37 protein-coding genes and 1 pseudogene (1 of these 38 running past the window's edge) are annotated in these 57,671 nt (G+C 59.5%); 15 read left to right on the top strand and 23 right to left on the bottom strand.

The window, feature by feature from the left end; translation table 11 throughout:
- The 4 genes from pyk to hyi form a co-directional block, all read right to left on the bottom strand.
- Positions 1–271: the beginning of a pyruvate kinase gene (gene pyk, locus ABD720_RS13190; protein ID WP_344763801.1), read on the bottom strand. The gene continues 1,157 nt to the left of window position 1, outside the view; 271 of the gene's 1,428 nt are visible here — the first part of the coding sequence; the start codon lies at positions 269–271; its stop codon lies beyond the left edge, outside the window.
- 75 nt (positions 272–346) lie between these two features.
- The gene (locus ABD720_RS13185) at positions 347–1,612 is read right to left on the bottom strand and encodes a glycerate kinase type-2 family protein (protein ID WP_344763800.1); all 1,266 of its coding nucleotides are present in this window, start codon (positions 1,610–1,612) and stop codon (positions 347–349) included.
- Positions 1,613–1,674: 62 nt separating this feature from the next.
- Positions 1,675–2,637 (bottom strand): 2-hydroxy-3-oxopropionate reductase, encoded by a 963-nt coding sequence (locus ABD720_RS13180; protein ID WP_344763799.1) that lies wholly within the window; start codon positions 2,635–2,637, stop codon positions 1,675–1,677.
- Positions 2,613–3,392: a hydroxypyruvate isomerase gene (hyi, locus tag ABD720_RS13175; RefSeq protein WP_344763798.1), complete on the bottom strand. Its 780-nt coding sequence runs from the start codon at positions 3,390–3,392 to the stop codon at positions 2,613–2,615. The genes ABD720_RS13180 and hyi overlap by 25 nt, the downstream gene beginning before the upstream one ends.
- A gap of 839 nt (positions 3,393–4,231) precedes the next feature.
- Between hyi and ABD720_RS13170 the strand changes: the two genes are divergently transcribed.
- Complete coding sequence (locus ABD720_RS13170; RefSeq protein ID WP_344763797.1) at positions 4,232–5,422, top strand: hypothetical protein; 1,191 nt, start codon at positions 4,232–4,234, stop codon at positions 5,420–5,422.
- A 656-nt stretch (positions 5,423–6,078) separates the two neighbouring features.
- Here ABD720_RS13170 and ABD720_RS13165 read toward each other — a convergent pair.
- The gene (locus ABD720_RS13165; RefSeq protein WP_344763796.1) at positions 6,079–6,639 is read right to left on the bottom strand and encodes a hypothetical protein; all 561 of its coding nucleotides are present in this window, start codon (positions 6,637–6,639) and stop codon (positions 6,079–6,081) included.
- 210 nt (positions 6,640–6,849) lie between these two features.
- Between ABD720_RS13165 and ABD720_RS13160 the strand changes: the two genes are divergently transcribed.
- Complete coding sequence (locus tag ABD720_RS13160) at positions 6,850–7,137, top strand: ORF6N domain-containing protein (RefSeq protein ID WP_344763795.1); 288 nt, start codon at positions 6,850–6,852, stop codon at positions 7,135–7,137.
- A gap of 247 nt (positions 7,138–7,384) precedes the next feature.
- Here ABD720_RS13160 and ABD720_RS13155 read toward each other — a convergent pair whose 3' ends face one another.
- Positions 7,385–16,453 (bottom strand): Tc toxin subunit A-related protein, encoded by a 9,069-nt coding sequence (locus tag ABD720_RS13155; RefSeq protein ID WP_344763794.1) that lies wholly within the window; start codon positions 16,451–16,453, stop codon positions 7,385–7,387.
- Between the two features lie 60 nt (positions 16,454–16,513).
- The gene (locus ABD720_RS13150; RefSeq protein ID WP_344763793.1) at positions 16,514–24,121 is read right to left on the bottom strand and encodes a SpvB/TcaC N-terminal domain-containing protein; all 7,608 of its coding nucleotides are present in this window, start codon (positions 24,119–24,121) and stop codon (positions 16,514–16,516) included.
- A 506-nt stretch (positions 24,122–24,627) separates the two neighbouring features.
- Here ABD720_RS13150 and ABD720_RS13145 point away from each other — a divergent pair.
- The 9 genes and pseudogenes from ABD720_RS13145 (at position 24,628) to ABD720_RS13105 (ending at position 34,964) form a co-directional block, all read left to right on the top strand.
- A complete protein-coding gene (locus ABD720_RS13145; protein WP_344763792.1) occupies positions 24,628–24,921 on the top strand; it encodes a helix-turn-helix domain-containing protein in 294 nt (97 codons plus the stop codon).
- Positions 24,918–25,211: a HipA N-terminal domain-containing protein gene (locus ABD720_RS13140; protein ID WP_344763791.1), complete on the top strand. Its 294-nt coding sequence runs from the start codon at positions 24,918–24,920 to the stop codon at positions 25,209–25,211. Before ABD720_RS13145 ends, ABD720_RS13140 begins: the two co-directional genes overlap by 4 nt.
- A gap of 180 nt (positions 25,212–25,391) precedes the next feature.
- A pseudogene (locus ABD720_RS13135) lies at positions 25,392–26,118 on the top strand (type II toxin-antitoxin system HipA family toxin).
- 15 nt (positions 26,119–26,133) lie between these two features.
- On the top strand, positions 26,134–27,399 hold the full coding sequence (locus ABD720_RS13130; protein ID WP_344763789.1) for a hypothetical protein: 1,266 nt from the start codon (positions 26,134–26,136) through the stop codon (positions 27,397–27,399).
- A gap of 531 nt (positions 27,400–27,930) precedes the next feature.
- Positions 27,931–30,417 carry a sensor domain-containing protein gene (locus ABD720_RS13125; protein WP_344763788.1) on the top strand — a complete coding sequence of 829 codons (2,487 nt, stop codon included), beginning with the start codon at positions 27,931–27,933 and terminating at the stop codon, positions 30,415–30,417.
- 564 nt (positions 30,418–30,981) lie between these two features.
- Positions 30,982–31,920, top strand: coding sequence for an iron-containing redox enzyme family protein (locus tag ABD720_RS13120; RefSeq protein WP_344763787.1), 939 nt, complete (start codon positions 30,982–30,984; stop codon positions 31,918–31,920).
- A complete protein-coding gene (locus ABD720_RS13115) occupies positions 31,914–32,966 on the top strand; it encodes a methyltransferase (RefSeq protein WP_344763786.1) in 1,053 nt (350 codons plus the stop codon). Before ABD720_RS13120 ends, ABD720_RS13115 begins: the two co-directional genes overlap by 7 nt.
- On the top strand, positions 32,966–34,096 hold the full coding sequence (locus ABD720_RS13110) for a hypothetical protein (protein WP_344763785.1): 1,131 nt from the start codon (positions 32,966–32,968) through the stop codon (positions 34,094–34,096). Before ABD720_RS13115 ends, ABD720_RS13110 begins: the two co-directional genes overlap by 1 nt.
- A 10-nt stretch (positions 34,097–34,106) precedes the next feature.
- Positions 34,107–34,964 (top strand): GNAT family N-acetyltransferase, encoded by an 858-nt coding sequence (locus ABD720_RS13105; RefSeq protein ID WP_344763784.1) that lies wholly within the window; start codon positions 34,107–34,109, stop codon positions 34,962–34,964.
- A gap of 24 nt (positions 34,965–34,988) precedes the next feature.
- On the opposite strand, the gene lplT is transcribed toward ABD720_RS13105, so the two are convergent.
- A complete protein-coding gene (gene lplT, locus ABD720_RS13100) occupies positions 34,989–36,191 on the bottom strand; it encodes a lysophospholipid transporter LplT (protein WP_344763783.1) in 1,203 nt (400 codons plus the stop codon).
- 560 nt (positions 36,192–36,751) lie between these two features.
- Here lplT and ABD720_RS13095 point away from each other — a divergent pair.
- Complete coding sequence (locus ABD720_RS13095; RefSeq protein WP_344763782.1) at positions 36,752–38,437, top strand: methyl-accepting chemotaxis protein; 1,686 nt, start codon at positions 36,752–36,754, stop codon at positions 38,435–38,437.
- A 160-nt stretch (positions 38,438–38,597) separates the two neighbouring features.
- Here ABD720_RS13095 and ABD720_RS13090 read toward each other — a convergent pair whose 3' ends face one another.
- The 12 genes from ABD720_RS13090 to ABD720_RS13035 form a co-directional block, all read right to left on the bottom strand.
- Positions 38,598–39,383 carry an ABC transporter ATP-binding protein gene (locus ABD720_RS13090; protein ID WP_344763781.1) on the bottom strand — a complete coding sequence of 262 codons (786 nt, stop codon included), beginning with the start codon at positions 39,381–39,383 and terminating at the stop codon, positions 38,598–38,600.
- A 3-nt stretch (positions 39,384–39,386) separates the two neighbouring features.
- On the bottom strand, positions 39,387–41,177 hold the full coding sequence (locus ABD720_RS13085) for a branched-chain amino acid ABC transporter ATP-binding protein/permease (protein WP_344763780.1): 1,791 nt from the start codon (positions 41,175–41,177) through the stop codon (positions 39,387–39,389).
- A gap of 10 nt (positions 41,178–41,187) precedes the next feature.
- Positions 41,188–42,231 (bottom strand): branched-chain amino acid ABC transporter permease, encoded by a 1,044-nt coding sequence (locus ABD720_RS13080; protein WP_344763779.1) that lies wholly within the window; start codon positions 42,229–42,231, stop codon positions 41,188–41,190.
- A gap of 140 nt (positions 42,232–42,371) precedes the next feature.
- Complete coding sequence (gene dmpG, locus ABD720_RS13075) at positions 42,372–43,400, bottom strand: 4-hydroxy-2-oxovalerate aldolase (protein ID WP_344763778.1); 1,029 nt, start codon at positions 43,398–43,400, stop codon at positions 42,372–42,374.
- A gap of 30 nt (positions 43,401–43,430) precedes the next feature.
- Positions 43,431–44,396, bottom strand: a complete 966-nt coding sequence (locus ABD720_RS13070; protein WP_344763777.1) for an acetaldehyde dehydrogenase (acetylating) — start codon at positions 44,394–44,396, stop codon at positions 43,431–43,433.
- Between the two features lie 16 nt (positions 44,397–44,412).
- Positions 44,413–45,213: a fumarylacetoacetate hydrolase family protein gene (locus tag ABD720_RS13065; protein ID WP_344763776.1), complete on the bottom strand. Its 801-nt coding sequence runs from the start codon at positions 45,211–45,213 to the stop codon at positions 44,413–44,415.
- Between the two features lie 55 nt (positions 45,214–45,268).
- Complete coding sequence (locus ABD720_RS13060) at positions 45,269–46,405, bottom strand: ABC transporter substrate-binding protein (protein ID WP_344763775.1); 1,137 nt, start codon at positions 46,403–46,405, stop codon at positions 45,269–45,271.
- A 54-nt stretch (positions 46,406–46,459) separates the two neighbouring features.
- Positions 46,460–47,425 (bottom strand): 3-carboxyethylcatechol 2,3-dioxygenase, encoded by a 966-nt coding sequence (locus tag ABD720_RS13055; RefSeq protein WP_344763774.1) that lies wholly within the window; start codon positions 47,423–47,425, stop codon positions 46,460–46,462.
- Complete coding sequence (locus tag ABD720_RS13050; RefSeq protein WP_344763773.1) at positions 47,370–49,073, bottom strand: bifunctional 3-(3-hydroxy-phenyl)propionate/3-hydroxycinnamic acid hydroxylase; 1,704 nt, start codon at positions 49,071–49,073, stop codon at positions 47,370–47,372. The genes ABD720_RS13055 and ABD720_RS13050 overlap by 56 nt, the downstream gene beginning before the upstream one ends.
- Positions 49,074–49,179: 106 nt before the next feature.
- Positions 49,180–50,082 carry an alpha/beta fold hydrolase gene (locus tag ABD720_RS13045; protein WP_344763772.1) on the bottom strand — a complete coding sequence of 301 codons (903 nt, stop codon included), beginning with the start codon at positions 50,080–50,082 and terminating at the stop codon, positions 49,180–49,182.
- A gap of 130 nt (positions 50,083–50,212) precedes the next feature.
- Positions 50,213–51,019 (bottom strand): DNA-binding transcriptional regulator, encoded by an 807-nt coding sequence (locus ABD720_RS13040; RefSeq protein WP_344763771.1) that lies wholly within the window; start codon positions 51,017–51,019, stop codon positions 50,213–50,215.
- Between the two features lie 54 nt (positions 51,020–51,073).
- Positions 51,074–52,357 (bottom strand): amidohydrolase family protein, encoded by a 1,284-nt coding sequence (locus ABD720_RS13035; protein WP_344763770.1) that lies wholly within the window; start codon positions 52,355–52,357, stop codon positions 51,074–51,076.
- A 187-nt stretch (positions 52,358–52,544) separates the two neighbouring features.
- Here ABD720_RS13035 and ABD720_RS13030 point away from each other — a divergent pair, with 187 nt between their 5' ends.
- Positions 52,545–53,729, top strand: coding sequence for an ATP-binding protein (locus ABD720_RS13030; RefSeq protein WP_344763769.1), 1,185 nt, complete (start codon positions 52,545–52,547; stop codon positions 53,727–53,729).
- Between the two features lie 32 nt (positions 53,730–53,761).
- Here the strand turns inward: ABD720_RS13030 and ABD720_RS13025 are convergent, their stop codons facing one another.
- The 3 genes from ABD720_RS13025 to ABD720_RS13015 form a co-directional block, all read right to left on the bottom strand.
- Positions 53,762–54,385 (bottom strand): DUF6198 family protein, encoded by a 624-nt coding sequence (locus ABD720_RS13025; protein ID WP_344763768.1) that lies wholly within the window; start codon positions 54,383–54,385, stop codon positions 53,762–53,764.
- Between the two features lie 5 nt (positions 54,386–54,390).
- Positions 54,391–55,485 (bottom strand): branched-chain amino acid aminotransferase, encoded by a 1,095-nt coding sequence (locus ABD720_RS13020; protein ID WP_344763767.1) that lies wholly within the window; start codon positions 55,483–55,485, stop codon positions 54,391–54,393.
- A gap of 211 nt (positions 55,486–55,696) precedes the next feature.
- On the bottom strand, positions 55,697–55,969 hold the full coding sequence (locus tag ABD720_RS13015; protein WP_344763766.1) for a hypothetical protein: 273 nt from the start codon (positions 55,967–55,969) through the stop codon (positions 55,697–55,699).
- A 347-nt stretch (positions 55,970–56,316) separates the two neighbouring features.
- Here ABD720_RS13015 and ABD720_RS13010 point away from each other — a divergent pair, with 347 nt between their 5' ends.
- Both ABD720_RS13010 and ABD720_RS13005 read left to right on the top strand, forming a co-directional pair.
- On the top strand, positions 56,317–56,892 hold the full coding sequence (locus ABD720_RS13010; protein ID WP_344763765.1) for a chromate transporter: 576 nt from the start codon (positions 56,317–56,319) through the stop codon (positions 56,890–56,892).
- Entirely contained in the window at positions 56,889–57,473 is a 585-nt protein-coding gene (locus tag ABD720_RS13005; protein ID WP_344763764.1) for a chromate transporter, read from the top strand. Before ABD720_RS13010 ends, ABD720_RS13005 begins: the two co-directional genes overlap by 4 nt.
- Positions 57,474–57,671 lie beyond the last annotated feature (198 nt).

Below are 57,671 nucleotides of genomic sequence, written 5' to 3'. Positions count from 1 at the left end.
GGTCAGCAACCAGCATCGCGCAGCCGTCGACAAATTGTCCGACACGCAGCTTGGGTCCCTGAAGATCGGCGAGGATGGCAATGGGACGACCCATTTTTTTCTCGATGGCGCGGACGATGTCGTAGCGGGCCCGATGATCTTCGTGCGAGCCGTGGCTGAAGTTGAACCGGAACACATCGGCCCCCGCCTCGAACAGCGCGGTGATCGTCAGTGCATCGGAACTTGCCGGACCCAGGGTGGCAACAATTTTGGCTTTGCGCAGGCGTCTCATGGCTTTTTTTCTCATTCAGAATTGGCGGGAAGTGCAGAAGGCGAACCGACGTGTCGTTGATCGGTTCGCCTGCGATCATAAAATCAGGATGGCGCGGAAATCATTGACGTTGGTGCGGGTAGGTCCGGTCACAACGAGGTCGCCCAATGCGTCGAAAAAGCCATAGCCATCGTTCTCGGCGAGCAGATCGCGCGCACGCAATCCGAGTGCGGTTGCCCGGGACATCGTGTCTGGTGCACACCATGCGCCGGCATTGTCCTCGGAGCCGTCGATGCCGTCGGTATCGCAGGCAATGGCATGGATACCCGGCAGGCCGTCGAGTGCGATTGCCAGACTCAGCAGAAATTCCGCATTGCGTCCGCCGCGTCCGTTGCCGCGCACGGTAACGGTCGTTTCGCCGCCGGACAGGATCACGCAAGGGCGGACAAATGGCTGGTCGTGCAGCAGAACCTGACGCGCGATCGACGCGTGCAGCATGCCTGTGTCGCGGGCTTCGCCTTCCATGTCATCCGACAGGATGTACGGCGTGATGCCGGCAGCCCGAGCGGCCTCGGCGGCTGCCAGCAAAGCGTGTCGCGCGGTCGCGATGACATGATGTGCATTGCGTGCAAAGCGATGATCGGCGGGCTTGGGCGTTTCACTTGCACCCGATGCCAGCATCTGACGGATGTTTTCTGGCACGTCTATACGGTATTTGTGAAGGATACCCAGCGCATCAGCGCAGGTGGTGGGATCGGGCAAGGTCGGTCCGCTGGCGATGATGCCGGGATCGTCGCCCGGAATATCCGAGATCAGCAACGTGACCACGCGAGCCGGTGCGCAGGCTAGCGCCAGTCGGCCACCCTTGATCGCGGACAGGTGCTTGCGCACGCAGTTCATTTCCGAAATCGTTGCGCCGCTTTTCAGGAGCGCCTTGTTGAGTGCCTGCTTTTGTTGCAGTGAAATGCCTTCCGCGGGCAACGCCAGCAAGGCCGAGCCGCCTCCGGAAATCAGGCACAGCACGAGGTCGTTTTCAGTGAGGTCCTTGACCATCTCCAGCATGCGTGCAGCAGCGCGCTGACCGGCCTCGTCCGGTGTCGGGTGGGAGGCTTCGATGACGTCGATATCGCGACATGGCAGAGCGTGACCGTAGCGCGTGACCACCATCCCTTCCAGCTTCTCCGGCCACGCTTGCTCGACGGCCTTTGCCATCGCGGCAGCACCTTTGCCGGCACCGATCACGATGGTTCTGCCGTGTGCCGACGGTGCTGGCAGAAACGGTGGCAGACATTTTTCTGCGCTCACGGCATCGACGGCAACTGAGAATAAGTCGAACAGGAATTGGCGTGGATCGGTCAGCATCGTTATCTCGAAAGGAAGTGAAGGGTCAGGAGCTGAGGTCGCAGCAGCACGACCTCACCGGATTACTCGGCTTGGGCGATTGCGTGGTTCGACATCAGCTCAATGGCGTGACACAGGGCCGAATGGTCGAGACCACTCATGCCGTTGGCGGCGCAGGCGTTCATCAGTTCCTGCACGTTGGCCGTATTGGGAAGCGCGACGCCGAGTGTCCTGGCACCTTGCAGCGCCAGATTCAAATCCTTCTGGTGCAGGCCGATGCGAAAACCGGGATTGAATGTTCGCTTGATCATGCGTTCGCCATGCACTTCGAGTATGCGCGACGCGGCAAAACCGCCCATCAAGGCCTGACGCACCTTCGCGGGATCGGCACCGGCTTTCGATGCGAATAACAGCGCTTCCGCAACCGCCTGAATAGTGAGCGCGACGATGATCTGGTTGGCGACTTTGGTGGTCTGGCCGTCACCATTGCCGCCAACCAGCGTGATGTTTTTTCCCATCAGGTCGAACAGCGGTTTGACGATATTGAAGGCGTCCTCCGGCCCGCCGACCATGATGGTCAGCGTGGCGGCCTTCGCGCCGACTTCGCCGCCGGATACCGGCGCATCGAGATAGGCACAATCGAGCGCATTGATCTTGCCCGCGAAAATCTTCGTTTCCATCGGCGAGATCGAGCTCATGTCGACGACGATTTTTCCGGCCGACAGGCCAGCGGCAACGCCATTCACGCCGAACAGGGCGTTGTCGACATCTGGTGTGTCGGGCACCATCGTGATGATGATGTCGGCACGCTTTGCCACTTCCGCAGCGGATGTGCAGACTGTGGCGCCACGCTCGATCAGTGACGGCGGTGGATTTTTGAAGTCATGCAGGTACAGCTTGTGTCCGCCTGCCTGCAGATGTGCGGCCATGGGAGCGCCCATGATGCCGAGTCCGATAAAGCCGATTTTTGTCATGATGTGGTCCTTGGTAGTGAACGTTGTGGCCGGTCGGGATCGGCCGGTTAGCTGGAGTAAGTCGCGCGCCATCCCAGGCCCTCGACCGTTCCCGCCCTGGGTTTGTATTCGCAGCCGATCCAGCCGTCGTAGCCCGACTGGTCGAGCCACGGAATCACAAAGCCGTAATTGATTTCGCCGGTGCCGGGTTCGAAACGTCCCGGGTTGTCCGCCAGTTGAATGTGCTTGATGATCGGCAGATTGTTCTTCATCGTGTTGACCAGCTCACCTTCCATGCGCTGCATGTGATAGATGTCGTACTGCAGAAACAGATTGTCAGAGCCGGTTTGATGGATCAGCGCCACCGCCTGTTTTGTCGTCGACAAAAAGAAACCTGGAATATCGAACGTGTTGATCGGTTCGATCAGCAGCCGGATTCCGGCGGTCTTCAGATGGGTAGCTGCATAAGTCAGATTGCTAACCAGCGTTGCATGCGCCAGTTCGACATCGACACCAGTAGGCACGATGCCGGCCAGGCAATTGATCTGCTTGACGCCCAATACCTTCGCATAGCGCAATGCTTCGGCGACGCCTTCCTGGAATTCCTGAATGCGATCCGGGTGGCATGCGATGCCACGCTCACCGGCATCCCAATTCCCGGCGGGCAGGTTATGCAGGACCAGGTCGAGCTGGTAAGTGTTCAATTTGTCGGCAATCTGATCCGCATGAAACGCGTACGGGAACAGAAATTCGACGCCCCTGAATCCGGCGTGCGCGGCTGCGCCGAACCGGTCCATGAACGGGACCTCGTTAAACAGCATCGTCAAGTTGGCAGAAAATTTGGCCATGGCATCGTCTCCAAAGAGTGTTTTATTCATCCGGCAATCCGACCGTGTCGCGGCGTTACCGTGCACGGCAGTCGATTTCCTTGAATTCATTGATCTGGTTGATCTGGTTGATCTCGGTGACCATCGATAGGGCGGTCACGCGTTCCGGCATGACGTCGATCATGATGGGCACTCAATGCTGCTCCAGTAATGTCTTGGTATCGGCGAATTTTTCCTGCAAAGTGTGCGTCTTTTCAGCGCGGCATCCAGCAGGCTTTCCGCGGCCCTCGGCTCGTTGAATGCCACGGTCATTCCTTGTTTTGTCTGCACACTGACTGCCACTTCTGCAGCAGTCGTCTTCGCCATCAACCATTTCCAGATCGTGTTGAATTCATCAGGTTTCGATAGTAAATGACAGGGAAAACTTTGAGAATGCCCACCGTAATCAGTCAACCCGATACCTGGGGTATCGAATGTGGGTCATTGATCTGGATGGGTGATGGAAGAATGTGACGACCGCTGCTTTGGATTTACGTTGGCCGCAGGGTCTGGTCGATGCAGTAAAACGTTCGGAGATTTGCACCAGCCGATCGTGTGTTTCTTTTTATAAATACGTCACTACAACCAACAATCGGAGATTAAACTTTCTATATTGGCAAGTACATGTAGCTCTTCTCATGAGCTTCACCTGCTGCAAAATCGTCTATCCAACAGAAAGTTGGCTGAATGAAAAAATAGCAAGCACGGTTGTCAACTCTGAACCCAAACCAGACGAAACGTATATGAGCGCCAGACCTGTTAAGTTGTAAAAAAAATTAAATTCCGAAGTATAAAAGCCCTGCAAAAAGTGAAGGCATTCCTTGAAATCAAGAAAAATCATCTTCGTCCTGTCCTTCGCATTCCTCTGTGCCGTGCTAATCGCGCACTACATGATGGCAAGGCCATACGAAGAACAGCTCATGCGCATACAGACTTCGGAACGATTGGGTAATCTGGGCAGCGCGGTATTGGATGAGCCAATGGGAATCCAGGCCATCCTCCTGGACTACTCCAGCGACCAGGCGCTGCTCCTGAAAACGTGGATTGCCCTGAAAAAATATCCAACCATCACGCGGGAACTGTTGATGCTCTATGGTGAGGAGCCGATATTTAAGCGGGTCATGAAAAATTACGGTGAATCGGTGGTTCCGGTGATCCAGTATTTCAGAGCCAACGAAATCTGGACGTACACCGCGCAAACGAAAATCGCGGCGGTTGCCACCGATGCTGCAAGCACCTTGAAACAGGCCTGGAGCATGCTGCCTGGAACAACGAAACCCGCTGTCCCAAGACCAGCAGCACCACCGACAGCACCAGCAGCACCCGCAGCACCCGCCCCAATTGCTCCGCCACGCATCGCCGCAAATGAACGCGGATGGTATGCCGTCAATATCCTCGATACGGAAGGTCATGACCTGCTCGGTCAGTTTGTCGAAGGGCAGGACGGGCAGATAAGACGAATACAAACAGACCGTTTTGGAAAACTGGTCATCGGTTTTTTATCAAGTGGTATCAGGAATATTGAAACCAAAAGCCAAAGCGGCGACGAACTCAAGGCGGCGGACTATCTTTGGGCCGGGGTCGATGTGCTGCCATTTATTGGTATCGCAAAAGGGCTGCGCCTCGTGAAACAAGCGTCAGTAGCAGGAAAGGAGATCCGAATATCGACGAAGACGCGATTGCTCGCGCCGAAGCTCTTTGAAAGCACTGCAATGCTCAAACTGGCAAAGTACGGATCAGGAGTCGCGGCCGCCTATTTGATCGTGACTCATCCTTCGCTGGTCAACAGCCTTTTGGGACAGGCAGCAAAATTTTTCGGTATTGATCCCTGGTTGTTCCAGCTTGGGGGCTGGTGGCTAATACTGAGCTTGTTGCTCTTTCCATTCATCGGCCTGATCAAACTCGCAGCGAGACTGCTCCTGGCTGTGTTCTCGTTGCTGGAAAAATCGCGTCCGAAAAAAGTATCCGTGCCTGTCGCGGCGATGGCTTCCGGATCGACACAGCTGACGTAATCGCACGCGCATCCTGTGGGTCACGCGGAGCGCCGCGCCGCACTCGGGCTTACGGTTGCATCAAGTCACAGTGTTGCGTGGCTGTGAGGTCGGGTTGATTTCAAGTTGAGGTTCTTAAGGTGACAAGTCCTGGCAATTTCGTTGGCAATGTTTACATTGAGTATCTGCCCCTGTTCGGAAGATTGATTGGGAGAATGAGCTACAACGCGTCGTCTGTAACGATGATTCACATAAAGCCCGAACATTACTTGCCGATGAGAGTAACCATAAAGCAGTAGATAGCCATCAGTGCGATCCAGCTACTCGCTGCTTCAAAGTGCCGGGAAAGAATCACCATCGCGATTACTGCAAGAAAAGCCGCGCCAACACGGATGAAGACATCTATGGACTTGCTGCCTAGTTTTCTGAAATACCCCGGAAACTGTTCCTGGCCATAAGCATTCTTTCAGTCAAACTTGCGCTTGCCGTGCCAGAGCGCCACTAAAGCGCTCGACACCAGCAGAAAAAACCCAACAGCCATTAAATGCGTACCCATTGAGCTGGCAAAATTTTCCGATTCAGGTATTCCAGAACTGAATCAGTTTTTGTGTCAGGTCCGGGTCACTGGAATGGATGTATAGAGATGTGTTTGACCAGCGACCGTTCAAGTTGATGTGTTATTTTCGAATACTCTTGACGACGCCCGCTACGGCACCAACTGTCGCGCCAGTGATTGTCCCTACGAACGGAATGACCGATGCGATGGCACCACCGACAATTGCTCCCGCAGCGGCATCCTTGACAATGTCTGAATGCAGCGCCTCTTTGCCGAGTATCCCTACCTCGGTTGCTGTGGCAGATGCTATGTCCTTTATTTTTGCTGCAGCGATTTTAAAATCCTCCTCATCTACTTTTCCATCGCCATTAAGATCGCCGATGATTACCCCTCCGGCCTTGATCATCTGACCCGTTGAAAGCATCACTTCGCCGATCGTGTTGCCTACGGATCGGCCGGTACTCAATGCATGATCGGCTGCGCTTGTCGTAACTTCCTGTATGTTCGAAAGCGCTTTTTGTGCAGACAATTGGGCTGCGCTGCCGAATCCGGAGAGGAAGCCTTTTATTCTGCTGCTGCTTTTGTCTGCTTTCACGGCAGTACTTGTAGATGCTCGATTATTCACCTCGTCATCTGGCTTGTTCTCTTGGTTTTGTCCGGGGTTATCAGGCAGGTGGTTCATTTTTTCCCCTATTGACGGAGTGAGTTATTGGCTGTGATGCTAAGGCTACATAGACTTTTTTTACAGTACATATACTGCGTTGAATAATTCCAAGATAGTAATTTGTTGGCAACTTTTTGATGCTACCGTATTTGCGCGGGAGTGTGCCGATTCCATGAAGCGGTAGTTGAAATTTTGGCTTATCCGTTCATAGCCATTGAACAGAATGTCATGTTTGAATCCGACTTGTCGCAACTTTATCGCGTGTCGACCAAGCGGTTGAATGAACAGGTCAAACGCAGCAGTGAACGCTTGTCGCCACACTTCGTGTTTATCCTGAGTGCGCAAGAAAAAGCCGAGGTAGTCACACATCGTGACGAACTCGGCAAGCTGAAGTTCTCCAAGTCTTTGCAATTCGCTTTCACCGAACAGGGCGCGATCGATGTCGCCACTAATTGCCCGGGCACCTCAACTAAACCAGCCTGTTCAAGACGGCTTCGGGCGGCAAACAAAGCGTGAGTGACGTTGCCGAATCGTAGGTTGGGCTGCCAAGCCCAACATGCGTCAAGCTTACTGTCAGGTCGTTGTGCCGCTGCCGGCAGCTGAATTGGTAACTGCTCCTAAGCACCAAGTCAGGTACTGCGCGACAAAGCAAAAATCGCTTCCGCTACCGCCAGCTGCAGGGGGCAGTTTGACGCATGTTGGGCTTGGCAGCCCAACCACCAGTCGGTAGTTTTCATGGTGAAATTCGCAGGCAAAATCCCCCTCAACTAAACCCATACTTCACCACCAACAACAAATCCTGCAGCTTGCCCAAATTCGCAGGCAATACCGACACTGCCACCGGATCACCCAGCGTGATGCCCGTCGTCTCCGCCTTGCACATGCGCCAGGCATCGAGCCGTGACAGGTTGCTGGCAGCACCGTCGAGCGAGATGCTGAACGTCGCCGGGTTACCCGCGACTCTGGCCAGCAATACGACGTTGTCGATAGTCGCATCCAGTACCTGCGCCAGATAAGGCAGGCGCAATTTGTCGAGGGTGATGTTGACGCTGCCGGCCTGTTTCAGCAAATGCCATTCGTTGGGCAACTCATGGCGCAGGTTGATCAATGTGTGCAAACCCTGCTGCGACAGTTCCTGTTTGATCTGGCCAAGGCGGTCGAGCAGGTCGGTTTCGGCGAGGCTGCGCAAGCTGGAGCCGCCTTCGCGCGCGGTGTAGCCCAGGTGCAGGACGACGTCGGCGATGGTGTCGTAATTGAACTGCGCCAGTGCCGGCTTGACCAGTTCACAGCGCCAGTTGCTGATCGCGCCCGTGCCTTCGAACGGCAGGTAGCGTTCGTCGCGGAAGTTGAGGTCGAACAGGCCGCTGTCCTTCTGGCCCGTTGAAGTGGCGATCGATTGAATGGTGCCGAGGTTGTAGACGAAGCGTTCGTCGTTGCCCGGGTCTTCGCTGTAACCCGTCAGTGCGAGATTGTCGGGCCGCAAATCCTTGCGATACCGGTTGCTGGTCAGCGAGAGTTTTGCAGAGATCGAGGTCTGCGGACCTGCCACGCACGGCATGCTGAGGCTGACCGTTTTGATGCGCCGGAAATACTGTCCGGGATAGTCCAGGTCGAACAGCGCTTCGGGTACGCTGAAGTCGCAGCTGCCGGTGGTTTGCAGCTTGATCAGCGCCAGCGGGTCGAGCGCGGCCAGCGAGACTTGCTTGGTGATTTCGTAGTCGCGCTTGTGATGATCGAGATAGCTCATCTCCATGCGTTTGAGGTCGTAGACCAGCCGATCGGCACTTTGCAAACCTTTCTTCAGCGTGTCCCAGTAACCGAAGGCGATAAAGGTATCGTCGCGGCCCAGTTCGTACTGGTAGGTGCGCTCGGCTTTTTTTGCCTGATCGTGCGCCAGTTTGTAAGCCGCGAAATAGACGTTGCTGATCTGGCCGATCATCCATTGGTAGAGGTCGCGGTTGGTGAATTTGCGTCGCATGAACTCGTCGGTTTTTTTGTTGTTCTCGATCGTCAGCGCGTGATTTTTCATGTCGAGCTCGGCGCTTTGCTGGCGGATTTCGGCCACCGTGATCTGTTTGTCGATCGAGGCGAGCTCCTTCTTGGCCTGGCGTTCCTGCAGTTTCCAGTCGTCGAAGCGGCGCTCGTTCTGGCCGTTGATGGCAGCGCGGTTGGCGTCATAGGCAGCGCTGGCGCTCAATATCTGCAGCACATCGGCGGCCGAATTGGCGGCGGCGGCGAGATTTTTGCCACCCCATTGCAAGGTGACGTGGGGACTGCCGCCGAAGCCGGAGGCGCCGCCCAGCAGGTCCGGCACCATGGCCACGATGCCGGCCAGCGCACGGCTGATCTGGGCGGCCAGTTCGAAGTCATGGGCGGTGTCGAGCTTGTCCAGATGGAGCGATTCCTTAGCGCTCACTTTTTCGATGCCGGCATAATACTGGTACTTTTCTTCGGTCACTTTTCTGCTTCGCTGCAGCACGATGATTTGTTCTTTGGCTTCCTCGATGGCCAGCTTTTTCATGCCGGTCATCGCATTCTGCAATTTGATTTCCAGCTCGCTGCGCAGCAGTGCCAGGTCTTCGCCGTCCTTTTTCTCCAGTACCTGCAGCAGGGAGTTGCCGAGGTTGCGCACTTCCTGGGCCAGGTCGACGGCTTTTTGCGCGACGGTCTGGAAGCGGTAATAGGGCAGCGGCGCGCTCAGGCCGGCAATGACTGCCGAGATATCGAGGCCCGATGCGGCTGCCCTGACCAGCATGCCCGGATCGATCGGTGGCGCAAACAGGGCCAGGCTGCGTTCGATGCCGTCGATGTTCTGGCAGTGGCGAATCTTGAAGAGGCGGTCGGCGATGGTGTCCCAATAGCCCAGCATCCGGTCGTTCTGTGGCACGCAAAAATACAGCGTGGACAGGGTGATCGGCGAGGGTGGCAATTCCGCTCCGCCTTCCGGCAGCGCGGACAGGTCGGGCAGGATGTTTTCCAGATCGATCAGGGCATTGCCGAGCGGGCCGAGCTTGGCGCGAATCTGGTAATAGGTTTCGCTGGGTGGTGTCACCACTGGCGGCACGACGCGCGGTTTCGGACCGAGCAGTTTGTCGGACAGGATATACATCTGCGTGGCCTGAGCGATCGACTCCATCGTGTCCTGCCGGAACAGGTAATCGCCCCAGCTGACCAGGTTGTCGATATATTTCATCAGGATGGCCTTTTGGTAGGCCACCGTGCGAAAACGCGCCACGACATGCGGCTTGAAGGGGTGATCGCGCCATTGCTGGATCGCGAATTCGAGCTCGTTGAGCGCGGCGTCGTTCAGGTCCGCGGCCCGGTACAGCAGGGTGTCGATGCGCTGGGCGGTGTAGTCGGCAGCATTGCGCAGGAAGAACGGTTTGGTGACCCAGTATTTTTGCGGCACGTCGCCGGGCAGGGCGCCGGTCGGATTGAAGATGTAGTGCAGCCAGTCCATTGCCTCGTCGAAGCGCTGGTTGCGCGTCAACTGGGTGGCGATCAGCATCGGCACGTGGAAGAACAATTCCCAGTTGTAGCCGCTGTAACTGCCATCGCTGTTGAAGTCGACATCCTCGACCGGATACGGCGGCGGCACGATGGCGGTGGGTGCGTAATGCGTGGCGAAATCGAAGGGCGATTGCTGCAGCTGGGTGGCGCGCGACATCAGGGCGGGCACGCCATGCTGGTACAGCGTGCGGCGCAAAGTGCACATCAGCGGATGGTACATATTGCTGAATTTTTCGCCGTATTGCAGCTTGCTGTAGACCTCCAGTTCGGCCTTGATGTCGTGGTAATCCTCGTCGGCCAGCAATTCGGCAAGCAGTTGCGCCGGCGTCTCGCCAGCCTTCAGCTTGGCCATATATTTTTGGTACAGGGCGACGATCTTGTCGATCAGGCCGAGTACGTCCGAGGCGGTACGCCGGGTCAGGGTGTTGAGATTGAGCCGGCTTTTGCGTCCATAGAAACCCGGCGTGATGACGTAGGCGTGATTGCTGTCTTCCATGAAGTACGGCAGCAAGGTGCCCATCGGGATTTTGATGTTGCGTTGCCGGTCATAGAGTGCGCCGGTGTTTGCGCCATAAGAGGCCAGCAGCAGGTATTCCAGCAACAGCGCCAGCCAGTCGATCGGTGTCATCTGATGCGGATAGGTGATGCGAAACGTGCCGGGTGTCTTGGTGAGGATGTCGTAGTAGGCGAAGAACGACAGCGCCGTGCGGGCCGAGAGTTCGTCGCCGGCGATGTAATTCGTTTCGCGGTAGCGCTGCACGGTCAGCAAGGTGTCCTTGAAATCGGGGAAGAAGTCGGGGAAGTAAGTATTGCCTTCGCTCAGCAATTCCGGATACCCCTTGCAACCGGCGATCGCGAATATGCCGCGCAGTTCGGCACTGTCCTGGCCGTTCGCCTTGAGCAGCAGGACCATGTCGGCCCATTCGATGTAGATGAGGTTGTACAAATGCTGCTCGAAAGGGTCCGTGGTGTAGGAATTGGGCGTACGTATCGCGTCTTTCGAGATGCGTTTGGGTTGCCATACGCCGTCGGCAAGTTCGCTTACCGCCAGCTGGATTTTCAGTTTGCGCTTGGGTTTGTCGGTATTGACGACCGTGCCCGGCGTGCTGTTGGGGACGGTGGCTTGCGGGCTGGGGTCGGGTTCATCGCTGAAGATCGGCCAGCACAGGTGCAGTCGCCGGTTGCGCGAAAACGCCAGCAACTGGTCGCCCGTGATTTCCAGATCAATCTTGACCCACGGCGTCCAGTAACGCTCCTGCTGGAATTGCCGGTGATAGTAAGTGGCCGGGTCGCCGCCTTTTGAGCGGGCGAAGACGTGCATGATACGGTCATCGACCTGATACCAGGTAGCGACCACTTCCAGAAACGCCAGGGCGTCGAGTTGCTCCATGTAGCGCGTCAGCGCACGCTCGGCAGTGAAGGTCGTCAGCTCGTTTTGCATCAGCTCGTTTTCCAGATCCTGGAACAGGAAGGACTTGTCGTCGCGCAGTTCGGCTTCGAGCCAGTTTTCGGGATAGCACCAGACCTTCAGGTTGGCTTCCCGCACACGGAACCGGCTGACCCATTTCCATTGCAGCCAGCCGCTGTCGGTTTCGGTGTTGGCGGATGCACTTGGTTCCAGACCCATCATGCAGCGCTGAACGAATAGCTGGATGGCGTTGTGTGCCAGCACGATGCGTGAGCTGGGCATGCAGGCTTCCATCTCGACATCGATCAGCCACTGGTCGTACAGGTCGTTCGCGCTGCGAAACGCAGGACGGGTGGCCAGCAGATAGGCCACCAACGCGTCGCGCTTGGCCGGCCGGATCGCATCCATGACTTCTTTCAGCGTGTCGAGCCAGGTGGTTTCGTCGTAGCGCGATTTCAGGGCCATGCGCAGTTTGCCGGTCTCGATGCTGGTCAGGCCCGGCTTGATGAAGTCGGCTACATCGGCGAGCGGACTGGCCAGCGTGCGCAGTGTTTCGGCGCTGTGCAGCAGGCGCTGCCAGTTGCCGACAACACGGTAATTGGCGAAGCTGAAGGCGGGAAAGAAGTAGGCATCGATCGCGTCCAGGCTGTCCTGTTCATGCGCGGTGAGGATCGCCAGTTTTTCCAGAAACTGGTCGCGGGTGGCGGCGCTGCCGGGCAGGGTCATGGCGAGTACCGACCACAGCGTGACCGGATTGGCCGCATCGGCCGGGTTCTCGACGGGTGCGAGCGTGTTGCCAAGTTCCAGTGCCCGGCCGAGGTCCGCATACGCCTGGTACGACGCTTCGGTGTGGCCGCTTTGGTAGGGAATGCCGTCGAGTTCCAGCCAGCCCAGATCCTGTGCATTGACCAGCAACCACGCGACTACGCCGGGTTCCAGCCGATACGACGCGGACAGCGGCAACAGCTTGTGCAGCAAGCGCAGCGCCTGATAGTGCTGCGGGAAGGCCAGCCCGGTCACGGCGGGCGGGGCGGGGACGAGGTTGAGGGTATCGATCAGATCATTGCTGAACAGGATGTCGCGCACGACAGCGGTGCCAGGGGCCGGTTGCTTGAGCACGGCATGTGCCAGCACCGCCTGCACCAGTTCCGTATCGACTTTGAAGGCGGCGCTGAGCTGGGCTGTCAGCAGTACCGATTTTGCCTGATTGAACTGGAACAGGGACAGGCTGTCCATGATGGCGCGTAACAGTGCCGCGGCTGCGGCGCTGATGTCAGCCAGTGGTGCGAGCGCGTCCAGATTGTCGATGGCCGTGTGGATAGCGGTGGGGTCGAACAAGGTGCCAAACAACGTGTCGATCAGGCTGTGTGCTGCAGCGACCGAGGTCCATTCGCGTTGCAGGAAGGCCGCGATCGACTTGCTGTCGTCAGCGCTGACAACGCTGAACTTGCCCAGTAATCTGGCCAGCGCCTCCTGCTGTTCGATGGCGGGCATATCCGGATTGAACGGCGAACGGTTCTCCGCGAAGGCGCCCTGATAGGCCGCCTGCAATGTGGTCAGCGTCGTCGTCGCAGTGGCGCTTTTCAGTTCGCGCCGTTCGAGTTCGATGGTCGTTTCGGCCTGGTGGTACAGCATGAAGCGCACGTCCGCGAGTTTGCGCGGCTGGGCCTTGGCGTCGATCGCCAGTTCGGCGAATGCGAGCGTGTCGGCGGGCGACGCGGTGGGGTCGATCCGGGTCAGGTCGATCAGTGCGCTCAGTTCAGTCGTGGTCAGCTTGAGCCTGCGCATCAGGCGGCTGTACAGGAACAGGCGCGACAGGTTGGCGATGCTGAGTTTGTTGTCCACCATCAGTGTCAGGAGCGCGTCGAAGTCTTTGCGTTTGACTTGCAGACTGACGGCGACGCTGGCCGCAACATTGGCCAGAAAGCCCGTGCCATCGACTTTCGCCAGTTCGAGTGCCGGGTCGATGACGCCGTTTCTCGCCTTGTTCAGGAAAATGCTGGCGTACAGGTCGGCGGGAATATTCTCGTAACAGCCGACCAGCTCGCCCAGCTTGATGCCGGTGGCGGTGACCAGTCGCTGCAGCGTGGCGGCGACGGCCAGCGCGGCGTCATCGAGGACGCCGGCACCCAGCAACGGCTGCGAGAGGATTTCATCAAGCACGGCCAACGGCCATCCGGTCGCTTTTTGCATGCGCAGAAAACGGTGCATGCGGTCCAGCGCGGCATTGTCCAGGCCTGCTATCTGTTTTTGCGCCAGGTCGCAGCTCAGGTCGAGGTGCTTGATGAACAAGGCCTTGGCCGGATCGATGAAGGCAAACGTCAGCAGGGTGTCCAGTTCGGTATAGCTCAGACCGGTCTTGTCGAGAAAGACATCGACCCGCTTCAGGTCGGCCAGTGGCAAGCGCCAGTAAGTGGCCTGTCCGGCCGAGTCGGGAGTGGTGATCAGCGCCCGTTGCGAGACCGTCAAGCCCAGCGTTTCGGCGGCAATCGCTGCGTCGGACGGTGTCCCCGCCACCTGAAAATTGCGCATCAGTTCGGCGCGGTCGATATCGAAACGGGCGAAATAGGCGCGCGCTTCGGTATGGGGCAGATCGAATGGCAGTCCGAAGGCGAACGACTCGGTGGCCAGCGTGGCGTAGGCGGTCTGGTTGACGTAAGCCGGTGCGGCGGCCAGTTCATCGGCCGGACGCAAGGTCTGGCGCAGATGGAACAGGGTGTATTCGTTCAACCCGGTGTTGACGGCTTTGACGACCGCCTGCTTGTCGCGGATATAGTGCGGCAGCGTGGCCGACGAGCCGGTGGCGACCTCGGTAGAAAACACCAGCGCGGCATCGGTCATCGGGACACCGGCCGCGACCAGTGCGCTCAGCAGGGCAGGGGCGATGCTGCCTGACAGCGGATCGGCACCGGCCGCCAGCGCTCCGTTGTAGCCGATGCCGGGGTCCGGCGCGACCTGCTCTTCCAGCAGCTCGTTGACCAGGTCGATGTAGGGCATCGGCGTGTTGGCGTTCTCGCAACTCAGGTCGATATCGCCCAGATCCGGACGTCGCGCCAGCAGCACGTCTTGGGCCGCGGTCGTGGTGACGGGCGGGCTCACGGTGAGGTCGGTGACGCTGCGGTGGTCGATGAATTCAAGCAGCTCCACCAGATAGGCGGCCGGACCATAGACCGAACGGCAGTGTTCGCAGGCGCAGGTGTCGACGCCTTTGAACAGACTTTTCAGATTTGGAAAATCCAGCTGCGCCTGGTCGAGAGCCAGTGTCAGGTCGCCGCTATTGACTGCTGCAATGGGCCCGGCGGAGGCGATGTCCTGCAGTTCGCCGGCCACCACCATGGCTGCAGTGGAGGTCGCTTCGGCCTTGCGATACATGGCTTCGGCATCCTTGGCACCGATGCCGGCTGCGGGAGCCAGCTCGCTGACGAAGCGCGTCTTGCCGATGGCCGTGATGTCGCGTGCCGACGTGACGCCGCGGGCAAGCAGCTTGCTGGTGGTTGCATAGCGCGGCGCCAGGCGGAAAACGCGCTGTACCTTTTTGAGTTCGTCGCGCAGGGCGGTGTTGGTGCTCTCGGCGTGTGCTGTCCGTTTGAAGTACAGGTCCAGATTGTCGCGCTGCAGGTCGAGTTGGTTGGCTGTGTCGGCTGTGTCGGTTGCCAAGGTTGCCGCGGTTGCCATCAGCAGTGCGGCGATGTCTTTGCCATGCACGACCGTGGGTGCGGTATCGCGCGCAAGCTGCGCCGCAAAGGCATGGGTCGGATAGGCGCGCTCGAAACTGCGTGCCAGCGAAGACGCCTTCACCGCGGCGACCTGTGTGTCGAGCTGCATGTTCGTCAGCAGGCTTTCCCAGTCACGCTTGTTGAGCCGCGCGAGTTTGCTGACGTCTTCCGGCGCAGTCAGATTTTTTTCTCTGGCGATGGTGGCGATCAGCGCACGGTCGTTGCCGACGACATCGGCAATGGCGAGCGTGGTACGCAAAGTATCGACGTTGGACTTGTCCCCTAAAAAAGTCACACTGGTGATTTGCTTGAGGACGCCGGACAGGTCGCCGCGGTTGGCCTTGAACAGCGCCGCCGCCTCGCCGATCTTGTCGGCGACGATGAAGTGCGTGACCAGATCGATTAGCTGCTGTTCGCGGTGTTCTTTCTGGTAGGCGTCTGCCTGCAGCCGAAACCGTTCCAGCAGTGTCAGGTAGCTGTCCATTTTGCCCAGCGTGCTGTCGTCCACCAGCCGGGTCTTGACTGCTGCGCCCACGTCGCGCTCGATCAGCTGAGGCTCGGTCAGCACGATGTCGTACAGCAAGCCCTCGGGATCGGTGTTGCTGTCGATGCCCAGACGCGTCTTCCAGGGATTGCGCACGTTGCCGGCCAACAGCGTGTTCTGGCGCAACAGCGCATAGAAGAACGGCGCATCGACCTCGGACATGCGGGCCAGGCGGTGCGCCAGCACGAAGTATTCCAGTCGAACAAACGGGATGCGCAGCGAGTGGGCCAGCCAGGACAGATCGTGATGGTCATCCGTCTCCTGCAGTTCATCGACGGGAACCCGCGCATTGCGTGTCGCGATGCGTTCGACGAGATCGTCGAACTCGGTTTTTTCGGGCACCAGCGGCGCGCTCAGGACGATATCGATGGTCTCGACCTGGCCGGTATCGAAATGCAACGCGTCGCCCGGCGTCTTGTACAGAACGGCCTGTCGGGACGGTGACAGAACCGTGATCGATACCGCGGCGCGCGTATCGCAGTTGTCGTCGTCGACCGTATAGGAAATGCTGTAGCTGCCCCCGCAGTTGCTGGTTGCTTCGCCCAGCAGCATCTCGTTGCGCAGGCTCACTTCCAATAACTGCACATGCAAGCCATCGAGCGCTTCGCCTGCCTGGCTGCGCAGGGTTCCGTTGACCGTTTTGCTGTGTTCCATGGCGGACCTCATTATTGTTGATGTTCTCTGCAACTTTTAATGCGACTGTTTTTGCAACTGTTACTGCGACTGGATGAAGCGAAGAAGCGCTTCCCGATCGGCATCGGTAATGTCGATTTTGAATTCGTTGAACATCTTGTTTCGCTGTGTACCCTCGCGCGCCGCCGCACTCAGCGGACCGCGTGAGTCATGACACAGCGCGCAGAACGGATTACGCCCTTCCGCCGTCATTTTCTCGATCCAGCCCTCGGGTACCGGGAAGTGGGACGCCGCCATGGCAGCCTGATTCAGGTCCCAGGCAAGCTGGCCGGTCGCATGAACAAAACCCATCGGCGTGAGGTACCAGATGTCTTTCACGACGCCCCAGGCAAAGCCGTCCACGCCCTTGCCCTCAACCAAGGCGTCGGTTGTCTCGGCCGCCGGATTGACCGACTGTCCTGCCGCGTACGCGTCGTTAGTCACGAGGTAGGTCACACCGGCCACAATGACACCGAGCAGGATGCCCTTACCCCTGACCTTGACATGCGGTTCCCGGAAATGCACTTTCGGCTCGGTGACCTTGACGTGCGGTTCCTTAACGTCAACTTTCGGTGGTGGCGTGGCCGAGCGCGTGCCAACCGAGGTGTGTGGCTCGCGCGTTTCGCGTAATACGTTGCCGTCCACATCCTTGGTCACGGTAATTTTTTCGCCCTTGGTCGCATCGCCCTTGGGACGCCGGATATAGGAGGTAGAGACTTCCTTCTGGAAGTCGTACTTGCCACTGGCAACCGTATGCACATTCATGACCTGTCCACCGCCCGATCCGCTGACCTTGGTCGAAAACTTGCTGGTGCCGATGGTCTCGAACTTGGAACCCGCCTGCAGCGACGGCAGGTATTCCTTCTGCGCCTTGGTCCACGGCGAATTGGCCTTGCCTTTCATTTCGACCGGCTTCCAGCCATCCTTGGTCTCGACAAAAAAGTCGGCCCGACCTTCGACCCACTTGCCGTTGACCTCGACCTTGAACGGTACTTCCTTGCGGTAATCGACCTTCTGCTCTTTCAGAAAATCTTCGAACATGCGTGACGCTTTCTGTTCGTCGGTTTCATTGCCGTTGGTATCACTGAACGAGCCGGGATTATTTTTGGCGTAGCGATAGACATTGAGCCCGTCGCCGGTGCCGATCGGGTCGGGACTGAGCCAGCGGCCCAGCCAGGGCAGGTAGTAGCGCGCCGCGTGGTATTCAAGCCCGGTTTCTTCGTCACGTTCGCGCCCGGTGTAACGATAGCGTTTGGCCGCGACCTTGACCGCCGCGTTGCGGGCCTGATAGGCCGTGCTGCCGAAGGGGTGGTACTGCTCGTACGAAATCACATTGCCCAGATCATCGACTTCCAGGCTGACCGAACTCAGGTGGTTGGCCAGCTGGTAGCGCACGCGCCGCAGGTCGGTGCCGTCGTTGACGCCGTTGCGGGTTTCGATGAGGGCCAGCCGGCCGCTGGCGTCATGCACGCTCAGGCCGTGACGCACCAGCCCGGTATTGGCGCCGCTGAATTTGCGATAGCGTTCGTAGGTGCCGATATAGACCCGCTCTTCCTTGCGGGTCGGTACCTCACCAGCCGGCGCGGCATTCTCGGTGATCTTGCGCAGCCGCGTGCCGTCGGCCGAATACTGGTAGTAGGTGGTTTCGGGCGTACCGGTCAGGGCCTTCTGCCGCACGCTGCGCACCAGCTTTTCCTTGAAGTTCCAGCCGAGGTCTTCGAGGTGCGGCATGGCGTTGATGAAGCCGTGTTGCGGGTGGTAGCCGTAGTTGTACACCTGCATGCCCTGGACCGTGGACAGCATGCGGTTGTTGCCGGCGGCGTAGTTGTAGTCACGGGTCCAGTTATTGCCGCTGGCCTGATGCCGCATCCGGGTGATATTGCCGAGCGGGTCGTAGGTATAGAACTGCGCGTAATTGCGCATGGCCGCAGGGTCGCCTGCGTTGGCGTCGTGCAGGTAGCCGGTATCGTTCCAGTTGTCCTGCGCGCCGAACGCCAGCGCACCATTGTTCTCGCGGCCGGTGGCGTCGGCCAGCCGGTAGATGGCGTCGTAGCGGTAGGTCGTGGTGCCGGTGACCATCTGATTGTTGAAAAACTGCGCGGGTATGGCACGGTCGTCGATATGGGTGACATTGCTGGCCGCATCAAACGTGAAGCGCAAATCCTGCAGCAGGTCGCCGCCCGCCGTGCGGCTGGTCAGCCGGATCAGCGTGAAGTTCTGGCGGTCGTAGCGGTAGGTCGTCACGACGCCGTTGCCCAGCACCATGCGCGTGCGCTGGCCCTTGGCGTTGTAGTCGATCTGCGCGATGACGCTGTCGTCGATGCCATTGTGCGAGACGCTTTTGCGTTCGATCAGGCCGGCTGCATTGAAGACGACGTTCTCGATGTCGCCATCAGGCAGCGTGGTTTTTACCGTGCGCCCGAGGCCGTCGTAGGCCAGTGCGGTGACGTAGATATCCGGTTCCAGGCCGGTGGCCAGGTTGGCATCAGTCCAGTCGGGCACTTCCTTGTAGGCGGCAAACAGGCGGCGCTGGCTGGCCAGCGGCTGGCTCTTGAAGTTGAACTGCCGGACTTCGACCATGCCGCCGGTGTCGTAGGTGCGTACCGCCTGGCCGCGCAGATTGAGCGCCTTGGCATTCGGTTCGCCTTCACCGTAGACGTTGCGCTCGTAAATGTGATTGAGCGCGACCGCACCGTCGCCGCCCACGATACGGCTGTCGCGTGGTCGGCCGATTGCATCGTAACTGTGGGCAAACGTATGGCCGCGTTCATCCCAGCTGCGCAGCGGGCGGTCGGCGACATTGTCGAGCGTCCAGCGCTGGCCGCTGTCGATGCTTTCCTGCCAGGTCTGCTCGCCGATGAGGTCGTACTTTGAACGCGTCACCACATTGCCACGCGCATCGGTGACCTGGCGCAGGCAGCCTTCGATATCGAGCTTCATGCTGGTGCGGTACAGGCTGTCGATACCGTCGAGGCGGTTGTGCTGGGTCTGCAGGACAGGGCGGCCCATCGTGTCGAAATCGAGGATGGACGGCGTGTCATCGTAGGCGGCAGAAGCCAGTGCAGCAGCTTTTTCCTTGAGCGGGTCCTTGCCTTCGGCCAGCAGCGCGGCATCGATCAGCGAGCCGGCGCGGTCGATGTACCAGGATGACTGCGTGACCGTATCGCCCTGCTCGTAGAGCCGTTGTTGCCATGCGTTGAACGAGGTCGTGCTGAAGGTACCGTCGGGCAGAACCGTCTTGTACAGACGGCTGAGTGCATCGTGATAGAACACGGCGGTGACGCCAGACTCGACCAGTTCCTTTTGCGATTCATGGCGGTGGGTGACGGAAAAGTAGGGTTCGTATTTCTTGACCGCGTTGCCCTTGTTGTTGACCACCGTGCGGCCGGTGCCGACCCAGCGCAGTTCGGGCGTGGTGTCGACTTCGCTGATGGCGACGCTGACGCCCGGCCCCAGCGTGACTTGCCATGCCGGTCCCGGCTCGGCCTGGCCCTTTTTTAGTACCAGCCGATTGAAGCCATCCGAATACTCGAAGCTGAGCAGGACGGGTGAATCGGGCTGATCCCTGAAATGCTGTTCGCGCAGGATGGACCCGGCCACCACCGGACTGGCGCTGTCAACGAATGCATTGAGGTCATAGACGAAACGCGTGGTTGCATGCGCCAGCAGCGCCTTGCCGCGCGTGACGAGTTCGGCCGAACTGGCAGAGTTGAAGTAGGCTGCGATCGCCGCATCTTCGGCGGGCGTGGAGAATTCGCTCAGGCCAGCCAGATCGTCGGCCTCGGCACCTTTGCCCAGCAGGGCGGTCGCCTTGATCATGCCCAGTTCATCGGCGAGCGCCTCGGACAGGTTGTCGTTGATGTCTTTCAGACGCCGCGCCAATAGCGTGCGGTAGTCGAACTGTTCGATCGAGGTGACATTACCCAGCGCATCCTCGGTGCGACCGATGAACAGGAAAAAATTGTCGAGGTAGGTGACTTTGGTGACGCCACCAAACGGATCGGTGTAGCTGATCGGCATGTAGAAACGTGCGGCCGCGTCGGCGACACTTTGCGCCGGCAGCTTGTACTGCAAGGACCCGGAGCGCACCCACCAGCGATCGTCGCCATCGAGATGGGTGTAACGTCCTTCGAGCATGACCGCATCGGTGGCTTTGCCGCCGAAAATATCGGTCAGCAAATCCGCTGTGTAGGCGAGCTGATAGGTCTCGAAGTCCAGACCCTGTCGGCCTTGCTGATGCAGTGCCAGCGGGCCGCTCAGGTCGTCTTTGTAATAGATGATCCGCAACAGTTCGAGCAGGCGCTTTTCCGGCGCGCCGGGTAGGGGGCTGTTGTCGATCTGCTGGAACGGCACTTCGGCGGCCAATGCCAGCACGTTCACGAAATCCTGCAGAACGTAAAAATCGCCGACTTTCGCGACACCGCGCAATTCAAAATTGTGTTCCTCGGAGGGCACTCGCAGCCGGTAGTTGTCGCCCGTAATCCGGTCGTCGGTGAAGCGCGCATGCCGGTAACTGATCAGGGTCTGTGCTTGCGCCGCCGCTGTGGGCGCCGGCAGTGCCGGGTCGGCAATGCGGCGCGGATATGCCACCTTGGCCGATTCGAGCACGTTGCCGTATTCGTCGAAGCGCACATTGAGCGTATGCGACACCCGCGCATTGTCGGCGTTGCGTTCGTACTGATAGGTGATCACTTCACTTTCCTTGGGCGTGAAGACAGCGTGGCGGTTCTGACCCTGCGGCTGCAACAGCTCGATGAGGCAATTGTTGGTTGTGACGGCGAATGGCGTGAGCTGCGTTTCGATCTGGGCTGGCGTGGCAGCGAGCGTGGGTGCATCGAGTGCGAAGACTTCGGAACGCAGCGGCATGCTGCGACAACTGCGCACGGCCGCGCGCCATTGCGTGGCCGACAGCGCGCCAACCAGCGCCGGATCGACGCCGGGTGCGGCGACCAGTTTTGCGTCTGGCAAGGCGTGTTCATGATGGGTGACCGGGAAGCCCGCGCGCGCCATCGCGTTGTACCAGAAGTCGGCGGCAAACAGACCGAACAGGCGATGCTGGTCGATCATGCTGCCGGTGTGGAACCAGGTCCGGCTGACGACGGGAGCCTGGTGCAAGGTCTTGTCGACGATGTTGCTAGCGCCGCCAAGTGCCCAGTGTTCGAACTGTTCGCTGTCGCGCTTTTCGGACATGCCGAAGCCGCGAAATTCTCGCTCGGCATGGTCGTAATAGCCGTGCCGATAGCGGTAGTGGTTGACCAGCCGGTGCCCGGTGATCTGGTCGATCGTCTCGACTCGCGACAGGCAGTGCACCGGAAAATGCAGCTTGGTCACCCACGGCTCGCCGGCTGCCTCGTCGTCGAGATAAAAACGGGTCGATGGCGTGTAGTCCAGACGCACTTCCTTGCCCAGGTTGTTACGGTAACTGGTCATTAAATGCGGCTTGCGACTGCCCATCAGATCGATGTAGCGCAGCGGTGCGTTACGGTCCTTGTCCAGCGGGCTGGACCAGACGATGCAGCTGGTGCCGGTGCCCATCAGGTCGGTGACGCTGATGTCGGCCTGGTTGTGGAGGTCGGGGACGGCATCGAACACGATAGCCGACCTGGCGTAGGCGTTGCCGTTGAAATTGAGCCAGCAACTGATCGCGTGCTGCCCCAGATAAATGAGGTCGTTGGTGCCGGAGCCGTCGATATCGGCCAGACGGACACGGGTGGCCGAGAAGGCATCCGGCGCAGCCAGCACGGGTGGGCGGTCCATGATGACGCGGGGGCCGAACCGGCCGCGTCCCCGGTTCGGCCAGTAGCACACATCGCTTTGGCGCACGCGCACGATGTCTGTTTGTCCGTCGCCCACCATGTCCGCCAGAAAAATGCTCTGCCGGCTGTCGCTGAACACGATGGCAGGGCCCAACTCTTCGTCGAAGGGTTTGGGCACCTTGCGCGGTGGGCCGAAACCGTCGCGGCCTTGCGATTCGTACCACGTAAATACCTGGTCTTCGGTGATCAGCAGGTCGGGCTTGCCGTCGCCGGTCAGGTCGATCAGACGTGCATAGGGATCGGTCACGTCCAGATTGGGCACCTGCCCGAAGGCATGAAAGCGTGGTTCGTCAGTAGCCAGTTCGAAATAGCCTTTGGGCGGCTCGGCCAGATTGACCAGCTGTTTGGTGCCGTCACTGTCGAGGTCGGTGAGGGTCAGGTGCTGGCCCAGTCCGCTGAACGATGGCTTGGGCGAGACCTTGCGGGCCCGCGTAAATCTGCCATCGCCCATGTTGCGCTTGTAATACCAGCCGTCGGCCTGCTCGGCCAGAATGCCGGACAAGCCTTCGCTGTACAGGTCGGTAAACAGGTACGGCGGGGCGATCCCGATCGGCGCATGCACGATATTTTCTTGCGTGACGGTGCGCAGGGTCTTGTCCCAGGCATGGGGCTGGTAGGAAAACACAAAAGGCGGCAGACGCTTGCTGGTATAGCTGCCATCGGGCCGTTTGGCGTATCCGGTGGTGGTCACCGAAGCCAGATAAGTGAAGTGCTGTTCGGTGGACGTGTCGTAAGTCAGGTCCAGCGATTGCACCAGCGCCTTGCCGCCCGGCAGGTCCGGAAAATGGTGCCACTGCAGCACCCTTCGGCACAAACGCGTGCAGCGCAGTTCGAACCCGGGCTTGTAATCGGAAAACGCATCGGCGCGAAAATCCCATGCGCCACCCGATGCGAAGGGTGCGGCCAGATCGTAGTCACCATAGTCAAACGCGGTTTCAAACAGATAGTCCGAGTCGGCCGGGTATGCATCCGCCAGAGTGTGAAAGGGCGTCTGGTTTCCGTACAAAACCCGCGACAGATAGCGGTTGGTATAGGTCAGCAAACCGGCGCGGCTGCGATTGGCATGGTGCGGCAGTTCCGGTACGAAGCCGGTGTCATCGTCGGGCCGATAGAGATAATGGCTACAATTTCCACGGTCGTCGTAGACAAATTCCGGCAGCCATTCATAGACCCTGCGTGCATCGGACGGGTCGGCGATGCGGGACTGGTCGCTCCAGCCGAGCAAGGTCGTGACGTTGTCTGCGCTGGTCACGCGCCACCGTGTTTCGCCATCGATCTTGTGTGTCCAGCGTTCGATCCGGGCAAAGCCGCCTTCGACACGCGGCAGGTAGCGCCGCACGGTAAAGTTGCCGATCGGCGCGTCGTATTCGCGTATTTGGTAACTGCCATCGGGATGGCTGACGAATGCGCCCGCCACATCGCGCTCGAACTGCGCCACCAGATCCTCGGCACCGGCAAACAGGAAGGTATCGGAATCGGGTGCGTCGCCGTGGCCGTCCAGGTATTGTGGCAGTTCCTGATTGGTTTTTCGCTTGATGGTCGGCAGGACCAGATCCCAGCCGAGGCCAACCACGCCATTGCCGCCGCCCGAACTGTAGGCCATGCGCAACTTGGGTGCCACGCCGCGCGATGCTGCCACCGGCAACGGGATGCTGAAGCTGGCGGTTCCGTTGGAGGCATTGACCTTGAATTCTTCATCGATGCCACGTACCGCGCCGCCGCCTTTGGGCAATTCGATCTTCGGAACCTCGATCGCGTGAGGCTCCGCACGGCCACCTTTGGTGCTGAAGATCGATGTCGATTCATCGGACTTTTTGCCGACCTTCTTGTCCATGTCCACCTCGCACTGGTAGTTTTTTTCAAGACGAAAATCGCATTGCCTGGAGACACCATCCGTTCGGGTGCCCTGTCTGTCACGGCCCGACTGCACGTTGGGATTCCAGCCTCGGAAGTGTAGGAGCTTTGCACCGCTCTGCTACGTTCGTCGAGTGCAATCCCTGCGCCACATCAACTGTCTGTTTGTTGGCAGAGCAATTGGTTTATCGCGCTGAAATTGAAACAAGTACCGAGCTCTGTCAGCACGGCTGAACGCGACACCATTGTTCACTGCCGGGCAGTAACATCGTCCCGGAAGGAATGATCCTGTCCGGCCATTCCATGAAATCGTCCGACGAGTGAGATGGTGTTGTATGCAAGTGTTAGCGGGCAATCCGTAAGGATGAATGCAACGTTGCAGATCGAAAAACATCAAACGGAAAGCCGGAAATTTGATCATAGATTTGTAAAAAAAGAGTTTTTTGCAAATATATGTTCATGTCGAAGAATTCAAACACTATCGCAATGCTGCCTGCTGCCGTCGAAAGAAATCTTGTCCGGCTAGGCGAGCATTTACGCATCGCCAGAAAACGCCGTAAAGAAACGCTGGCTGGTTTTTCCGAGCGCATGCAGGTCTCGGTCCCTACCTTGCGTCGCATGGAAGCGGGAGACCCATCGGTGTCGGTTGCCGCCTATGCAACGGCCTTGTGGCTGGTTGGTCGCGTACAGTTTCTGGGCGAAATCGCCAACCCCGAGGCCGACGAGACTGCTTTGCTACGCGAACTGCGCACCATCAAAAAAGGAAAGGCAGGAGCATGAACGTACGCCAGGCAGCACCGCCGGATCAGCTGTTCGTATGGGCACATATCCCCGGCAGTACCGTGCCGGAGCTATGCGGCGTTCTGATGTTGCATGCGGGACGAATGGCCACTTTTGCCTACGATCCCCTGTGGCTCGAAAGCCCGCGTGCGTTCGCACTCAGTGCCGACCTGCCGCTGATCGGATCGACCTTCGATCCGCCTGCCGGATGCCAGATTCACCCGATCTTCGACGATGCCGGGCCGGATCGATGGGGCCGGGCCGTCATTCACCAGGTCTTCGATCCGTAACGGCGCTGTGTCATCGATTATCTGACGCTGGCCGGTGACAGCCGCATTGGCGCACTGGCTTTTTCCGGATCGCGAGTTGCCTACGCTGCGGATACGCGGCCGGTGTACACGGTCGCTGACCTGCAGGACCTGTTTCATGCTGCCGATGCCCTGGCGCGCAAGCAGCCCATCTCGGACGAGATGAAGCGACTCCTGCAGCCGGGCTCCAGCGCGGGTGGTGCCCGCCCGAAAGCAGTCATTCGGCATCAGGGCGAGGAATGGATTGCCAAGTTCCGCAGCCCCGATGATGAGGTTGATTTTTGCGCAATCGAGCACGCGAGCTTGCGACTTGCCAGCGCATGCGGCATCGACGTGGCGCACTCACTTCGCCAGCGCCCGGTCGCTGTTGATCGCAGCAGGCGTGTCAGCGCAGGAGATGGGCTACCGGGATATTGCCGACATCATCCGCAGTGCTGGCACGGGGCCGCAGGCTGGCTGCCGCGAATTGTTTTCGAGAATGGTGTTCAACATCCTGATCGACAACACGGATGACCACGAAAAGAACCACGCGTTTCTGATGAAAGCGGGGCGCTGGGAGTTGTCACCTGCCTTTGACCTGCAGCCTCAATTGCAAGGCCTTGGCTATCAGCAGCTTCGGGTTGGCAAGCAGGGCAGTGTCTCATCGCTTGCCAATGCCGTGAGCGAAGCAGGGCGCTTCATGCTCAAGCCGGAGCAGGCCATCACGCTTGCCAGTGGCATTGCTGCTTGCGTGGCTGACTGGGCCTCGCACTTTACAAAGCATGGGGTCAGTCAGGCGGACATCGCGGCCTGCAAACGCTTCATCCTGCGCCCTGAGCTTGTCGATCTGCGCAGTCAGGTCCGCGCGGTTGCTGCGGATCGGCGTAACGACGGCAAGCCGCATCCATAACATTGCAAGAGCGGGGTGTTCTCATCGTTCATGACACTTGCCGAGGCGACCGGTGGCGCCTGCGACTTCGTGGCACCGGGCGAAGCGGTCGCGCCTGCCGTGCTCAGGATGTTCGCGCGCCTGCGTTCCCCGCGATTGACGGACCTGCGCCTGATCTGGCCGGATGACGCGGTACCGCAATGGGTGTCATCGCTACTGCCATCGGTCTTCGATGGCGATACCGTGAACGTGTTTGCGCTGCTGGACGGCGTCGCTGCGGGCACGGTTCGCTTGATGGGCAAGCGTGCAGAGGATGCGGTCGCGCAGGAGATCGGCCGTGCCACGTTCGAGGGTGCGCTGCAGGCTGGAGACACGTTGCCGCGCATGGCGGCATCGGTGCGCATCCTGTCTGCCGGGAATCACAGTCCGGTCGAGGGTGAATACGATGTCACTCAATGTGCAGTGGCGTACCGGCTGGTGACCGATCAGACCAATTTCCTGTTAATCCATGAGCGACCGGACGGACAGAAGACCACAGACATGCCGCAGCTACACAAGGTCGACCAGATGGTGGCGGCCGGATGGGGCGGAGCCGGCTCGGTAGTGTCCTCGCGTAGCCGCAGCGGGGTCGGCACGCCGCACGTCGTCCACCATGTTTCCGAAGGCCGCAGCAACTACGACGACGACTATGACGTCAGCGCCGAGGTAGCCATGCCGGCAGTTTTCAGGAGAGCCGTGACCTCATCGCGCATGGCCAGCGTCAACACCCGCCTACCGGTATTCCTGCGTAGTGACGATCAGAGCATCGATGACCAGGTGCCGACAGACTGGTCTGACACTGCGCACTACACAGGCTTGACACCAGTCGGATTGCGGCTACGGCTGCGCCAGACGCCAAACGTCGAATGGCCATCGACTTACCGAGGACTCCGGCAGATCGGACTCGGTGTCGCGCTGGTGGACTGGCTTGAGCTCTCGATGGCCGCCCATGGAGGGACTGCGCATGCCGAGTCGACGGTGGTCGGCGCTTTTCTGTACCTGATGTCTCGCCGCGACACCTCGGACACGCCGGACGGGCTGGCAAATCCCACGGGACTTTTCGAGGCATTCAAGTCTACGGTACAACGACTTCGCGGGATACTTGCCGACGGGCCAGTCGCGCAATTTGCAGGCCTCGACGTGGCCTTGTTCGAGGCAATGGCGTTGGTCCTCAGCGGCATGACTGACAGTGACTGGCCCGGCAGTGTGCTGGCGTCAGGTGATGTGGCAGGGGAAGCAGACGAGGCACTTGACGTCGCCTGATCTGGATCAGGCGTTGGGGCGAAGTACGAAGGTCGAGGTTCTTCGGTTCAGGCAAGTCAAGGATTGCCGGAGGCGTCGGGTTTGGACGGCGAAGCCGACAGTCGAGATCCCGGACGATGTCGTTCTCAGAGTGGTGTATTCGGTCCGGGCGACGCAGATGACGGTGTATGCATGACGCAAAATCGATCGCGAAGGGCAGCCTGTTCAACACAGCGATAAGTCGCGCAAGGTCAAACCGGATGCAGTGATCAACGCTTTTCAGTGACTTGACGATCGCCTTGCAAGACCAGCTAAACGTGTCAATAAGAAATCCGACAGAAGCGTCGCGTGATATGGTGCGATAAATTGTTTCCGGTTGCCTGCCTGTCGGTCACCGTAAGCACTTTACAGAGGTTTCAAAGGTACATTCGATCCGTGTTTTGCCCCGGGTCTGAGGCATGCGAAGCAGGCCTCCTTGCTGTCGTGGATGCCCGGCAAGGAAGATACGGGAATAACGCATCCGGCCGACCGGCTTCACTCGCCGACATAAAAATGAAGATTCGCAAACATTTATTGAAAGAAAGCGAAGAACGCCTTCGGTTGGCACTCGCGACTACGCATCAGGGCCTGTTCGACTTGAATGTGCCGAGCGGTAGCGTCACCGTCAATCGGGAATACGCAACCATGCTCGGTTATGCGTACGAGAGCTTTCACGAAACCGCCGAGAGCTGGCGCGCACGCTTGCATCCCAATGATCGCGAGCTCGTCAGCAAAGTGTATCGGGACTATGCCGCTGGCTTGCGACCAGACTATCGGGTCGAGTTTCGACTGCGTACCAGTGACGGAAGCTGGATCTGGATTTATTCGGTCGGCGCCATCGTGGCCTACGATATCGAGGGCAAGCCCTTGCGTATCCTTGGTACCCATCTCAACATTACCGAGCGCAAGGAAGCCGAGCTGCGCCAGCAAGAAAGTGACCAGCGTCTCAGCTTTGCGCTTGATTCGGCCGGCATTGGTGACTGGAATATGGATTTGCGCACGAATATCGCCACGCGCTCATTGCAACATGACCGCTGTTTTGGCTACACCGAGGCGGTCGCCGAATGGGGCTACGATACTTTTCTGGCGCATGTCCATGAACTTGACCGCGAACGCGTCAATTCAGCGTACATGGCGGCCATGGCCGGACAAGGCGACCATGACGTCGAATTTCGTACCGTGTGGCCTGATAGTTCAATCCACTGGCTTTTGTCCAAAGGGAAATTCTATTTCGATGACAACGGCACGGCATATCGGGTGGCCGGCATCCTGATTGATGTCAGCAAGCGCAAATCAGCCGAAGCATCCATGCTCGCCATCGAAACCCGCTACAGCATGTTGTTTGAAAATAGCATGGACGGCGTTTTGCAGAGCACCACGGATGGTGTGGTCGTCGCGGCCAATTCTGCTGCCTGTGCGATGTTTCGACTCAGCGAAAGTGAAATTTGCCAAAAAAGTCGCAGCGGCCTGGTTGATATGAAGGATGCTCGCCTGCCGCTGCTGCTGGCCGAACGTGAATTGCACGGACATGCCAAGAGCGAGCTATGGATGATACGTGGCGACGGTAGCAGATTCGAGGCAGAAATCAGCTCCAGCTTGTACAACGATCATTCCGGGAGCAGATACGCCAGCCTGGTGATCCGGGATATCACTGATCGCAAGAAGGCCGAGGCCGATATTAACCAGCTGGCATTCTTTGATCCGCTTACCGGCTTGCCAAATCGCCGCCTGTTGATGGATCGTCTTGGGCAGACGCTGTCGAGCGCGCAACGCACGGGGCAGATCAGTGTCCTCATATTTATCGATTTGGATCACTTTAAATACATCAATGACGCCCGTGGCCATGCGGTCGGCGATGAGGTGCTGAAATGTATTGCGCACCGTTTGACACCCTTACTGCGACAGGAAGACACGCTTTCGCGCATTGGCGGTGATGAATTCGTGGTGCTCATGGCAAGTCCATCCCACGATCTCGATAGAGCAACCCACGCGGCGTTGGCAGTAGCAGAAAAAATCCGCCTGGCGCTGTCAGAGCCAGCCACCATCGAAGGCCAGAAATTCAATGTCAGTGGCAGTATCGGCGTGACATTGCTACCAAAATACGGGCAGACCGCGGACGACCTGCTCCGCGAAGCAGACACGGCCATGTACCGCGCCAAGAATGCGGGACGTAACCGGATCGCGTTTTTTGAATTGACGATGCAGAAGAAAATTGAGGAACGGCTCGCCATCGAGCATGATCTGGCGCTGGCAATTGCGGCCGGTCAGATGGAGATGGTTCTGCAGCCACAAGTCGATGTGTATGGCAATGCGGTCGGCGGCGAGCTGCTGATGCGCTGGACGCATCCGGTACGCGGCCCGGTCTCGCCTGCCATTTTTATTCCTATCGCGGAAGAGTCGGGGATCATTCTGCAACTTGGCAATTGGACCCTGCATCAAGGCTGTCAGGCGCTGGTTCGGCTGGCTGCGGCAGGACGCCAGATGGATCTGTCGATCAATGTCAGTCCGCACCAGTTCCGGCAGGCCGATTTTATCGAGCAGGTACGCGCAGCGCTGGCGCAGGCCGGTGCTGATCCCACACATCTGATCCTGGAGATCACAGAGGGATTGTTGATAGAAAATATCGAGGATACGATAGACCGCATGCTCGAATTGGCCAGACTCGGCATTCGCTTCTCGATCGATGATTTCGGTACCGGCTATTCGAGTTTGTCTTATCTCAAACGGCTGCCGCTGTTCGAACTGAAAATCGATAAAAGTTTTATACAGGACATGCCGCGTGATCCCGATGACACCGCGATCGTGCAATCGATCCTGTCAATGGCAAAGCACTTGCGGCTGCGCGTCGTCGCAGAGGGTGTTGAAACGCGCCAGCAGGCAGATTTTTTGATGGCGGCAGGGTGTGACGCCATGCAGGGATATCTATACGCCCGGCCAATGCCGATTGACAAATGGATGCAAACCGAAATGACGCTGACAGGTGAGGGCGGCGCTCGGTAAGACGCGCTTTAACGATGTCGGAATGTTGAAGCCCTCGTTTGACGACCTGTCAAAAGGGTGTCTTGTCGGCTCCTTCTGTCCGGCCCACATTTGCAACGCGGGTTGTTAATCTGCGGGAGGCGTAGCTCGCGCAGCGGTTGCAGCAGACCGAACGAATCAATCTATTCGTATCGCGAGGTCCAGATGCAACATCCATCGCGTTTACCCGTACAGCGCTGTGAGCGTCGCACCTCTAGCGTCCGGACATTTCATGTCTAAAAAATCCGCAATGTCGACTCCTGATCCAGCGTGGCTCGGAAAGACATGAACTGAAAAATTTCTCCCGAGCTTGATGCTGCGCACGGTCGGTATCGAAAACGCAGGTTGTGTGTGGCGACGTACATACTCGATGAACAGGATTGGGCAAGCTGGGTTCTTGATTGGCAACTGCCGACGGTACACATGCCAATTTGATGGCCGGACGGAACCGCGCCGCCCACCTTGGCAAAGTGCGCCCATGTCGATCATCGCCCGGCCAAATGCATTTGCAAGCCGATTGCTCGCACACCATGAGAAGCAACCACCATGTCAATCACACTCACCTCGTCGTACCAGGATGCGTTCCACCGCAATCTCGCCCATTTCAATGTCAGTCGGATCGCCCTCGATAGCCCCAGCGCCGGATGGCAGGACGCATTGCACAACGACCTCGGTTACCGGCTGGCAGAAGGACATTATCTGGAGGAACTGCGCGCCACGGTCGTGCCGATGATGTGCACGGACTGGCGCGATACCGACGGATTTGCCGACTGGTTCGAGGCGTTGCTGCACATCGGACCGGGCCAGCAGCACCCGCTGTTTGACTGGCTGGCCGATGCGGCGACGATGTCGCAGATGCGCTGGTTCCTGACCCAGGAAGTGGCTGGCGAAGCGGGTTTCGACGATCTGGTCGCGATGACGCAGGTTAAGCTTCCGGTGCGTGCCAAGCTGGAATGTGCGCGTAATTACTGGGATGAAATGGGACACGGCAAACAGAGTGCGATGCACGGCCACATGCTGGAGCGCATGGTGCAGGAACTCGGCCTGCAGCCATCGCTCGACGCCACGGTGTGGGAGTCGCTGGCACTGAGCAACACCATGATCGGGCTGGCGATGACGCGTCGCTACACGTATCACGCGATCGGTGCGCTGGGCGCCATCGAACTCACTGCGCCGCTGCGCGTCAAAAAAATTTCCAATGGCATGCGTCGGCTCGGCCTGGATGGTCGTGCGCGCGCCTATTTCGACTTGCATGCGGCACTCGATGTCTCGCACGCCAAGGCCTGGATACGTGAAATCATCCGGCCGCTGGTCGATGCCGATCCGTCCTGCGCGCAGTACATTGCCGAAGGCGCGATGATGCGACTGCTGTGCGGCGAACGCTGTTTCAATCGCTACCAGCTTGAGCTGGACGACTTGCATGGCTGCGAGCCGGCGTCGGTGTTGCAGCCATTGGCCGAACGTCATCTGGTGCGCTCTTGCTGACTACGACATCGGTGCCGCAGTCTGCCGTGGCAGCGCGCCCGCTTTCGACGCCCGCGCCCGGTCTGATCCGGTCGGCAGCGCTGAGCCGTCTGCTGCGCGAGGTCGCTTCCACCGGCTACCGATTCATTACACCGTCGCCGTTCACGCATCAACGTGTGCTGGCAAACCGCGCGCAACAAAACGCCACGAGCTGGCGCGATATTTTTGGGTGGAGCATGCCGTTTGCGGCGACGGCCATCGAGCAGTCGATGCTGGACCTGATGGACCAGGCTGGCGTTCTGGCAGTGGATGGCGAACTGCTGCGCAGTCTGGTGCGCATCTCCAGCATTGGCGACGATCTGTTCGTCCATTCCGCCTATCCGACTACGCAGGACAATGCGGTTTTTTTCGGGCCGGACACCTATCGGTTCGCGCGTTTCATACGTCAGGCGCTTGCCATTTCCGCGGGCTGGATTGAGCCGGCGTTGTCGCTGGTTGCGGGCACACCGATGCACATCCTCGATGTCGGTTGCGGTAGCGGGGCGGGTGCACTGATCGCGGTACGCGCGCTGAGTGCCGCCAACATCCCGCTGGCGGTGACGATGAACGATATCAACCCGCTCGCCTTGCGCTATGCCCTGGTGAATGCCGACATCGCCGGCATCGCGGTCAATATAGCCCTCGGCGATGCGCTCTCGTGCCTCAACGGCAGGTTCGATCTCATCGTCTGCAACCCGCCCTATCTCGACGACGATGCGCAGCGCGCTTATCGGCATGGCGGTGCCCGACTGGGTCGTGCGCTCAGCGTGCGGATGGCGACCGAGGCGATTGCGCGGCTGGCATTGGGTGGCCGGCTGTTGCTGTATACCGGCGTCGCGATTGTCGAGGGTGACGATCCGTTCCTCGCCGAAATCGGTCCGGTGCTGGATGCGGCCGGTTGCGACTGGTCGTATGGCGAAATCGATCCCGATGTGTTCGGAGAAGAAATCGAGCGCCCGGTGTATGCCCACGTCGACCGTATCGCTGCGGTCGGCCTGATCGCCCAGCGCAAGCGGGAGCCTGCGTGATGCCGCCGGAATCGAATCCGGCGATCCGGGCCGATGACGCGCAGGCATACCATCACGCTCCCGATGCGGCATCGTCATCAGATGCAACCCGCTGCAGCACTCTCGAGCGCATGCCCAAATGGCTGATCTGCATTCCACTCGCCGTGCAATGGATCTGGCTCACGCTGCGTTACCGCAGCGCGACGCTGCCATCGGCGGCGAATCCGGCGATTACCTCCGGCGGACTGGTGGGCGAAGGGAAGCTGGAATATTTCAACCATATGGGACCTGTCGCGCGTGCCGCGACGGCGGATTTTTGCGCGGTGTCTACCGCCACGTTGCCGGACAGTGTGGCGCTGCTGGCAACCCTGCAGGTGGCCGGATTGTCGTTTCCCATCATCGCAAAACCGGATCTCGGACTATGCGGCTACGGTGTGCAACGGCTGGACAATCTGGCGCAGCTACTGGCGTATCTTGCGGCGTTTCCGCCGCATGAAACCGTGGTGTTGCAGCGGTATTTATCGCAGGAAGGCGAGGCCGGGATTTTTTATGCACGCGATCCGGAGTCCGGCGATGCACGCATTATTGGCCTGGCGTTGCGCTACTTTCCGCGCGTGATCGGTGACGGTCTGCACACGATCGGCGAACTGATCGCGGTCGATCCGCGTGCCCGGCGGCTGACGAGATCGTCGCAACATGCTGGCCAGTTTTCAATCAACGAGATCCCCGCCGCCGGTGCAGTCGTGCGACTGGCGACGATCGGCTCGACGCGTGTCGGCGGTCTGTATCGCAACGGCGCATCCTGCATTACGCCATCATTGAGTGCCGCCATCGACGCGATCGCGCGTGACATGCCGGAGTTCTATTGTGGCCGCTTCGATGTGCGCTTCGATCATCTGCACGAGCTATGCGCCGGTCGCGGTTTCTCGATCATTGAAATCAATGGTGCCGGCTCGGAAGCGATCCAGGCCTGGGACCCCGACATCGGCGTGATCGATGGCTTTCGCATGATCTTCGCCAAACAGCGCGTTCTTTTTGCGATTGGCGATGCGATGCGGCGCAGGGGTGTCAAGCCGATCGGGCTGGTTGCCTTGCGTGCTCTTTATCGTCGCCAGCAGCATCTGATTTCGCACTATCCGCCATCCAATTAGGGGCATAGCCATGGTCATGGAAAGCAATAGCTGCAGTACGGGCCAGCGCTTGTGGACCGGGGCGCAGGAGTCACTTGCCGAGCCTGTCAGACAGGGCGCCTGGAAATTCGAGGTGCGCTGGGCCGAGTGCGAAGCTGATGTGCAGGCAGCGCAGCGTTTGCGCTACCGCGTCTTCGTGCAGGAAATGGGCGCGCGCCTGGTGCCGTCGCTGGCGTCGGATCATGGGCTGGATGCCGACCGCTTCGATCCCTACTGCGACCATCTGCTGGTACGCGCAGTGTCGGAAGAGAACGGCAATCACGGCCCGCTGATCGGGACTTATCGCGTGATGCCGCCACATGCAGCGCGCCGCGCCGGGGGGTTTTATACCGACACCGAATTCGACCTGAGTCCGCTCGCGCAGTTGCGCATCAATGCCGTGGAGCTGGGCCGCTCCTGCGTTGACCCGGGCTGGCGCGCAGGCGGAGTGATCATGGCAATGTGGGGCGCGCTGGGGCAGTACATGCTGTCGCACCGGCTCGACACCATGATCGGATGCGCCAGCGTGGGACTGTGCGACGGCGGTCGCAATGCCGCCGATCTGTGGCGCCGATTGCGGAGCGATCACCTGGTCGCGCCACAATGGCAGGTGGCGCCGCGTACGCCGCTGCCGCTGTCGCTGTCGCACGATGATGGGTTAGTTCAGGACGCTGCCGACAGCGCCACCGCAATCAACATACCGCCATTGATCAAGGGATACCTGCGCTGCGGCGCGCGTCTGCTGGGCCCACCGGCGCTGGATCTGGCATTCAATACCGCAGACTTGCCGATGATGCTGCGTTTCGACGACCTGGCACCGCGCTATCGCAAGCACTTTCTGGGAAATTGAACGCTGGCGTTGACCGCTCCGGTGTCACCGCCGTTTTGCACCGCGCATCATCACACCGGTTGCACACAGAATTACCGCGCCGAATCCGGTGACCATCGCGTTCAGCGAGATCCCAGCCATCGTCAGCCCGCCATACAGCGCAAGCACCGCCAGCGCTGCCAGATTCTCGTAAAAATTTTGCACGGCAATCGACTGTCCGGGCTGCAAAATGCGGCTGCCGCGCGTTTGGAGCAGGGCATTCATGGGCACCAGCAGGAGTCCGGCCAGGATCCCGATAAGCACCAGAATGACGGTGCCAGCCCACGGCGTCGACACCAGTTGCATCGCGATGATCAGTACTCCGATGCCAAGACCTGCTGGCACTGTCGCGGTAGCCGCCGCCAGTGGTACCAATCGGGCGGCTGCCACCGCACCGCCAACGATGCCCAGCGCGAGGGCGCACTGCAATAACGCCGCTTGCGACAGGGGAAGATGCAGCACCGTCTCGGCCCAGCGCAAGACCAGGAACTGGAGTGCGGCGGCGATCGCCCAGAATACGCTGGTCACCGCCATCGCCTGGCTTGCCCGCTGGTCGCGCCACAGGATGCGACTGCTGCGAATGAAGTTCCTGAGCATCGCGCCGGGATGGGCCAGTGCCAGCGGATCGCACGCAGTGCCACGCGGGATCGCGAGTGCGGCCAGCGAGGCGAGCGCATAGACGCCAGCAATGCCGGCGCACGCTGAGCGCGCCGGCGTGCCAAGTCCAGCGATCTGAAGCGTGGGCACCACCAGTAATCCCCCCAGCGCCACCCCAGCCAGAATCGAGAACATGCCGGACACTTCGATCCACGCATTGGCGAGCACCAGTTCTGCATTCGGCAGCAGTTCACTCAACATCCCGTATCGGGCCGGGGCATACGCCGACGCGCCCATGCCAACCAGCGCATAGGCCAGCAGCGGATGCACGCCGACAAGCAGCAGCGCGCAGCCGGCCAGCTTGATGAGGTTGGTGACGGTGACGATGCGCGACTTGGCGAAGGCATCGGCGAAGGCGCCCGCGAATACTCCGAGCAGGACGAATGCCAGATAGAAGCAAATCCGCAGCGCCGGCGTCATCCAGGCCGGCGCTGCGTTCTCGGACAGCAGGCCGATGGCCGCGACCAGCAACGCATTGTCGCCCAGCGCGCTGAGAAATTGCGCCAGCAGCAGCGGGATGAACGCGCGTCGGTTGGTGGCCGGCAAACGCATCAGGTCTCGTCCTGCGAGTGATGCGGTTGGGGCGGTGCAGGTTCAGTCATGGGCAGTGTCGTCCGGGGAAGCAAGTAGCAGGATGCCGCAGCACGGGTAGCGGTTGGTTTGTGGTGGCGTGGTGCGCGTGGAGTATGCAGTTGAACGGGCTTTGTGTGCGCGCTTCATTGCAGATCGCATCGAGAGCAAAACCAGATCCAGTGTCCTTCTTGTCTTGACTGACGGTGCAGCCTTGGCCCGCTGGCAGCAGCATCCGCAAACCCTTACGTGAACTTTCGCAAGAGTGCATAAAAGCAACAAAAAGTAGCTGGAAAGTCTGAAAAAGTAACCATTAGTTTCAATTTCTGGCATGGTTCAAACAGTGCGCATCGCGTCGGGTACCCGGAATCGATGCGTTGCTTTTTACCTGTCAGTACTACGAGTACCAGCAAATAAGTGTTCGCTGTAACGCAACGATATGGGTCTTGGCAACTAAGTCCCGAATACAAAAAATAATTTCTGATACGGGAGCTATGGCGTCATGAAACGCCCATGCCCTCCATAACCTGAGGCCTGACACTATGCTGATTCGTACACGACTTGCCGTAACTTTTGCCGGACTTGCCTTGATGGTTCTGGTGGTATCCGGGGTATCTCTGAAGTCGCTGGCTGACGCCAATGCCCACTTCGACGACTACGTGCATGGGCTGCTTGCGCGGGGTCAGATGGCTGAGGCTTTGCGAACGGCAGTTGATGCACGCGCTATCGCCGTGCGCAATCTGGTACTGGCCGTCAAGCCTGCCGACCTCGCACTCGAGAAAGATAAAGTCACGCGCGCCCACCAGCAGGTTGGCAGCAGCCTGACCCGGCTCAACGACATGCTGGCCAAGGCCACGCATATTAACGAAGAGGGTAAAAAGCGCGTAGTCGAGATGAACCGGGTCGAGGCGCTGTACAGCCCGGTGGCACTGGGCATTGTCGATCTGGCGTTGAAGGGCAAGAAGGAAGAAGCCATCACCAAAATTAACGACGAGTGCCGACCCTTGCTGGCCGCACTTGACCAAGCCTCGGATGAGTATCTGGACATCGTTGCCAAGTCGTCGGAAAAATTGATGGAGCAGGCCGAGTCTGCTTACGCGTCACGGCGCAATCTGATGATAGTCGCTTGCCTGCTCACCCTTGTTTTTGCAAGCGTGTCCGGCGTGCTGGTCACACGTGCAATCACCCGGCCGATCAACAAGGCGGTAGGTATTGCCGAAGCAGTTGCCGCTGGCGATCTGACGCAACGCATCGATGTGGCTGGCAATGACGAAGTGTCGAAATTGATGGGCGCGCTCAGTCGCATGAGCCAGAGTCTGGAAGGCATCGTTGCCAGGGTCAGAGTCAGCAGCGAAAGCATTGCGACCGGCTCGGCGCAGATCGCATCGGGTAATGCCGACCTCAGTCAGCGCACCGAGGAACAGGCCAGTGCACTGGAGGAAACCGCCGCATCCATGGAACAACTCAACTCCACGGTCAGTCAAAATGCCGAAAACGCGAACCAGGCGAATCAACTGGCGCGGGGTGCGTCGACAGTAGCGGTCAAGGGTGGCGACGTGATCAGTGAGGTCGTCACCACCATGAAAGCCATCGACGACAGCAGCAAGAGGATCTCCGAAATCATCGGCGTGATCGACGGCATTGCATTCCAGACCAACATACTTGCACTGAATGCCGCCGTCGAAGCTGCGCGTGCTGGCGAGCAAGGACGGGGGTTCGCGGTCGTGGCCACCGAAGTGCGCAGCCTTGCCGGCCGCAGCGCGGAAGCCGCCAAAGAAATCAAGAGCCTGATCGCCGCCAGCGTTCACCGTGTCGAACAAGGAACCGTGCTGGTCGGACGCGCCCGCGAGACGATGACCGATGTGGTTCAGTCGATTCAGCGTGTCACCGACATCATGAGCGAGATCAGTTCGGCCAGCATCGAACAAAGCACAGGGGTTTCGCAGGTAGGCGAAGCCATCACGCAGATGGACAGAGTGACCCAGCAGAATGCTGCGCTGGTTGAAGAGAGCGCCGCGGCGGCAGAAACCCTCAAGGACAATGCACTCCAGATGGTCGAGGCGGTTGCCGTGTTCAAGCTCGGGAATGCTGAAGCAAGACGGGTTGAGTCGACACGTGTTGAGACAGGACGCCATCAGCCAGGTAGCGACCCGGCAAATAGCGCAAGGCGTGTCAAACGATTTGCTCAGACACAAAAACCGGCGTTGGTGGGATTCGAAAAAACCTGACACAACATGCTCTGCCAAAACCGGCCAGGCAAACGCGCGTCGCCGTGGCCGGTGGCGTGCGCGAAATGACGTTACCTGAACGAATCATGCGTAATCGTATTGCACGCAATCCAATTACCTCGCCGGTATAGCCTGCCTGCACGCAAAGCAAACATCACCATTAAACGATCAGCGCGCCCGCAGCAGCAGCCTGCGCTGCACCATGCCCCAGCCCCAGATACGTTTCGATCACTTTGGGATTGACCGCCAGGTCGGCGGCATCGCCGCCCAATACCACGTCACCGGTTTCCAGCACATAGCCGACATCGGCGACCTGCAAGGCGGCCCGGGCATTCTGCTCGATCAGCAGGGTGGCGACACCGGTCAGGCGCAGCTGACTGATGATGCGAAAAATTTCTTTCGTAATTAACGGGGCCAGGCCGAGGCTGGGTTCATCCAGCATCAGCAATTGCGGCTTGCCCATCAATGCTCGCCCGACTGCCAGCATCTGCCGCTCGCCACCCGAGAGCGTGCCGGCGGCTTGCGTGCGGCGTTCCTTCAGGCGCGGGAACAGCGTGAAGACGGTTTCCAGCTGGTCCATGTAATTTTTTTCGCCGGCTTTTTTGCGGCGGTAGGCGCCGAGCTGCAGGTTGTCTGCCACGCTCATGGTGGTGAATAGTTCGCGGGTTTCCGGTACCAGGCACATGCCCAGCGCGACCCGTTCTTCGGTTGCGTAGGCGCTGACGTCACTGCCCAGAAACGTGACGCTGCCATCGACCGAACCGCTGGCCGGCAACGAGCCCATGATGGCGTTGAGCATGGTGCTTTTGCCGGCGCCATTCGGACCGATGACGGTGACGATCTGGCCGGCGCTGACGTTCAGGGTGCAACCGTGCAGTGCTTCCACTTTGCCGTAACAGACGCGCAACTGGTTCAGTTCGAGTATGGGTGTCGTGGTCATTGTCATCTCCTAATCCACGCCGCCCAGATACGCTTCCAGTACCACCGGATCGTTCTGCACATGCTGCGGCGTTCCTTCCGAAATCTTCGTGCCGAACTCCATCACCACCAGTCGGTCGGTGAGGTGCATCACAAAGTCCATGTCGTGTTCGACCAGCAGGATGCTCATGCCTTCGCTGCGCAGTTTGCGCAGCAAGCCGGCGAGGGCTTCCTTTTCCTGGTAGCGCAGGCCGGCCGCTGGTTCGTCGAGCAACAGCAGCGACGGGTCGCAGCACAAGGCACGCGCCACTTCCAGGATGCGCTGCTGGCCCAGTGCCAGACTGCTGGCATCGTCATGCAATCTATCGCCCAGCCCGACCCGGATCAGCTGGCGCTTGGCTTCGTGCAGCAGCTTGGCTTCTTCGTTACGGTTCAGGCATAGCATGCTGGCGATGATGCCGCCCTGCGGCCGGAAGTCGCTGCGCAGATGGCCGCCAATGGCGACGTTTTCGAGCACCGACATGCCGGCCACCAGATGCACATGCTGGAAGGTGCGGGCGATGCCGCGCTTGACGATCTCCCTGGACGCCAGCCCGGAAATCGATTCGCCACAAAAACGCACCTCGCCGCTGGTCACAGGCAAGACGCCAGTGACCAGGTTGAAGGTGGTCGACTTGCCGGCGCCATTGGGACCGATCAGGCCGATGATTTCGCCGGCGCGGACATCGAAGCTGACGTTATTGACGGCGACCAGCCCGCCGAACTGCTTGCGGGCGCTGTCGACCTGCAGGATCAATGCACCGGCTTGGGGTTTGACACGTTGCGGCAAGGCCTCTGCCGAATCAGGCGCATGCACTGGCGGCGCTGCCGGAAACAACCCGCGCAACAGCGGCCAGAGACCATCGCGCGCATGGCGCAACAACAGCAGCAGCAAGATGCCGAACACGATGATTTCAAAGTTGCCGCTGGCACCCAGCAGCTTCGGCAAGACGCTCTGCAGAACGTCCTTGAGTACCGTGAATACGGTGGCGCCGAGGATCGCGCCCCACACATATCCGGCGCCGCCCACCACTGCCATGAACAGGTATTCGATGCCGATGTTGATGCCGAACGGGGTTGGATTGACCGCCCGCTGCAAATGCGCATACAGCCAGCCCGACACGCAGGCAAGCAAGGCCGCGTAGACAAACATCATGACCTTCAGCCAGGCTGTATCGACGCCCATGGCTTCGGGCATCAGCTTGCCGCTTTTCAGGGCGCGCATGGCGCGGCCCGGGCGGGAGCGCAACACATTCGTCACTGACAATATCGCCACCATCAGGATGGCCCAGATCAGGCAGTACATGGCACGGCTGGATTGCAGCGAGATGCCGGCCAGTGTCAGTGCCGGAATGTCGTTGATGCCGTCGTATTTGCCAAGAAATTCGAAATTTCCGAACAGGAAGTACAGCGCCAGTCCCCAGGCGATCGTCCCCAGGGGCAGGTAGTGACCGGACAGGCGCATCGAGATCATGCCGATGGCCAGCGCGGCAATGGCCGTGATGAGCAGTCCCGCCAGCAAGGCGATCCAGGGTGACGCACCCAGTTGCGTGGTCAGGTATGCCGTCGTGTACGCACCCACGCCAACGAAGGCGGCCTGTCCGAACGAAGTCATGCCGCCGACCCCGGTCAGCAGCACCAGCCCGAGCGTGGCAAGCGCGGCCAGGCCGATATAGTTGAGCAACGTGATCCAGTACTCGGGAATCGGTAACGCTGGCAGCAGTGCAACGACGACCAGAAACGCGATCAGGAATTTTTTCTGTGGATTGTTTTGCGAAGTCATGGCGATGTCCTTATTCATCATCACCGCCGTGGGGTGATAGTAAAGAACGCCACAGCAGGACCGGAATGATCAGGGTGAAGACGATCACTTCCTTAAATGCGCTGGCCCAGAATGACGAAAAGCTTTCGAGCAAACCGACCAGCAGCGCACCGGCTGCGGCAATCGGATAACTGGTCAGTCCACCGAAGATCGCCGCGACGAATCCCTTCAGGCCGATCAGGAAACCCGAGTCGTAATAAATCGTCGTCAGTGGCACGATCAGGATGCCGCACAGCGTACCGATCGCCACCGTCAGCGTGACCGCCAGGCTGCCGGCCTGGCTGGTACTGATGCCGACCAGGCGCGCGCCGAGGGCGTTGATGGCGGTCGCCCGCAAGGCCTTGCCGGAGAGCGAACGTTCGAAGTACAGGTACAGTCCGACGATGAGCGCCATCGCTACCGCCAGCACCAGCAGGCTCTGGCCGGAGATCGTCATGTCATCGAGTGAAAGCGGCGTCTCGATAAACGCGGCGGTGCGAAACCCTTCGGCACCGAACATCACCAGGGCAACACCCACCAGCACGAAATGCAGCGCCACGGAGGCGATCAGCAGTACCAGTACCGAGGCGTTTTCCATCGGTTTGTAGACCAGTCGATACAGCATTGGCCCCATCGGAATGACCATCGCCAGCGTCAGCGCGGCCTGGGCCAGCAGCGGCCATGCCTGCGTGCCGGCAAAACGCGTCAGCAGCAGGATCATGACCGGGTAGGCGATAAACTGCAGCGCAAGATGGATCTTGTACCGCGGCCGCCGCAGTGCACCGCGCCGGCCCGATGTCAGTTCGGACAGGAACGTCAGCGCGCCCAGGATCACCAGCAGCCATGCCGTCAACGGCATGCGACCGGCCTCCAGTGTCGCGATGGTCAGTGCGCCGAACACGACGAATTCGCCCTGTGGCAGGAAAATAATCCGCGTGACGGAAAACACCAGCACCAGCGCCAGCCCGAGCAATGCGTAGATCGCGCCGGACGTGATGCCATCCTGCGCCAGAATCGCAGCAGTCAAAAAATCCATGGTCTCCTCTTGTATTTTTGTGTGATGCAGCCGCGGTGTTGCAGTCGCCATCGCAGCGGTAGCGACGATGGTGCTGCGTGGTTTATGCGGCTTGTTACGTGTGGCTAGTTACATGCGGCTTATTGATGCACCAGCCTGGATTAGCCGGCTGCCCGCGTTTTCAGCATGTCGAGCGCGACGTCGACGATCATGTCTTCCTGACCACCGACCATGCGACGCTTGCCCAGTTCGACCAGGATGTCGAAAGCCGGCAAGTCATATTTTTTTGCCGCCGTTTCGGTATGGCGCAGGAAGCTGGAGTACACGCCGGCATAGCCCAGCGCCAGCGTTTCGCGGTCCACCCGTACCGGACGTTCCTGCATCGGCCGCACGATATCTTCGGCCGCGTCGATCAGCATCCTGACGTCGCAACCGTGGGTCAGTCCCATCCGGTCAACGGCGGCAATGAACACTTCCAGCGGCGCGTTGCCGGCACCTGCACCCATGCCGGTCAGGCTGGCATCGATGCGGTCGCAACCGTGCTCGAGCGCCACGATGGAATTGGCCACGCCCAGCGACAGGTTGTGGTGCGCATGCATGCCGGTCATGGTCTCGGGCTTGAGGACATCCTTGAAAGCCTTGAAGCGCTCGGCGATGTCGTACATATTCATTGCACCGCCGGAGTCCACCACGTAGACGCACTGGGCGCCGTAGCTTTCCATCATTTTGGCCTGCTGCGCCAGTTTTTCCGGGGTGGTCATGTGGCTCATCATCAGGAAGCCGACCGCCTCCATGCCCAGTTCGCGCGCGTGTTCGATGTGCTGGCGCGAGATATCGGCTTCGGTGCAATGGGTGGCCACGCGCACGATGCGGGCACCCGCTGCGTAGGCATTGTTGAGGTCGTGAATGGTGCCGATGCCGGGTAACAGCAGCGTGGCCAGTTTGGCGTGCTTGAGTACATCGGCGACCGCTGCGATCCATTCGAGATCGGTATGCGCGCCGAAGCCATAATTGAAACTCGATCCCTGCAAGCCGTCGCCATGGGCGACTTCGATGCTGTCGACTTTTGCATCATCGAGTGCGCGGGCGATCTGCACGACCTGCGGCAACGAATACTGGTGGCGGATCGCGTGCATGCCGTCGCGCAGCGTGACGTCGGAGACGTAAATTTTCTTTTGCTTGTCAAACATGGTGAGTCCTTTTTCGGATGGCGGGTGCGGTCAGCCGTGATGGGCTGCGAGCATCAGCGTGCTGGCGATACGTTCGGCAGCGGCGATGGCCGCACTGGTCATGATGTCGAGATTGCCGGCATACGCAGGCAGGTAATGGGCCGCGCCTTCGACTTCGAGGAAAATCGAGACCTTGGTCCCGGCCCGGCGACCGATGCCCGGCAGGTTCAGTGCATGGTCGGCATCGAAGCGCTCGAACTGCACTTCCTGTTTCAGGCGGTAGCCCGGCACATAGGCCGCGACACTGTCGGCCATGGCGCGCACCGAAGCGCGGATCGCATCCTGATCCGCATCGAGGTCGGTCATGCAGTAGACGGTATCGCGCATCATCAGCGGCGGCTCTGCCGGGTTGAGCACGATGATGGCTTTGCCGAACTGGGCACCGCCGACGTCGACGATGGCGCGGGACGTGGTTTCGGTAAATTCATCGATGTTGGCGCGGGTGCCGGGGCCGGCCGATTTGCTGGCGATCGACGCGACGATTTCGGCATACACGACCGGTGCCACGCGCGAGACCGCAAACACCATCGGGATCGTGGCCTGGCCACCGCAAGTGACCATGTTGATATTGGTCGCTTCGATATGCTGGTCGAGGTTCACGACCGGCACGACGTACGGCCCGATCGCGGCCGGTGTCAGGTCGATCACGCGTACGCCATGCTGCTGCAACAGCGCATTGTGTTTTGCGTGCGCGCCGGCCGAAGTGGCGTCGAAGGCGATACGGATGTCCGAAAAATTGGGCAAGGCCAGCAATCCGTCGATCCCGTCCGCCGTGACCGGCACGCCCAGTCGCGCGGCGCGCGCCAGGCCATCGGACGCGGCGTCGATGCCGACCATCGCCCCCATAGTCAGGTGCTTCGAGTAGCGCAGTACCTTGATCATCAGGTCGGTGCCAATATTGCCCGAGCCGATGATGGCGACCGGGATCTTGCTGGTTGAGTCGATTGAGCGTGTCATGGTTGTTCCTGTCGTTCTAGTTCGAAAACACGGCGCGCACTTCACCGAGACCGTCGATGCGGGCACAAAACCGGTCGCCCGGATTGACCACGACCATGGGGCCGAGTGCCCCGGTCATCACCACGTCGCCGGCGCGCAGCGGCGAACCGACCTTGACCATCATGTTGGCCAGCCACACGGCGGCATTGAGCGGATTGCCAAGGCACGCTGCACCCGAACCGGACGACACGATCTGGCCATCGCGTTCCATGGTCATCGCGCAACCGACCAGATCGATATCGGCCAGCTTGACCGGCCGCGAGCCCAGCACGAACAGGCCGCTGGAGGCGTTGTCGGCAATCGTGTCGACCAGCTTGATGTCCCAGTTGTCGATCCGGCTGCCAACGATTTCGATGGCAGGCAAGGCGTATTCGGTGGCCGAAATAATGTCTGCAAAACTGTGCGTGTCATGCAGCAGATCGCGTCCCAGCACGAGGGCGATTTCTGCCTCCGCTTTGGGTTGCAGCGTGCGCGACATCAGGATCTCTTCACCATCGCCGATGGCCATGTCATCGAACAGCATGCCGAAGTCGGGTGAATCCACCCCCAGCTGGCGCTGCACGGCCAGCGATGTCAGACCAATCTTGCGACCGATCAGGCGGCGTCCTGCCGCCAGCCGGCGGTCGGTATTGATCTGCTGGATGGTGTAGGCGGCGGCCACCGGGTCCATGCTGGCGGCCTCGCCGAAGATCATCTCGCGCACGGGCGAGCAGGGCGCCCGTGTTTCGCCGGCGACCTGGAGCAGGTGCGCAATCTGCGCAAGTTTTTGTTGGTTCATGCTGGTGTTCTCCGTGAGGTGTCTTCCGGTCACGCCGCGTGGCGTGACCGGCGGTTTATTTGACGTAGGACCAATGCGCGTTTTTCACTTCGATCAGCACGCGGCCACGCTGGTCCAGACCCATGTGGTCTTTCGCCGTCATGTTGTAGACGCCGTTGACGCCGACCATGTCCTTGGTGCGTTCCAGGTTGTCGCGCAGCGCCTGGCGGAATGCCTCGGTGCCTGGCTTGGCCGTCTTCAGGGATGCCGGTATCGCATTGCTGAGCAACAGCCAGGCATCCCAGGTCGAGCCGGCGAAGGTCGAGCGCGAATCGGCGCCGTACATTTTTTCGTAGGCGGCATTGAAGCTGACACCGACTTTTTTGCTTGGCACGCTATCGGGCAATTGTTCCGCCACCAGTGTCGGGCCGACCGGGATCAGCGCGCCTTCGACACTCTTGCCGCCGATGCGCAAGAAATCCTTGCTGGTGACACCGTGCGATTGGTAGATTTTTCCGGTGTAGCCGCGCTGGCGCAGTTCGATTTGCGGCAGTGCTGCTGGTGCACCGGACGCGCCGACGAAGACGACGTCCGGCTTGGCCGAGACCAGCTTCAGGATCTGACCGGTGACGCTGGTGTCCGGACGCTTGTAACGCTCGCTGGCAACGACCTTGATGCCGGCAGCCTGCGCGGATTTTTCCAGTTCGGCTGACAGCAACTCACCCCAGCCATCGGCAAATCCGATGAAGCCGACGGTCTTGACGTTGCGCTCGACCATGTCATCGACCAGGCGCTGCACCATCAGGCTGGCGCTTTGTACCGACTGGAATACCCAGCTGCGCTTGTCTTCCGGCGGGTCGTAAGGCGTGATCACGATCATCGGCGTTTTGCCATCGTGGATCACGACGGTCATGGCGGCGGCGTTCGGATTGGTATTCGGTCCGATGATGGCGTCGACCTTGTCTTCGGAAACCAGCTTGCGCGTGTTCTTGACGGCGGTAGTCGGGTCGGTGGCATCGTCGAGCAGGATGTAATTGATCTTTTCGCTGCCGATGCTGGTCGGCATCAGGGCCACTGCGCGCTTGATGTCGCTGCCCAGTGCGGCGGCGGGTCCGGTGAAAGAGGCGACGACGCCGATGTTGATATCGGCTTGGGCTGCCTGGGCAAACAAACCGACGGTAGCGGCGGCGATGACGGTGATGATGGGTTTCATGTGGTGTCTCCTGGTTTTAGTTTTGGTGATGCGCTTTGGTAAATCATGACTGCGTTAATTCTTTGTGATGACCTCATCCGCCTGCCCCTGCAGCGTCGCAAACCCGGCAATCCACTCCGGAATCGGTTCGTAATATCCGGCCTGCACGGTGTAGCGATTGCCGGTGGCGGCGGCCATCGCCGCGTTGGCGGCAACCCAGGACTTGACCTCGTGGGCCGAGGCACCGGCAGCTTCGGTAATGGCGTCGTTGCTGATCTTGTCGAGAGAAACCAGGTCACGCGCACACAGCGTGGCCAGGAATTCACGATCCCATTCCGGGTTCAGCGGATGCAGTGTCGAGGTGCCAGCGGCAAAGGCCCGTGCCGCATCGATGGTGCGTTGCTGCCGCGCTGCACGCGCATCGGCGCTCGGCTGGCGACCCGCGATCAGGCGCTCGGCCACTTCTGCCGACGCACCCGCCAGCAACGGCACCGGCGGGTTATGCGACAAGCCACCCGAGGCCATGAACAGCACGCGCTTGTTCAACGTCGCGGCATAGCGACCGACCGCATCGCCCAGCAAACGCGCCCGTCGGAAAGCCGGCATTGGCGGTGCTACCGAGTTGATGAAGATCGGCACCACCGGATAGCGTTCCAGCGCGCCGGCCAGCATTTCCAGCGGCTGGGCAAAGCCGTGGTCGACCTGCATCCGGTACGACACCGCGCAATCGATATCGCTGTCGAGGACGGCACAGGCACACGCAAGCGCAAGGTCGGCAGGTACATCCAGCGGTCCCGACAACGAGCCGAAATCCCCGATCGAATCGGCGACGACACCGATGCAGAACGGCGGCATCAGGTCATAAAAAAAGCCGTTGTAGTGGTCGGGCGCAAACAGAAAAATGACTTCCGGATCGAAGCGCTGCAAGGCATCGCGCAAGTTACCGATCGCCTTGGTCGCCGCCTGGACTGTCTCCGGAAGCGGATCAACCAGCCCCATTAGCGGCGAGTGCGACAGGCATTGCAGCATGGCTTGCGTCATCGAGGGCTCCTTGGTGGGCGGGTTGGTCGGTGACGTGCAGTGCCTGTTCCAGGCTGAGCGACATCGCATCGATTTGCTGGGGCAGGCACATTCCGGCGACAAATCGATCGGGCCGCAGGAACACCACGGATGCACTGTGGTTGCCGAACCATTCCTTGAGGCGGCCATCGGTATCGGCGACGATCGTCACGCCTTCCGGCTGGCGCGCGAGTTCGTGGGCCAGTTGCGTGTTCGGGCGTACCGAGATGATCCGGGTGCCGAGTCGTTGCCACAGTTGCCGGGTCTCTGCAGACATCCAGTAGGTCGGATCATTGCCCCAGCAAACGATGGCGAACGATGTGCCGAGAACCTCGTCGAGCTTGACCGGCAGCGCAACGATGTCAGTAGTGACGCGCGGCTGGATGAACATCCGCCCGACCGGTGATGCGGTATCTACACCCGCTGGATACACCAGCGCTCCCGAGCGATAACGCGGCATCGGTTTGAAGCGCATTTCGACAAAATAGCGCTTCACGGGCGGGATGTAATTGAGCAGCCAGGTCACGCCATCGCGCAATGCAGCGACCGCCCGGTTGGTCGGCGAAAAAATCTTGCCGGCGGTTTGCGACAGCGCAATCATCGCGGCGGCGTGTTCGCGGCGCTCCTCGCCGTAGGTATCGAGCAAGGCATCGTCGGCCAGGCCATTGATTACCATGGCGAGTTTCCAGCCCAGATTGGTGGCGTCGCGCATGCCGCTGTTGTAACCCTGACCCTGCCAGACCGGCATGATGTGGGCCGCATCGCCAGCCAGGATGGCGCGGTCCTGGCGGAAGCGCGCTGCCAGCCGACCGTTGTGGGTATAGACCCGTGCGCGGATCATGTCGATGCGGTCCGGGTCGGGCAGCACGCGGCTGAGCATCAGGCGCAGTGTCTCTGGTGAGACGACATCGCCTTCGGCTTCGCCCGGGAACAGCATGAATTCGAAGCGGCGGATGCCGTGCGGCAGCGCGATCGAGACATACGGACGCGCGGGATCGCAATGCATGTAGGCGTTGGGCGTGCCGAGCGGATCATTGCGCAGATCGATCACGACCCAGCGGTTGGCGTCGGTCTTGCCTTCAAATGGAATGTCCAGCACTTTGCGCACCGTGCTGCGACCACCGTCGGCGCCGACCAGATAGCGTGCGCTGATGCGGGTATCGCCGTCGGGCGTCTTGACGCGCAAGGTGACGCTGTTGGCATCTTGCGTGAAGCTTTCCAATGTATGCGAAAACCGCACGCTGACATGCGGATAGCGTGCAAGACCGTCCAGCAGGACGCGGTCGGCCAATGGCTGGATGAAGGCATTGCGGCGCGGCCAGCCGAATTCATCGGTGCGCGGTTCGATCGAGGCAAAGCAGCGACCCGAACCGGTCACAAAACGCATCCAGTGGAACGACGTGGTGTGCGGCAGTACGGCATCGGACAGGCCGACGGCCTGGAAGGAGCGCAGGCATTCATCGTCCATGCCAACGCCGCGCGGATAGTCGATCAGTGCGCTACCGCCGTCAATGACGATAACGTTGATGCCTTGTGCACCAAGGTAGTTGGCGGTCAGCAGACCAACCGGTCCGGCGCCGACGATGACGACATCGCAACGCAGGTCGAATTGTGAGGTACGGGTGTCCATGGAACTCTCTGTGGGCTCGTGACTGATTACCGGAATGTCCGGCGTGGAGTGGGGAATGCAGCGGCCGGGATCAAACGTCATCCCGGCGCCGCCCGCGCCAATGGCGTTACGCTGTCACCAGTGCTGCCTGGCTCACCGGCTTGCCCAGCAAGAAATTCAGGTGCATCTCGTTGAACAGCGGCGCATCTTCGAACTGCGGCCAATGACCGCAGCCATCCATCACGGTGAACAGTGCACCGGGAATCATCGATGCCATGCGGCGACCTTCGCTGACATCGGCAGTCGGATCGTCCGAGGTCCAGATCACCAGCGTCGGTGCCTTGATGCGGCCGTAATCGTCGGCCAGCAGGATGTTGCGCTGACGGACTTCCATCTCTTGCAGAATCATGTTGTGCTTCATCGATGCGGCCATGCCTGGCTGGCTGTAGATCGCCTGACGTGTCGCCACCAGGTCGTCGTACGCCTTTGATTTGTCGGCCATCAGCCATTCGACCCGTGCCTTGATGAAGTCCCATGACGGATCGGCGGCAGCGCGCAGGGAGAGTGTTTTCAGGCGCTCCATCACGACCGGATCGGCTTGCGAGCCGCCGGCGGTGTTGAGCACCAGGCGATCGATACGATCCGGATAGTCGATGGCAAAACGCGCCGCGACCCAGCCGCCGAGCGATTCGCCACTGATGCTGGCCTTCTCGATGCCGGCCGCATCCATGAAGCGCAGCAGGTGATCGATGTAGTGTTTGATTTCCAGGTCGCAGGTGGCCTTGTCGGTCCAGCCGTGGCCGATCATGTCGATGGCCCAGGTCGAGAAGTGCTCGCTGTGCGCCTTGAGGTTGCGTGTGTACGCTTCGGCGTGACCGCCAACGCCATGCAGCAGGATCAAAGGCGGGTTGTCTTTGTTACCGGCGTGGAGGTAGCGGGTGTTGATGCCCTTCGCGTCGATCCAGCCTTGTGAAAACGAGACGCCGCGCAAGTCGGCCCAGATGCTGCGGTATGGTTGTTCGGTATGCATGTTGTTTGTCTCCTGGTTCGTCATGCATCGGAGAATAGGCAACTGGCATCACGCCGACAAAACTGAATCTCAAATGTTCACCAGGTGCACATGTCGTGCAGGGGAGAGCTGGTTGCGAAGGTGGCGCTGTTCAGTCGTGTTGACTGGCATCCATCTGGTTGGTGATCTTGGTGACGGCTTCCTGCAGCGCACTACCGTACTTCCTGACTGCGTCCTTGGTGCTGAGTGCGCGCGACAGATAGATGATATTGAGACAGGCAACGACGCGTCCCTGGCTGATGACCGGAAGTGCAATCGCGCCGACCTTTTTTTCCGTGGCCCAGTCGCCTTCGTTGGATGAAAATCCATCCGCCCGCACGCGCTTGACCAGATTGGCGGTGAACCGTGCATCTGCGGCCAGCCGCCCTTGCTCATCGTCCTGCGAGCGCAGCATCTGCACGATCTGTTCGCGCTCGTCGTCACCACAAAACGCAAAATAGGCGCGGCCGGAAGCGGTCAGCAATATCGGCAAGCGTCTTCCCACCATCGACCGATGAAACGACAGTGGGCTAAAGCGATGGGTGGTTTCGCGGATGATCATGGCGTCGCCGGACAGCGTGCTCAGGTCGGATGGCCAGACCACCTTCTGCATCAGTTCGCCCATGATCGGTGTCGAGATTTTCGAGATCCATTCAACGTCGGTGAAGCCTTCGCTGAGTTCACGCACCTTTAACGTCAACTGGTAGCGGTCATCCGATTCGCTGCGTCTGACATAGCCATCGGCAATGAAGGTTTCCAGCAATCGGCGCACGGTGGCGCGATGCAGGCCGGTGCCGCTGCTGAGGTCGGCGATGCTGGCGCGACCATGTTCGACCGCGTTCAGGACACGTAACAGATCGAGGCCCCGCGTGAGGCCGCGCAAGGTTTTGTATTGGGTGTCTGGTGCGTCATCGTTCATGGGTGATCCGGGTGGAGTGGTGCAGAGTGGTGGCTGCATGTTATGTATGCACGTTTAATCGCCACTGCGCGCCATCCAGCTTACGGCTGCAGGCCGACCGGGCAGCGTCAGTATCGCCGTGGCCTGCGGCGTGCGTGAGATCACTTTGCCGGCACGAATCACGCACAATCGTGTTGCACGCAATCGAATTGCCTCAACGGTATCGTGCGCCTGCAACAGCACCATATCGGCTTTGCAGCCAACCGCAATGCCGTAGCCTTCCAGCCCGAGTATCGCCGCTGGCGTAACAGTGACGGCGTCGAAACAGGCGCGCATCGCATCTTGCCCGGTCATCTGCGCCACATGCAATCCCATCTGCGCGACTTCCAGCATGTCGCCGCTGCCCATCGGGTACCACGGGTCCATGACGCAATCGTGGCCGAAAGCCACCGCGACGCCGGCGGCCATCAGTTCGGGTACGCGGGTCATGCCGCGTCGTTTCGGATAACTGTCGTGGCGACCTTGCAGCGTGATGTTGATGAGCGGATTGGCAATCGCCGCGACGCCGGCATCGCGAATCAGCGGGATGAGCTTAGACACGTAATAGTTGTCCATCGAATGCATCGAGGTCAGGTGGGAGCCGGTGACGCGGCCTTGCAATCCGAGTCGCTGCGCGTGGAACGCCAGTGTTTCGATATGGCGCGACAGCGGGTCGTCCGATTCGTCGCAATGCATGTCCACCCGCAGGCCGCGTTCGGCTGCCAGTTCGCACAGGATGCGCACCGATTCGGTGCCGTCGGCCATGGTCCGTTCGAAGTGCGGAATCCCGCCGACCACCTCCACACCTTTGTCGAGCGCCCGCGTCAGGTTGGCGAGTGCGCCGGGTGCACGCAGCAGGCCATCTTGCGGAAAGGCGACCAGTTGCAGATCGAGATAGGGCTTGACCTTGTCGCGCACATGCAGCAACGCATCGACCGCCAGCAAGCGCGGATCGCAGACATCGACATGCGAACGGATTGCCAGCAATCCCTTGGCGACAGCCCAGTCGCAATACGACAGGGCGCGTTCGACCAGCGCTTCCTGCGTCAGCAGTGGTTTGAGTTCGCCCCAGAGCGCGATGCCGTCGAGCAGGGTGCCGGACTGGTTGACCCGGGGCAGGCCGTAGGACAACGTCGAGTCCATATGGAAGTGCGCATCCACAAACGGCGCGCTGACCAGCTGGCCGGCGGCGTCGATGGTCTCGCCCGCGGTGGCGACCAGTTGCGGCGCGACAGCGACGATGCGGCCTGCTTCGATGCCGATGTCGATACCGGTGCGGCCATCGGCCAGGGTGCAATTGCGCAGGATCAGTTCAAGCATGGGAGTGCTCCAGAAGAATCGGATCGCAGGATTTGCCAGACACGATCGGTTTGGGATCGGCATGATTTTTTCTGCGTGCCATTGTCGGTTAGCCAGCTGAAAGCCAGCATAGTCGACTAGCCCTTGTGACAGGTCAAAAAACTGATCGTTGCTGTCAATTGTCGCAGAGTTAGCAATTGCGATTTTCATGACAATGAATAACAATGGGCCGATGAAGACCTTCGACAGCATTCAAATCCTGCGCCCTGAACTGGCGACATCGTATCTTGCGTTGCTGACCGCGCAGCCGGGCCGGCCAATTGCCTTGTTCGCGCCGCGCCGTGTTGGCAAGACCTATTTTCTTGATGGTGACTTGTCGCCTGCAGCCGAAAAAGCCGGTTTTCTTCCTGTCTATGCCGATCTCTGGCTCAACCGAACGGCGCCGCTCGACGCCATCAACCAAGCACTGGAAGAGGCGCTGGACGATGTGAATGTGCCGCATTCGGTACTGGGTAGGATGGTGAAAACGCCGGTGCGCAAGGTCGGTGTTTTGGGTGCGAGTCTGGGGCTTGGCAGAACGCCAACCCGTCGTGACTTGCCCGATAAACCGGAATTGCGCATGGATACATTGATTGCACGGTTGGCCAACGATGCCGGTAAACCGGTATTGCTGATGCTCGATGAAATTCAGGCACTGGCACACTCGGCCGGTGGCGATGCCGTGATTGCCTCGATCCGTGCGGTCTTGCAAAAGCATAAAAAAAAGGTGTTTGCGGTCTTCACGGGTTCGTCGCAGGAAGCACTCGGGGAAATGATGATGTCAGCCGGCGGTCCGATGTATCAGTTTGCGCAGTTGCTGACGTTTCCGTTTCTGGAGATCGAGTTTCTGGAGCGGCTGGCGGCGCATTTCAGCGAGGTTCATCCACGCAAAAGGCTGGACGTCGTTGCGTTGCAAAGGGTGTTCGAACACATCGGGTTCAAACCGGCGCTGATGAAGGATATCGTCAAGGAAATGTCAGCCGAAGGGCAGACCGATGTGCGACTGGCACTGGAAAAATTCATGAAAGATGATCGCAATGTCCCGGCCTGGCAAGGCGTGTTCGATGCCTTGCAGCCGCTGGAACAGGCGGTGCTGGTCATCCTCGCCCATGGCATTGCACCGATGGGAAAAGACACGATCATGGCGCTCTCCACCATTCCCGCCGTCAATGCCACGCTGGCAAAAGTGCGGGCTGCGCTCGATCGCATGCGCAAGGCAGGCATTTTGTGCAACCCGCCGAAAGTCGGTTACATGATCGAGGATCGGTTGTTCAGGGATTATCTGGCAACGACGTACCAACCCAATTACATCACCAACGGCAAAATCGGGACGCTGCGCCGTATCCAGGAATGATGGCCCGGGTCATGCCGGAACCATCTTGATAGCTAATACCCGATGTATCTGCCCGGCCGATGCCAGGCGATGACCATGCAGCTCATGGACAGGGCGCTGAGCGCTGACCACGCCAGCCGGTCAGGGGCAATGACCGAAAACGACACCAGCAAAATGGCGACATCAATCATGATCTGGCTACGACCGGCATTGAGACCGCGCTTTTTTTGCAGCCACAACGTGACCACGCCGGTTCCACCCACACCGGCACCATGACGGGCGAGGGCGAGCACGCCCATCCCGCATAGCGTTCCGCCTGCCAGCGCCGCGAAGGCCGGGTGCACGAATTCGAAGCGCATTGCCGTCGGGATGACCGACAACAAGCCGGTTACGCCCAGATTGACTGCGATGGTGCGCAAGGCAAATTGCCGGCCCATCGCAAAGTAAGCAAATATAAAGAAGGGCACATTGATCAGCGTGAAGATGACACCGACCGGCAGGGGTAGTACGTACGACACCAGCAGCGCGATTCCGGCAATGCCACCTGTTACCAGGCCAGCAGTTTTCAGCAGGACGAGGCCGATGACGATGAACGTCAAGCCGACAATCAGTGCATAAATATCTTCCAGCGAGGAGTGGGGCCGCCCCGATGCGTGCGGCCCTTCGGATCTGCTCATTGCGGTCAACCTGCGTGATGTACCCACGATAGCGGGTCGTCGATCCGGCCACGCTGGATGCCGGTGAGCAGATCGCGAATCCGTTCGGTCACTGGTCCGACAGTGCCATCGCCAATGACCAGCTCGCCGCCGACATGACGGATGCGGCCCACGCCAGCGATCACGGCTGCCGTACCGCAGGCAAAGACTTCGCGAAGGTGGCCGCTGGCGACATCCGCACACCATTGATCGAAACTGTATGGGCGTTCTTCGACGGTGATGCCTTCGTTCCTGGCGAGATCAATCACCGAGGCGCGTGTAATGCCGGGCAAGATGTTGCCATTGAGCGGCGGTGTTACCAAGGTGCCGTCCGCCATGCTGAAGAAAATATTCATGCCGCCCAGTTCTTCAACCCAGCGATGTTCTACCGCATCGAGGAAGACGACCTGATCGCAACCATGCTCCGCTGCCTGCGCTTGCGCGAGCAAACTGGCAGCATAGTTACCACCACATTTGGCCGCGCCTGTGCCGCCTGGCGCGGCGCGGGTGTATTCATCCGATACCCAGACCGTGACCGCCGAGTTGCCATTTTTGAAGTAAGGGCCGACTGGGCAAGCGATGACGCAAAAAATGTATTCCTTCGATGGGCGCACGCCCAGGAAGGTTTCGGATGCAAACATGAATGGGCGCAGGTAGAGGCTGCCATCGCCATCAGGTATCCATCGCTTGTCGGCGCTGACAAGTGCTTCGACGGCCTTGATGAACAGCGCCTCCGGAACGGGTGCCATGGCCATGCGTTCTGCGGAGCGCTGGAAGCGGCGCGCGTTTTCTGTCGGACGAAATAACAGGACGCTATCGCCTGCGCCGCGATAGGCTTTCATGCCCTCGAAAATCTCTTGCGCGTAATGCAGTACTGCGCAGGCCGGGTCGAGCTGGAATGGCTTTCTAAATTCAACCTTTGCATCGTGCCAACCGCGTTCTTCGGTCCAGCGGGCCGTGACCATGTGGTCGGTAAATATGCGGCCGAATCCCGGGTTCTCCAGATGCGCCGCGATTGCATCGATCGATGTGGGATTAGGATGCACTTCCTGTGTGAACGCCCATTGTGTATTCGTCATCATATTTGCCAGAAAAAAGGAGACCCCAAGAATAATGCAATTTGCTTCGGTTGCGACTAACCCGGAAAAGTTTTGTCCGGAAAGTCAGCGAGAAAATGCGGTGATGAATACGGTGGCTGTTCGAGAATTTCAGAGAAGCGCAAAGGGACTTCGATACCAGTTACCGCGTATCGTGCCATTTAACCATCAGATGTGATGACTGCGAGATGAATGCCTAGTCGACTAGCTGGTAACCACGCTGACGCCGTATCTTTGCGATTGAGGCAAGTGCTGCGAGGCCTGCATCGAAGTTGTCGACAGCGTGCGTTTTGCCTCCGCCACGTCGATTGCGTTTGCTACTCCAGGCTTGCATGACTATCCAGTCACCGAACAGGTCCCGCGTCAAGAGCGCGGTATGCCGGCTATCGGCCGAAACAAAATGCTGTCGGATCGGGCTCTCCGAATGCACAGGCAACGGTCGGGTTAGTCCGTCAACAGGATCGATCATGGCTACTCTTTCGAATTTTTTCGGGGAAGTGCATTGTCGTCGTGTTGCTTGTGAGGGGGAAGACATTGCTAGCTAAAGTCGACACTCCTTTCGAGTTTACCTGCAAAGGGTTGCGTTGTCCGGGTTCAGGTGCCAATCACGATAAACGTTCATGCAGAGTCGGAGCGTTCTGCATTTTGTTGGCTGACAATGTCGTGGCAAACGGATGGCAATTGCATCAAAGTGCTGCAGCGTTGCCTGCGTGTTTCTTTTATTCTGATCTGCATGAGTTCCATGCGACGAGCAACGTCCGGTTTTTAACCGGTTGAATCGATGATTAACGGAAATAGTTCAACTAGAATTGCGGGATGACTCCGATTCCATTGCAAGACCGTCCGCGCCCGAACTCGTTGACCGACCTTTTTATTTCATTCACGCTCCTGGCATTGCAAGGATTCGGCGGGGTACTGGCGATTGTTCAACGTGAACTGGTTGAAAAAAAGCGCTGGATGACTCAGGAAGAATTTGTTGAAGAGTGGGCGGTGGCGCAGATCATGCCCGGTCCGAATGTGGTCAACCTTGCGCTGATGATCGGCGGACGTTACTTCGGTTTGCGCGGTGCCATCACTGCACTGGCTGGCATGCTGGTCGTTCCGCTCATAGTCGTTCTGGTTCTGGCGCTGGTGCACGCACGCTATGCGAATCATCCCGGTGTTGCGGGTGCATTACGGGGGATGTCTGCCGTATCTGCAGGGTTGATCGCAGCGACTGGATTCAAACTTGCCGGGACCTTGAAAACGCATCCGTTATCGATGCCTCTCGCAGCCTTCTTTTGTGTTCTTGGCTGCATTCTGATTACGTTGTTGAGCTGGCCGCTAGGTTACGTGCTGCTGGTCTTGGGTAGCGTGGCGTGTGTTCTGACATACCGGAAGCTTTCCGCATGAACGATTCGTTGCCGCTAGTACTAAGCGTTAGCGATTGGTGCGGGCTGTTTGGCCAGTATTTATTGTTGTCGATGATGTCCATCGGTGGTGCCATCTCTACTACTGCAGAGATGCATCGCTATCTGGTCGAACAACATCACTGGCTTACACCGGCGCAGTTCAATGCCTCTATCGCGATTGCACAGGCAGCACCCGGACCCAATGTCCTGTTTGTTGCGTTGATGGGCTGGAATGTGGGACTCAATACGGGAAGTCTTTTTGCCGCCGTCGCGGGTGTTGCAGTGACCATGGTCGGCATTATGTTGCCGAGTACAACGATCACATATCTGGCCGCGCAATGGGGTCATCGAAATCGCCAGTTACGGGCGGTGCGCGCGTTCAAGTTGGGGATGGCACCGATTGTGATTGCCTTGCTGATTTCTACCGGATGGATTTTGGCCAGCAATAACGGCGATCAGGCTGCGGATTGGAAGCTCTGGTTGTTGAGCGGATTCTGCGGCGTAATGATCTGGCGCACGAGAGTGCATTTGCTATGGTTGCTGGCACTTGGCGCAGTGCTGGGCTGGTTTCAATTGCTGTAATTCGTTCGTGGACTGGGAGCAGGGTAACGTGTTCGATGTTCGTTGATATTTTTGTGTGGAATCACTTGCGAATACGATGGGGAGTCGCTATAGTTCGCCTCCTGCTTCAGCGATTCCGAAGCGCGGACAAACAAAACGCTTTGTCTGAAGCGCGAAACGCGGCACGGTCGGCGAGGTTGGTCGAAGTGGTGTGGTTAG

Source organism: Actimicrobium antarcticum (assembly GCF_039536745.1).
Taxonomy (GTDB): domain Bacteria; phylum Pseudomonadota; class Gammaproteobacteria; order Burkholderiales; family Burkholderiaceae_D; genus Actimicrobium; species Actimicrobium antarcticum.
The sequence above is the reverse complement of the archived record's forward strand: the minus strand, read 5'-3'. Positions and strand labels throughout refer to the sequence as shown.

Excerpts from the sequence above, each read along its gene's own strand:
- ABD720_RS13095 (WP_344763782.1), top strand. The coding sequence starts at position 36,752 with ATGCTGATTCGTACACGACTTGCCGTAACTTTTGCCGGACTTGCCTTG.
- ABD720_RS13110 (WP_344763785.1), top strand. The coding sequence starts at position 32,966 with ATGCCGCCGGAATCGAATCCGGCGATCCGGGCCGATGACGCGCAGGCA.
- ABD720_RS13060 (WP_344763775.1), bottom strand. The coding sequence starts at position 46,405 with ATGAAACCCATCATCACCGTCATCGCCGCCGCTACCGTCGGTTTGTTT.
- ABD720_RS13185 (WP_344763800.1), bottom strand. The coding sequence starts at position 1,612 with ATGCTGACCGATCCACGCCAATTCCTGTTCGACTTATTCTCAGTTGCC.
- ABD720_RS13070 (WP_344763777.1), bottom strand. The coding sequence starts at position 44,396 with ATGACACGCTCAATCGACTCAACCAGCAAGATCCCGGTCGCCATCATC.
- ABD720_RS13020 (WP_344763767.1), bottom strand. The coding sequence starts at position 55,485 with ATGATGACGAATACACAATGGGCGTTCACACAGGAAGTGCATCCTAAT.
- ABD720_RS13125 (WP_344763788.1), top strand. The coding sequence starts at position 27,931 with ATGAAGATTCGCAAACATTTATTGAAAGAAAGCGAAGAACGCCTTCGG.
- ABD720_RS13010 (WP_344763765.1), top strand. The coding sequence starts at position 56,317 with ATGACTCCGATTCCATTGCAAGACCGTCCGCGCCCGAACTCGTTGACC.
- ABD720_RS13160 (WP_344763795.1), top strand. The coding sequence starts at position 6,850 with ATGTTTGAATCCGACTTGTCGCAACTTTATCGCGTGTCGACCAAGCGG.
- ABD720_RS13180 (WP_344763799.1), bottom strand. The coding sequence starts at position 2,637 with ATGGCGCGCGACTTACTCCAGCTAACCGGCCGATCCCGACCGGCCACA.
- lplT (WP_344763783.1), bottom strand. The coding sequence starts at position 36,191 with ATGCGTTTGCCGGCCACCAACCGACGCGCGTTCATCCCGCTGCTGCTG.
- ABD720_RS13165 (WP_344763796.1), bottom strand. The coding sequence starts at position 6,639 with ATGAACCACCTGCCTGATAACCCCGGACAAAACCAAGAGAACAAGCCA.
- ABD720_RS13145 (WP_344763792.1), top strand. The coding sequence starts at position 24,628 with ATGCTGCCTGCTGCCGTCGAAAGAAATCTTGTCCGGCTAGGCGAGCAT.
- ABD720_RS13055 (WP_344763774.1), bottom strand. The coding sequence starts at position 47,425 with ATGACGCAAGCCATGCTGCAATGCCTGTCGCACTCGCCGCTAATGGGG.
- ABD720_RS13015 (WP_344763766.1), bottom strand. The coding sequence starts at position 55,969 with ATGATCGATCCTGTTGACGGACTAACCCGACCGTTGCCTGTGCATTCG.
- ABD720_RS13090 (WP_344763781.1), bottom strand. The coding sequence starts at position 39,383 with ATGACAATGACCACGACACCCATACTCGAACTGAACCAGTTGCGCGTC.
- ABD720_RS13045 (WP_344763772.1), bottom strand. The coding sequence starts at position 50,082 with ATGCATACCGAACAACCATACCGCAGCATCTGGGCCGACTTGCGCGGC.
- ABD720_RS13005 (WP_344763764.1), top strand. The coding sequence starts at position 56,889 with ATGAACGATTCGTTGCCGCTAGTACTAAGCGTTAGCGATTGGTGCGGG.
- ABD720_RS13140 (WP_344763791.1), top strand. The coding sequence starts at position 24,918 with ATGAACGTACGCCAGGCAGCACCGCCGGATCAGCTGTTCGTATGGGCA.
- ABD720_RS13065 (WP_344763776.1), bottom strand. The coding sequence starts at position 45,213 with ATGAACCAACAAAAACTTGCGCAGATTGCGCACCTGCTCCAGGTCGCC.
- ABD720_RS13155 (WP_344763794.1), bottom strand. The coding sequence starts at position 16,453 with ATGGAACACAGCAAAACGGTCAACGGAACCCTGCGCAGCCAGGCAGGC.
- ABD720_RS13030 (WP_344763769.1), top strand. The coding sequence starts at position 52,545 with ATGACAATGAATAACAATGGGCCGATGAAGACCTTCGACAGCATTCAA.
- ABD720_RS13035 (WP_344763770.1), bottom strand. The coding sequence starts at position 52,357 with ATGCTTGAACTGATCCTGCGCAATTGCACCCTGGCCGATGGCCGCACC.
- ABD720_RS13150 (WP_344763793.1), bottom strand. The coding sequence starts at position 24,121 with ATGGACAAGAAGGTCGGCAAAAAGTCCGATGAATCGACATCGATCTTC.
- ABD720_RS13040 (WP_344763771.1), bottom strand. The coding sequence starts at position 51,019 with ATGAACGATGACGCACCAGACACCCAATACAAAACCTTGCGCGGCCTC.
- ABD720_RS13085 (WP_344763780.1), bottom strand. The coding sequence starts at position 41,177 with ATGACTTCGCAAAACAATCCACAGAAAAAATTCCTGATCGCGTTTCTG.
- ABD720_RS13120 (WP_344763787.1), top strand. The coding sequence starts at position 30,982 with ATGTCAATCACACTCACCTCGTCGTACCAGGATGCGTTCCACCGCAAT.
- dmpG (WP_344763778.1), bottom strand. The coding sequence starts at position 43,400 with ATGTTTGACAAGCAAAAGAAAATTTACGTCTCCGACGTCACGCTGCGC.
- ABD720_RS13080 (WP_344763779.1), bottom strand. The coding sequence starts at position 42,231 with ATGGATTTTTTGACTGCTGCGATTCTGGCGCAGGATGGCATCACGTCC.
- ABD720_RS13105 (WP_344763784.1), top strand. The coding sequence starts at position 34,107 with ATGGTCATGGAAAGCAATAGCTGCAGTACGGGCCAGCGCTTGTGGACC.
- ABD720_RS13050 (WP_344763773.1), bottom strand. The coding sequence starts at position 49,073 with ATGGACACCCGTACCTCACAATTCGACCTGCGTTGCGATGTCGTCATC.
- hyi (WP_344763798.1), bottom strand. The coding sequence starts at position 3,392 with ATGGCCAAATTTTCTGCCAACTTGACGATGCTGTTTAACGAGGTCCCG.
- ABD720_RS13025 (WP_344763768.1), bottom strand. The coding sequence starts at position 54,385 with ATGAGCAGATCCGAAGGGCCGCACGCATCGGGGCGGCCCCACTCCTCG.